This window comes from Paenibacillus glucanolyticus (assembly GCF_037333485.1).
In the GTDB taxonomy this organism is placed as follows: Bacteria; Bacillota; Bacilli; order Paenibacillales; family Paenibacillaceae; genus Paenibacillus_AQ; species Paenibacillus_AQ glucanolyticus.
In genome coordinates, this window is sequence record NZ_CP147845.1 from 115,343 (window position 1) to 173,013 (window position 57,671).

Consider the following 57,671-nt stretch of genomic DNA (forward strand, 5'->3'; position numbering starts at 1 on the left):
GCTTCGAGCCGTATCTTATTGATATTGAAGGTGCGCAATTCTTCGACACCGAGCATGAACATACGTTTCTTGAGCTTCGATTCGGAGAGAGCTACCGGTATTTCAGGCCAACCGGGCTGGATCCGAACCGAATGTTATTCTACCGCCTGCATCACTACATCTCGCTAACCTCGGGCGGCTTGAAGCTGCTTCACCGCGGGTTTCCCGATCCGGTCTTTGCTCGAAGCCTGTCCGATTACCATGCCCGGAACACCCTGCGATTCATAGAGGAATGGAGATGATCCTCGAGGAGGGTGGCCGTGGCAGGCGGAACGGACTTACAATACGGTTCAACGGTGCCGTAATGAGCACTTACCGGAGCCTGCCACAGCATAAACAGCCGATGATCTGCATGTCATGCAATCATCGGCTGTTTTGTTAGTAGTGGTGATTGGCGCTTGGCTCAAGAAGCTCAAACCTCGCTCTATTACTTGGAGGCCTGCTGCTTCTCGTTCAAATGCTCGGTTAGGAATGTTATGATTCCGTCCTCCGCATCCTGGGAGTACTGCCAGACCATCGCGCCGGCGAGGTCCTTGTTCTGGATGTAGTTGACCTTTTCCTGCAAGGCCTCCTTATCCTCGTAACTGATGAAGGTATTGCCGTTAAAGAGGTAGGCGGCCTTGGCTTTGTTGTCATAATAACGCTTGAAGCCGTTTTTGTTCAGGTAGGCTTTCTCGATCTGTTTGTAATTGAGATTTACCTTGTCGATGTCAATCGGCGTTCCGGGTGCGAGGAGACCATCTTTGCTGCCCTTGACCTCCTTGACGTTCTTCCAGCCGTACGAATAGGCAGGGACACCCAGCAGCAGCTTCCTGCTGTCGATATCGTGGTCCAGGTACATGGAGATGATCCCGTCGATGGAGTGCTTGGATTTCCCCTTGCTGTCCACGTACAGATTGGAGTTGAACCCGGTTGTGTCCGACCACTTGCCGGTCAGGTCATAGGTCATCACGTTGATGTAATCCACGTATTTCTCCACTTTTTTGACCTCAACATTGTCGAAATACCAATCCTGTGTCCCCGAGGCGAAGGTCAGCAGGTACTTCTTGTTCTTATGGGGCAGACGGTACAGCTTCTCCCGCAGTTCCTTCATCAGACTGGTGAAATTCTTCGTATCCTCAGGGCGTGCTTTCTGTGTATTCCAGGCATGGAATGCCGGATACTCCCAGTCAATATCTACCCCGTCCAGCTCCAGCTCCTTGACCATATGGATGATACTTTCCGTGAACAGATAGCGGTTCCCGTCCAGGGAAGCATCGGAGAAGCCGTCTGCACCATAGCCCCCGATCGCCAGCACCATCTGGGTCTTCGGATTATGCCTTTTCAAATTCTTGATATTTTCTTTGATCTGGTTGTTGGTGGTGCTGTCTTCATGGAAATAGAGGTCCGTTCCCTTAATCTTGGCAAAAGCGATAAAAGCGATGTCGACGCCCTTCTCTGACAGCTTGATATTCTTGTAGTCCTGCCAGGCCTCCACGTATACAGCCGTTATCTTCCGGTCTTCCGCCGAGGAGATCTGATAGAAATATAAGCCCATGCCCCCAAGCAGCAGCACGATAAACATCTTGGTATATATCGTTATTCTCATCGTAGTTAACCCCGCCCGCCGAATAGAATGTAGGTTGCCGTTTTACTTAGGTTCAGCACCTTGACGGTGATGTAGCTGATGGCGAAGATGATGGAGATATTCACGATCAGGCTGAGGGACGCTTCCAGAAACGTAGCCTCGACCTCGGTTCTGCCGGACAGCATCATCTCCACCAGCAGGTGAATCAGATAGATGCTGAAGCTGGCCCTGGAGACCGAACTGATCAGCTTCTGGATTTTGTGGTTTACTTGATCGCTGATCGTGGCTTCCTTCTCCTTGAAGAAAACAAACAAGCCGACCGCCATGAAGAAGGTGGTCATGGAATAGTTGCCGTAGAACATCTCATCCAGCACACCGCTGCGCAGCGAGACAAAATAAGTGGCTACCGGCGTGAGGAAGAACGAGACGATGCCCAGATTGTATAATATATTTTTGAGCTTTAGCGGCAGCTCGTAATGGAACAGATAGTACCCCAGTATAAAATAGCCCAGGAATCCCATGAAGAACGGAATGTTCATAATCGGAATGTTAATATATTGATCGGTTGCCCGGAATACCGTGTCCGAGATGAAGCGATACGCAATGCTGACGATAAACCATAACAGCAGGTAGTACCTGAGATCCTTCTCGCTGCAGGATTTGATAAACTTGCTGATCAGCGGTACCGTCATATAGATGGCAATAATGGCATACAGGAACCAGAGATGCACATAATTCCGGTCGGTCAGCAGCCGATAACCGAAATCGACCACGAACTCATAGGCGTTCATGCGGCTTCTCATAATGTAGTACTGATTGTACAAGCCATAGATGAGCGACCAGGTCAGGAGGGGAATGAGCAGCGGCAGCACGCGCTTCACGTAGAATTCCCGGTAGGTCGTGATTTGGGTTCGGAGAATCATGGCGCCGCTGATCATGAAGAATACCGGCACGGCGAAGCGGGAAATGGAATTAAACCCGTTGCTGATCCACCATGAGGAGGAATTGAAGTCATTCGTGCTGGTCAGCACCTCCGCTGTATAATGCAATATAATGACGGCAACGATGGATAGAATTCTTAGAATATCTACGTATACGATTCTTTTATTTGGAACCATGCTGTTTGAGCAGCCTCCTTCTTCATGACTTAATTCGATCCTGCGGCGATGTTCTGGCTGATGGTAGCAACGCCTTTCCGCTCCACGAAGCCCCAGCCCACATCATTGTCAAAATATTTAAATGTGCCCGCAATATTGATGTACAGCAGCAAATTTCGGTAGGTTAACAGCTCCACCTGGCTGAACAGGAACATTCTCATATAATCCATAAACGTATACGTACTGCCGTACTTACGGCATAAGTACAAGGAAATGATGACCTGGGCCGCATTGAGCAGCACGCTTATAAGCAGGAACAGGATGGCATGCAGCAGGTTTCCGCCAAAGATCAGCGTCTGCCCCAGATAAAATATCGTGGTAAATGCCGAGAGGGTTCCCAGCATAAACCCGTCAATAGCAAAAAACAGGCTCACGCTGACGCTGAATTTCTGGGACAGCCTGGACCAGTAGATCAGGATGCAATCAACAAATGCCTTCTGCCAGCGAATCCGCTGCTTGTAGAAGTTCTGGAGATTCTCGGGGCATTCGGTATAACATACCGCTTCGGGCGCGTATACCAGCTTTTTCTTCAGTCGATTGGCTTTGATATATTCATGAATTTTCAAGGTAATGTCGATATCCTCGCCTACCGTGCTGCGGAAACCGGCCACATGGACCAGAACGTCCTTGTAAAAGGCACCAAAGGCACCTGAAATCACAACGATCGAATTAAAATGCGATTGCGTAAGTTTGCGGACATAGAAGCCGTGCGTATAATTGATGATCTGGCTCTTAATGAGCCCTTTTCCACGAAATTTCTCCACAATCGCACCGTTCTCATCCCGCACAGCACCCTGCACAATCTTGACGGTACCGCCAAGCGCAATGATGTCGTCATCATGAAAATATTGATTCACATACTTGAGCGAGTCGGCTTCCAGCATGCTGTCTGCATCCAGGGTAATCACGATATCCGAGGCGGCATAATCGATGCCCGCATTCAGCGAATCCGCTTTTCCGCCATTCTGCTTGTCGATAACATAAATATGGTGGTAGAGATTGGAACGATAGAATCCTTTGATCGGTTTATAGGTCAGCTTGTTGTCTGCCGGCCTGTCATCCGGCTGTAAATCCAGCAGCTCGTCAAGCGTGGACATCGTCCCATCCTTGGAGCCGTCGTTGATGATCATGATCTCATAGTTGCTGTAATGCAGACCGGCCATGGCATCGATGCAATTTCGGATCGTCAGCTCCTCATTGTAGGCGGGAACGAGCACCGAAATTGATTTTTCGTCAAGATCCGCATTCAGCTTCTTCACTTTGCTGCATAGCAGCGGAATTACCGTATACAGGGCTTGAAACACCAGAAATACACCGGCTAATCCATAAAAAAAGTACTCCAAACTCCTCACTCCTCTCTTCTCTATCTCTCTGTGTGATGAAGACCAGTATGGTGCGCCAACTCTATGGGATTTGAGGTGAATCGGCGCTTTCTCTATATCGATCAATGTCAAGGGATAAATTTGGTTGCGCAGGGATACTATCATCCATTTACAACCTTTCATTCCATATAAACCCATATAACATCTTATGTAATAAACTATCGTAATTGGCTCCCAAAAGTAAAACCGCGCTATGGAGCAAGAAAACGAATACATAGATGCTTTTCGAGTACAGTCTCTGTTTTGGTGCATCTTTCTATATTTTAGGCGGCTAAAGCGATTTAACGAGGAATGCATTCTGGAACATTTCGTGTAACTTCGATAGAACTGGACTTAAATCGACGCCATTCTTCAGGAATGACTTGATATTTACAGGGGGTCCCTTAGAATGGTAGAGAAGAAGATGATAGAGGAGTTCAGGACATGAATGAGGTTGTTGTACGAAACAACGTGAAAGTGATAGGAGACGGGGAGCGCACACTCATGCTGGCGCATGGATTCGGCTGCGACCAGAGCATGTGGAAATATATCTTGCCTGCCTTCGAGCCGCATTATCGCATCGTGCTGTTCGATTACGTAGGCTCGGGACGATCCGAGCTATCGGCGTATACATCGGAGAGGTACAGCAGCCTGGACGGGTACGTGCAGGATGTGCTGGATATCATGGAAGCGCTGCAGCTTCAGGACGTTATCTTCATAGGTCATTCCGTGAGCTCCATGATCGGGATGCTGGCATCCATCCAGCGGCCGGACTATTTTGAACAATTAATTATGATCGGACCTTCAGCCCGCTATTTGAATGGTGACGGGTATGTTGGAGGTTTTGATAAAAGCGATGTGACCGAATTGCTGGCGATGATGGAGATGAACTTCGCGGGCTGGGCGAGCTTTCTCGCGCCGATTGCCATGAACAATCCAGAGCTTCCCAAGCTGACCAAAGAACTGGAACGAAGTTTCATCTCCACAGACCCTGCGATTACCAGAGAGTTTGCCGAGGTGACCTTTTTCTCGGACTGCCGGAACGAATTGTCTCGCGTTACCGTGCCTGTGCTCATTATGCAGTGTTCGGATGACAGCATCGTGCCGATTGCAGCCGGCGAATATTTACATAAACACCTCCATAACAGTACATTCCGCCTCATGGAGGCAAAAGGCCATTATCCGCATATCAGTCATCCGGAGGAAACCATTACGATAATTCAGGAGTATCTGAAATAAGCGTGTATATCTAAGGATGAGGGCCCGTACGGAAAGGATCGATCAATAAGCAATGGATGAGCGATTGAAATATGCACCCTGCGGTCATGTCTCCATAACCCAGCAAGGCATCGTAAGAGAGGTGAACCAAACCTTCCTTCATATGATGGGATACCTTGAAGAAGACGTGGTGCAGAAGCATTTTGAAGCGATGATGTCGACGGCAAACAAGCTGATATTCCACTCCTATTTCTATCCGCATATCCATCTTGACGGACATGTGGAAGAGCTGTTTATCCGTTTAAAGAACAGTCGGGGCGATTCTGTTCCCTTCATATTGAATGGTCGACGGTTTGAGCGGGAAGGCGAAGAATGGCTGGACTGCGTACTGGTGCAGATGGGAAGGCGCATTGATTATGAGATGGAGCTGAGGACGGCCAAGAGGCAGATTGAGGAAGCGTATTGGGAGAAGGATCGGGCGCTTGGCGAGCTGAAGCATATTCATATGGAGATTGAACGGAAGCAGACGGAGCTGATGGAGATTAATGCGGTCTTGGTCGAATTGTCGAATACGGACAAGCTGACAGGACTGAAGAACCGCAGGTTCTTTCAAGAGCAGCTCGAAGAGCAGCTGAGACTTTACAGCCAATCAGGACGTCCATTCTCCTTGTTCCTCATCGACATCGATCATTTCAAGCGCGTGAACGACACATGGGGACATGCGGTGGGAGATGAGGTTCTGGTTGATGTAGCGGGTATACTGAAATCCTGTGCACGTGAAGGAGATGTCGTGGCACGTTATGGCGGGGAAGAGTTCGTGATGATTCTGCCGGGGCTGGATGTGGCGGAAGCAAGGGAGATTGCGGAGCAGTTCAGGCGCGCAGTCAATGATGCCATCTGGACAACAGGCAGCATTACCATCAGCATCGGCATGATCACAGCGACGCCGGAGGACCACGAGGCGGCACTCCTGCAAAAAGCGGACCAGGCCCTGTATGCCTCCAAGCAAAACGGTAGAAACCAGGTCACCCATCATGTGGATTTGAAGCTTCCCGGGTATTCGCACTAATAATGACGGTATCGCTACAAAAAGCCATAACCCAGGTGAGCTAAGGCTCGCATGGTTATGGCTTTTCAGGTTTATCCGAGTATTTCAGGTGGGTGTCGTCTCGCACGCTTCATCATGATTCGCCAAGTGGCGAGCAGCCAGAGACTCGTCCCTCAGGACAGACGTTTACCGGGCAAGGCGGACCCCAAACACCGCTTGAATTACTGTCCGGCACTGCGCCGGTTGTACGAGTCGGTGTACGTGCTGTGCCGGAAGTGCAGAATCGGGTCATCGGACAGCGCCATGCCCTCCGCCATGACGGTGGGGTCCATGAGCAGCCCCTCGGGCTCCTCGATGATGTCGGTGACGTAGAGATGGCCAAGGATGACTCGTTTACGGTCGTCCGGCCATGCGCGGGTAGGATCATCTGTGGGATCGCCGGCTTCCCCGAAAATGGCATCCAGCTGGAATACAGCTGGTGCTGTCTCAAGGCGAAGACGCAGCTCGTCCATCAGATAATCCTCTGGCTGCTGTGCGGCATCCTTGATAGACAGCGTCTCCACACCGCCTTCCGGCAGCCATTCGAATTTCACGGGCCGGGCATTTCCCTGCGAGTCGAGGAACAAGTAGGTATGGATGCAATAATAATGACAGGCAGCATAGCTGGCCGGCGGCTTTAGAAGTTTTACAGCCAGAAGGCTTTCTTTGCTCTCCGAGAAATGGATGATGATCTCTCGAATCAGATCTATCGGTCCCCGCTCGCCTTCCCGGGTCTCGTTAACGGTCTTCATGATGTCGAGAAACGATTCGGGTGTACGGGCAAAAAAGACCGGCACCGTGGCCCCTACCAAGTAAGTAACATCGCCCCCAGGCAGGGTGAATTGGACGGCCATCCCTTTGGCCGGAGATAACAGGTCCGCCATGGCCGGGTTGGTTGAAACGCCGGAGAAGCGGACGATTGCGGGCGTCTCCGCCTGTTCCTGCATATGAGGGGCCGTGGTAAAGGCTGCGCCCAGGCCGCTCGACCGGAAGCTGGCACGGCAGCAGAATCCCTTGGCATGCGCCCGGCGGTAGCCGGGATGCACGCCGGACAGATCCTCGAGGGCATTCACCGTTTGCGATGTGATATCGGATGGAGCAGAATCCGGAACCGGATGAGTACGGCCAGACTGCGCGTCTGTCATCATCTCTTCCTCCTCGCGTTGTCATTAATTACCACGAGAGTGTGCCCCATTAACTTGTTTTTTATGAGAGTAGGGGAATCTACATGAATTCGTAGAAGTAACGAATGAAATGAAAAAAGATCGGCGAGGTGTAGGTCAGGCTGTCCACCCGGCTTAAGTAGCTTTTCTTCAACGCATCGAACCGTCCATCGTCGCCGATTAATAGATCCCGCTTCAGCACCGATACCGTCAAGCTGCCGAAGAAGCCGCTGAGGCTGATCAGCATGCCGGATAAGAGGGCGAAGGTCGGGCTGAGCGGCGTCAGATAGGGGTAGATGAGGTAGGCGCATCCTGTTGTTGCAAGAAACGCACAGGCAAAGCCTTCCCAAGTCAGGTTGGGGTTCGATGTTGGCACGATTCTGCGTCTGCCAAAATAGAGGGAAGCGATGGTGTGCGCCACATCGTTGAGCTGTGTTAATACAACGAGAAACAGCACGAGTCCTGCTCCATACTGGGGCGACGCAAATTGGAAGTAGGCCAGGTGGCTGAGCCCGAACACCATCAGCATCAGACCCCACTGGGTCGAGCTGACGCTGCGCATGAACCCGACGGTGCCTTTGTTGATCAATCGCGGGAGCGGCAGCACCAGGAATACATAAATCGGTATGAATACAATAAACATGCCGTACCATTCGATATAGATCCAGTAGAACTGGACAGGTATGGTTAAATACGCCCACAGGAACAGTCGGCGGTCGGCTTTTCTTGTTTTGATCATGGAGAAATACTCTTTGAGCGTAAAGAAAGTAAGCACCATCAGGGATAGCAGAGAAACGACGGGATTCAGAAACGTCGCCAGGCAGAAGATGACCAGCATGCCCCACCAGGTTTTGATGCGGAATCCTACATCGGTATAGTCGATATTCGGCTGCGTCTTGCTCATCACATAATAGAGGAGCTGAATGACCGACAGGACGGAGAATATCAGGATTAAGGTTAGTATCGAGCTTTCCATATGCCTATCATCACCAACTTGTCACGGGTAGGATTTTTCGTTCTGCTGCAGGAATCATATGTTATTATGAAGGAATAACTCCAAATTGATAAGGGGAAATTTCGTAAATGGTAGACGATCGCTCGGTCTTTATACTGCTTACCAATACCGGAACGCTCTTTACAAAAGTCATTCAGGGCTATACGAGAGCACCTTACAATCATGCTTCGATCTCCTTTAACCGGGAGCTGTCGGAGTTATATAGCTTCGGAAGAAAGAATCCGAACAACCCGCTGAACGGCGGGTTTGTGAAGGAGGATCTGAGGACGGGAACGTTCAGCAAGTACCCCAATACGACATGTGTCATCTATGAGCTTCGGGTGTCTGAACGCGACATCGAGAAAATGAAGCGGGTCTTGCAGGCCTTCATCCGAAAGGACAAAAAATACTTTTATAATATATTGGGTGTGCTGGGCATCGCGCTCAAGGAACCGATTGAGTTCAGCAATTCCTACTTCTGCTCGCAATTTGTGGCAGAGATTCTGCACCGATCCGGCGTCAGGCTGTGGGATAAGCTGCCTGCCCTGGTAACGCCGGACGATTTTCGCCAAAGCGAGCGCCTGAACTTGATATATGAAGGAAAGCTAAGCGAGTACGAGGCTTGAACTTGGCGGCAAGTGCGCGGCCGCTTGCAATCCTCCTCCTACGCTCCCCTGCCCGGGCATCCGAATTACGAACCGATGATGAAGGAACTGCGCAGTAGTATATTTGATCGAAATGAGCAGGAGGGCCACGTGTTTTTTGATTATGAGACGAGGGTGTATTGGGGAGAGGTTTAACAGAGTTTATTGTTTGAGCGCCGCTCGCCCGGGGTACTGGTACTACGAGTGCACCGATGAACTAAAAAGGAGCGGATGATCATGGAAGTCCATGTCAGATCTTTTTTCGTGAACGATGATGGAGAGGTCCCTAACAATCCTGAGCTGCCCGTCATTGTATACAATGGCGTGTTCGCGGATGACCCGAGCGGGCTGGAGGCAGCCTTTAACCGGCATCAATGGAGCGGGAGTTGGGCAGGCGGCGTATATGATTATCATCATTATCACAGCAACACGCATGAAGTTCTGGGCGTGAGGTCCGGAAGCGCGACCGTCCTCGTGGGCGGTGACGCAGGGGAGAGGCTGGAGATTTCTTCAGGCGATGTGATTGTGCTGCCAGCAGGTACTGCACATATGAAGCTGAGCAGCAGCCCTGATTTTGAAGTGATTGGTGCTTATCCCGAAGGGAACACGCCGAATCTGAGGGAGCGGAACCCGACGGATCGCGCGCAGGCCATCCACGAAATCAGAAGTGTCCCCGTCCCGGATACCGACCCGGTATTTGGCAAGGAAGGACCGCTGCTGCATAAATGGGTGAAATGATAAGATCGATAACCGCCGTATGGGAAGTAAAGAGATCGGGAGGCCGGCACTAAGACTGCGCATGCTGCGCAGGGCAGGTGCGGCCTCTTTTTTTATATACAGGAAATTGTAATGGAACTTGGCCCATGCTATCTTAAATAATGGAAGGTTTGGGTACATGGTTTTCAATTCTGCTAGTGGAGGTGCGGTATATGAAAGCGCTTTTTATTGGAGGGACCGGAACGATCAGCTCGGCAATCACGAAGCAGCTGCTGGAACAGGGGTGTGAGCTCTATCTGTTGAACCGGGGGAATCGAAATGACGCGCTGCCGGAGGGAGCGCATGTGCTGCAAGCTGATATTCATGATGAGGATCATGTGGCACAGCTCGTTTCGGACCTGCATTTTGACGTGGTGGCTGATTTCATCGCCTTTGAACCAGCCCATCTGGAGAGGGATTACCGCCTGTTTGAAGGGCGAACCAAGCAGTTCATTTTTATCAGCTCGGCTTCAGCCTATCAAACGCCTTTGTCCGATTATCGCATTACCGAGGGCACGCCATTATCGAATCCGTATTGGGAATATTCCCGTAATAAAATAGCATGTGAAGACTATCTGATGAAGCAGTACCGCGAGACAGGCTTTCCGGTTACGATCGTTAGACCGAGCCATACGTATGATGAACGCTCGATACCGCTTGGTGTTCATGGCAGCAAGGGGAGCTGGCAGGTCGTGAAGCGGATGCTGGAGAATAAACCCGTTATCATTCATGGAGATGGAACATCCCTGTGGACGTTGACGCACAACAGCGATTTTGCCAAAGGCTTCATCGGCCTGATGGGCAACATACATGCCATTGGGGAGTCGGTGCACATCACGTCGGATGAGTCGCTCACCTGGAATCAGATTTACGGAATCATTGCGGGTGCGCTTGGCGTACAGCTGAATGCGGTCCATGTGTCTTCCGAGTTCCTGGATGCCACCAGCACGCAGGATTTCCGCGGCTCGTTATGGGGTGATAAAGCCAACAGCGTTGTGTTTGATAACAGCAAGCTGAAACGGCTGGTTCCTGACTTCGTGGCAGCCATTCGCGTGGATCAGGGCATCAAGCAGACGGTGCGCCATATTCTGTCCCATCCGGAGCTGCAGCGGGAGGACGCGGAGTTTGATGAATGGTGTGACAAGGTGATCTCCGCATTGGAGAAAGCGAAGTCTCTTGTCAACGAATAGTGTTATCAAGGGCACCCCGACCGAGGGGTGTCCTTTTTTTTGCGGATTTCCGTTAAGTCTTTTATAAAAGAAGGAATATGTTAGAATGGTACGATATGTTGAAACATAAACAAGAACGGGAGAATATGAAATCATGTCGAATTTGCCGAATTGTCCGAAATGTAACTCAGAATATACGTATGAAGACGGGAATCTTCTGGTTTGCCCTGAATGTGCCCATGAATGGACCCTGGAGTCTGAAGCGGAGCATGACCAAGAGGCCAGGATCGTGAAAGACGCGAACGGAAATGTCCTGGTCGACGGTGACTCCGTAACGGTGATCAAAGATCTGAAAGTAAAGGGCAGCTCCTCCGTACTGAAAATAGGCACCAAGGTGAAAAATATCCGTCTGGTTGACGGCGATCACGATATCGATTGCAAAATCGACGGATTTGGCGCGATGAAATTGAAATCGGAATTTGTGAAAAAGATTTAAATCGTGCCCGCAGTCGTGAAGAAAGCAGGTGTAACGTGGATATTGTTCTGTTCGTGTTCATTATACTTGTGGCATCCATACTCCAGACCAGCACCGGATTTGGTTTCTCCATCCTGGCTACTCCGTTTCTGCTGCTGTTATTCCAGCCGGCTGAAGCGATTCAGATCAACCTGGTTCTATCCCTTGTGATTTCAGCTGCGCTGATCGCCAAGATTCGCAAGGATATCGACTATGGCATCTTAAAAAGATTGGTCATCGGAAGCGCAGCCGGTCTGCCTGCAGGGATCATCGTGTTCTCACTCATCGATATCGATGCTTTGAAATTAGGCGTGAGCCTCATCATTCTGGCCCTAACCGCGCTGCTGATGCTGAAGTTTAGAATCCGCCAGAACCGGGGCAGAGATTTGGCAGTGGGAGGACTATCGGGCTCTCTGACAACCAGTATTGGTATGCCAGGCCCGCCGTTACTGTTATATTTCTCCGGCACGGATACGCAGAAGGCCAAGCTTCGAGGGACAACCCTGGCCTTCTATTTGTTCATATATTCGCTCAGCCTGATCATTCAGGTGACGGTGGCGGGAACGAGCAAGACGGTCTGGATGTCCAGCGGAATCGCGCTTCCCTTGGTCTTCGCCGGGCTGTTCATCGGACAACGTTTATTCAACGTCATTAACCAGCGGGTGTTTCAAATCTTCACCTACATCATCTTAATCTTTACGGGTGTGTACATGCTGATCGAGAGCCTGTAATGAAGAGTTATCGTGCCGTGTTCTTCAGCATCGCCTCTGCGAGCAGGGGAAACAGGTTATCAAAAGCATGCGTATTGCCGTCAAATACATAACCTCCCGGATAAGCGGGATCTTGGCCCCGGAATTGGGTCATACGATCGTATAATTGCTGTGCCCAAGGGAGGTCATCCGTTTTCAGCGCGAGAATTATGGCCAGAGCGTATACAGCAGGGGACTCATAAGCCGCGTCCGGCTTGCGGGTCTCCCGGTGGTAGCGGCCAACCAGCTGTCCGTTCTGCTGGAACTCTTCCTTGAGGAACGATATAAGCTCCCTCGGCGGATGGTTCATCTCCGCCAGGTGAATGCCAACGATCAGCTGGTCAATCAGATTGACCGAGGTGTCGTATTCATATTGACCCGATCCAATCTGAAAGGTCTTGGGGTAGAAGACGTCGTCGTTCGGCATATGGAACAGCAGGTCTTGATATCGTGCATAATCCTGGCTGGACAGAATTCCGATCTGCTTCATCTCCCGCAGTGCGGATATATCTGCATAAACCAGGCTTAACACGGCGGGCGATTCATTCCGCTCAAAATCATGATAATCCACCAAATATCCTTTGGTTTGAGAGGAGGCCTGCAATGTCGACCCGATCCTTTTTGCCAATGGAAGATAGGACTCGTTGTTGTCCCACAGTCTGGATGCCTTCAGCAAGGCGTCCAGGATTCGCAGATCATCGCCCAGCGCATTCGTGGTTACGTCGGATCGTCCGTCCGGTCTAAGCTTCCACCAGATATAGGTCTCCTTGTTCTGGTGAAGGAAATAAGTTGTAAGCAGCTGAACGCTCTCATCGAACCTTGCCTGATCACCAGATAGGATGGCGTACTGCATCCAGAGCCCGAGTGACTCGGATAACGCTTCTCTGCCTGCAACGATATCCGGGCGCTCTGAAGGAGCCGGCTTGAGATAGGTAGCCAGCGTACCGTTATCGTTCCGCATATGTTCTTCGATAAACGCAGCGGTCATGTCGGGGTTCTCCCTGTTCTGAAGGATGGAATAAGTTATAAAAAAGATGCCGGTAAAAGCAAGGGTGGCGGTGATTGCAAGAATGGTTTTCTTGCGGGTCGAAAATCGCTTTGTCATAGGTTCACCTCGAACATACTATTCTACACTTGCGTGCCAATGCCTTTAAGAAGAGCTGGGGATGGCTGCATACAGCCTTTTTTTGATTATAGCCTTTGTTGATCATAAGCTTTGTTATACCCCAAAAAGGGCTGTACCCGATGTTTGAAGTACAAAACATCCAGGGTACAGCCCTTATGTATAAGCATAGGATCGGCTATTGCAAACGGACAATCTTCAAACTCTGATCCTGCAGATGCTGAATGATTCGCGGCAAGGCATCCACAACCGCCTGCGATTCGTGCAGAAGAATAATGGAGCCGGAAGCCTCGATGTGCTGGACATAATCCAGGATTTTATCCTCGTCGCGAGTCAGCCAATCCTCAGGGTCCCGATTCCAGAGCACCATTTTGTTGCCTTGGTGACGGCTTAATGCTTCGGTCTGGCCATCAAACGCCCCGTAAGGCGGGCGGAAGAGTACCAATTTCTCGTGCGTAATATTCTCAATGAGTTCAGCCACGCGGGTCAGTTCCATTTCCTGCTGTTTATAGGATAGGCTCGACATTTGGCTATGGGTCATGGAGTGGCTGCCGATCGAAAATCCATTGGCATGGATAGCCTGGACATAATCGGGATGTTTTTTCACATTGGTGCCCACAAAGAAGAACGTGCCGCCCACTCCATATTTTTGCAAGATGTTCATGATATCCACGGAGTGCTTGGAGGGTCCATCATCGAATGTTAGAGCTACATAGCCTTTGGGAATGCTGAAGCTGATAAACTCATCAAGCTCCAGATATGGAACGGTGTCAGAAGGAAGATCATGATCCTCCGGCTGTTTCTCAGTTTCCTCCTCCAGCGAAGTTACGGGTTTAGCCATTATCGCATGTCGGTTCTCGGCCAGCAGCTGGATGACCGTTTCTACCTCCACCGTGGCCGTTGTTGCTTGGCGGGGCGGAATGCCACTTGGATCTGAGTAATTAAATGAACTTAATAACAACACAAAGATCAAACTCATCATGGTTGCGCTTACCAGCTTAAGCGGAAGCCGATGCCTTTTCCTTCCGAAACGTCGGGCGTCTGTACCCTCCTCGGTCGGTACTGCTATGGGTTCATCAGGTTCAGATCGATACGCAGACAGGAAGGGCAAAGTATGTAAGTCATCCAAACGCCTTGCATTCTTAATCGACTCTAATTCGTTTCTGAAAGAAACCGAGCACGCGAATTGAAACCGATCACTATGATCACGATATGTACGCGTAATTAAACCCATGTATTGCTGTTGATTTACATCCCATACGGTTTGCAAGGATAATCGGTATTTGTGAATCCCGTTGAATTCCGACACGGCTGCTATATTCTCGATGGTATCGGTATCAGTGATCCATATTAGTTCTGCCGATTCAGTGAAGGACAGCTTGATTCGTAGACCGAAGACTTCGGAATCCCTCTCGATAGCCAGCAGTTCAATGACTTTTCCATAGGAGTCTGACATGATGGCCCCCCTTTCTCTAGATGTTAGATTACGGGCTGTCTTTATTCAGATGATGTGCTGGAAGCCGATGTCTTCGGTGAGAAGGAGAAGGACATTTTCTCGGTAAAATCATTGATGGTCTGCATCAGTCTGGCTTTATCATCCAGAATATTCTGGTATTGCTCCGCATATTTCTCGTTTGCGATCTCCAGCTCGCGGACCTTCTCTTCAAGCGAGCTGATCTTGAGCATGCTTTGATATTGTGAATGGTTAGCCTCTTCATAGAGCTTGTTATATTTGGCGGTCTCCGTTTCGAGCTGGTTGGAGAGCTTCTCGTACGCCAGGTTCGATGTCAGCTGATATTCCTTGTAGTCCTCAAGCAGCTGGTCGTAACTCATCTGTTTGTTGGTCAGCACATTCTCGAGCTCGCGGATCTCTTTGTTCTTCTCCTGAACGAGCTGATCTCTCTTGATCTGCTCGTGCTTATACCGGTTAATCGTTTCGTTTGCGGTTAAGAGCTGGTCCTCCAAGCCTTTATTCTTATAAGACAGCAATTGGCGTTCCTTCAGCATGTTCTCGATGGACACAATGACGTCAAGGCCGATTTTGTCCTGATTATCCTTGGAGAACAGATGTTTATTGCTCTCTGCAGCAGGCATCTCAGCCTCTACGGAATAAGCCGTTTCCTCTTCTGCCGCTGCGGCGATCTCCTGGTATTCGGTGTTGTTCTTCTCGGGTTGGCTCTGATTCGAGCGAGCATTCTTAAACCAGACCATACCTTTTTTTTCTGTTTCCCTGGCCAAAATATCAACTCCTATATATTTCAATGAATGTCATATGAGATTAGAGTAAAAGACCCTACTAATAGTCATCGGTAAAAACACCCTAAAAACTTTGCCCTGTTCCCTTGTGAAAACAAAAAAAAGCCCCACAGCGTTGTGGGGGCATGAAAGCGGCAAATCAGCCGTTCCTTATGGACGAAAGAGCGGGGACTCTGATAGAAAAAAAGGATGTGCAGATGCTGCACTCCTCTATTCAGGCTTCTGAATGATCAGTTTCGGGGCGATGACATCCACCCGATTCGTCCAAATTCCGCCGCTGTAATCGTCTGGCAGCCGCTGCAGATCCAGCTCGGAGTCAAAGCCCTCCGACCAGCCCCCGTCTCCGGCAACCAGGATGACGCGCGTATTGATGCTGTCCATCCGGTTCAGGAATTTATCGGGCCAGCCCCATAAATAGCGGGCATACTTCTCCGGGATGTGCAGCTGGGTGTTGCGGCAGACCGAGGGAATGTAACCGCTCCAGCCGGCTCCGGCGTAGGATACAAGACAGCTCTTGAGTGTATCCATCGACATGACGCGCAGAGAAGGCAGCTGCGATTTTAACGTACGAATCGGTTGATCGTCCCCGTAAACGGTCAGCTGGCTAAGACGCTTCAGCGGCAGCCCGGCCAGATAGTCCGCAAGCAGCTTCCCTTCCTCTGGGTCTGTGCTTTTGATATGGATAAGAAATTCCCCGTCCGGGAATTCCGTTAACACTTCCTCTAATGATGGAATCAGGCCCACGCCCTTGCCGCGGAACGGATAGGTGGCCCCTTGATCAGCCGTGTAGCCATACCCGATGTCTATTTTTTTCAGCTGGTCCATGGTATAATCCTTGACCGAGCCCTCCACATTGGTGCGGCAATCCAGAGTCCAGTCATGGAACACAGCGATCTGACCGTCCTTGGTCGGCTTGACATCCAGCTCCACGATATCGGCACCGGCCTCAAACGCAGCTTCCATGGACGGAAGGGTATTTTCCAGATAGGCATGCTCCGGCACATAGATGCGGGAAGCGGTGCAAGTGTCAGCCTCAATGCCCTCCATCGGGAAGGTCTGACCGAGCCCGCGATGGGCCAGCAGCAGCGGCTCTCCATGACGGTCTTCGGTGAATAGCGATGTATTATTAACAAATAGAAATACAAACAGAACGACAAAAAACAGTATGATATTCTTCCATCTTTTTAGTGTTCGCATGATCCAATCCCCCAAAATCGTTTACAATAAGCAGTATAGTAGATTTGATTAACTTCTCTCTCTAAGTTCTCTATTTCTTTCTCTTATTTAAATCTTAGTGATTTTGGGCGCATACTCAATGGCTGGAGCATGACAATTGCATAATAGCGAACTGATAAATACGATAGGTAATTTAAGGAAACAGGAGGGAGCATGATGGACAAATCCTCCTTTTTGATGGTGGAGCGGGGGAATCCCTACGAGCGTGGAGACGTAATACCGTTAACCAAACCGATGATGGTGCTTGGCCGCAAGGGGCAGCACTTTCATCCGGATATTGCGTTTGATAATATTTTTGTGTCCCGGCGGCATGCGGCGCTGCTGTATAGAAGCGGGCATTTCAGCATTAAGGATCTGGACAGCAAGCATGGAACCTATGTCAATAAGGAGCGGCTGGCTCCTCAAGAGGAAGTTCCCCTTCAGCATGGGGATATCATTGTGCTGGCGGGCGATCTTATCGTGCTGTCCTTCTCGATTCTGAGCATGGATGAGACGATGGACATCACGCCGCTGATCAAACATCTGGCCGCTATTGAGACGTCCGGCGGATTTCAGCTGAACCCTTTTAAGCAGGAGATGGTATACGGCGAAGATGTGTACGCTTTTTCGGAAAAAGAGTACAAGTGCATGGAGCTGCTTATTCATCATCAAGGCCAGTTTGTGTCCAAGGAGCAGCTGAAGACCTACGTGTGGCCCGAGCGAAGCTGCAGCACGGACGAAGTGCCCGACGTGAGCTCGGAGGAGCTGAACGCGCTGATCTATCGGGTGCGCAAGAAGACGCGGAATATTCTGGCGATTGAGAGCATCCGTGGAAAGGGTTATATCCTTCAGTCCGAAGATGAGCGGTAATCATATTTGCACAATTCAGATAAAAAACAGACAGGCAGGCTCTTCCTCATTTTGCGGGAGGAGCCTGTTTTTTAGCTGAATTTACGGCAATGGGGAAGAGTGAAGCCATTTATTTTCAAGGATTATGGATAGCGAAAGGGAACCTGATGATGTGTATCGAAGTGTAACAGCATAGAATTTTGAATGGACCATTCAGAGAGGATGAGTATGGGAGCATGAAGATGAAGCATGAACAACCGATCGGCATTGCCGTTAACCAGCTGGGCTACCGGAGCCAGGACACCAAGATTGCGGTTATCCCTGGTCAGGGAGGTCGTTTTCATCTTGTAGATGATCAGAACGGCGAGACGGTTTGGCATGGGAGCACATCGCCTGCCATCGTGGATGCTGCCAGTGGGCAGACGGTAAGCCGGGGAGATTTCACGGGGTATGAAGCTCCAGGCACCTACCGGATCGAAACGGAGGATGGGCAGACCTCGGCTCCTTTTGTCATTGCGGAGTCAGTCTATGAGGATGCACACCGCGCATTATTGAAAGCGTTTTATTACTTCCGGTGCGGGATGGCCTTGGACGAGTTGCACGCTGGACCATGGAAGCATGAAGCGTGTCATCTCACGCCTGCCATCGTTCATGGAGAGGAATCCAGGCAAGTGGATGCCTGGGGAGGGTGGCATGACGCCGGGGACTATGGCAAGTATGTCGTTCCGGGCGCCAAGGCGGTAGCCGATCTGCTGCTGGCCTTCGAGCTGTACCCGGAGGCATTTGCACAGCCGCTGCCATTGCCGGAAAGTGACGGCTCCATGCCGGATGTGCTCCATGAATGCCGGTATGAGCTGGAGTGGATGCAGCGCATGCAGGATGAGGAGTCGGGAGGGCTGTTCCACAAGCTCACGACTTTGCAGTTCCCGGGAGGAGACGTCATGCCGGAGGCCGATACGGCCGCACTGTACCTGTCGCCGATATCGGCGACAGCAACCGGTTGTTATGCTGCCATTATGGCAATGTCGGCGCGGATCTACGCCCCTTACGACGAGCCCTTCGCTGCCAGCTGCCTGAAGGCGGCAGAACGCGCTTGGGCATGGCTGGCGGAACATCCGGATATGCCGGGCTTCCGCAACCCGGCGGATATTGCTACGGGTGAATACGGTGACGGTCAGGATGCCGATGAACGATACTGGGCGGCGGCCGAGCTGTATCGCACCACGGGTGAAGGGCGTTACCATGAGGCTTTCCAAGCGTTAGCCAAGCAGAATGCCTTCGGTAAATATGAACTGGGCTGGGCCGACATGGGTGGCTATGGAACCTTTGCCTATCTGATGTCGGAGCGGGAAGAAGACCCGGAATTGGCGGAAGTTTTGATGCGGGGTTTAATTCAACGTGCGGACGAGCTTGCCGCGGTCAGTGAACGGGACGGGTATGGTATTTCACTTCATCCGGATCAATACATCTGGGGCAGCAACATGCTGGTATTAAATCACGCGATGCTCCTGCTGATAGCGGGCAGATTGTCCGGCACCGAAGACTATGAGTCCCATGTGCATGAGCATGTACACTATTTGTTCGGAGCTAACGTGATGGGGATGAGTTACGTCACCGGGTACGGGGCGAAGCCGATCCTGTATCCGCATCATCGCCCTTCCGAAGGAGACGGCGTTAAGGCGCCCGTTCCCGGTCTCGTCTCAGGCGGTCCGAATAAGGGGCTTCAGGATGATTACGCGCTTAAGCACTTGGCAGGCAAGGCGCCGGCAGCTTCTTTTGCCGATGTGATGGAGAGTTACTCTACCAACGAAGTGACCATCTATTGGAACTCGCCGGCTGTGTTGGTATTATCCCATTTTGTATAGGAAACATAGGGAATGCACAGAGGAAAAAGAAACGCCAAAGAGAGTCTCGGGCGTTTCTTTTTTACTAGTTTTCCAATCTGGTCCGGCTTGCCTAGTACATGGATTATCTCAAACGATTGATTCGTTATTTCTTCGACGGTGCTTCATTTTTGTGCTCAATCACATGCAATACTTTCGGTTCGACAGCTTTTAGCATTTGTTCATTTGAAGTTTTGCCTGTTGGAGCATCGCCATGATGCTCTCCTTGAATTTGTGTATCAACCTGTGTTTGGGCGATGACATCGATCACCTGTTGTTTTGAGACGTTTTTAGAGGCAGCAACCTCCACAACGGAGTTCCCTTTGGCCAATTCTTCTTTCAATTCCGTTGCGCTCATTCCTAATAGGGCAAACAGCTTTGCATCATTCAAGAAGGCATCGGCAAAATAATCCGGCTTACCGTTCGTGGTGAAGAAACCTTCTACTTCAGCATTGGAAGGCGTAGCCTCACCTTCGATCCGAGAAGCACTGATGGTATTGCCATGCACAAATATCTGATAGAACGGCTCACTGGCTCCCTTTTTGCTGTAATTCAGCATCCACGTTTTTTGATCCGGGTTGTCCATTGGCTCCATAGCAAACTCGTAATCTTCGATGGGGCCATACATTCTATTGATGAGATCATCTACCTTTGCCTTGATTTCCTGATCGGTCAGAGCCATGAGCGGCTTCTCCTTGGGCTCCCAGTTCTCTTGAATCACGTGTTCAATCGTACCCGACACACTGTTCATATGAAGGGTAATCGTTTTGCCCGTCCCTCCCTTTTCCCGCAGCATGATGCTGGTTTGAACGTCTTGAACGGTGCTTGCATTGACCATCTCGAACGATTTGGTTTCGGGAAATGCGCTATACAGCTTCTCAAGCGCTGCATTGCCAACCTCATCCGACTTGATCTGTTCGGTAGTCATGGATGTTCTGGTAAGGATCTCGATTAGGGGAGGAGCCGCAAATGCCGCAGTTGGAATCAGAATCGCCGTGGCAACAATTCCGCTAATGAATCTTTTTTTCATCGTTTTTTTGCTCCTTTTGGGTTGGAAGTATTGTGAATAGGATTGTTCTATTCGTTTGGAAATGTCCGGGGGACACGCCATAGCCTCTGCCTTTTTGTGCAGATGTTCACGGATTTTGTGTTCAATAGGCATTGATTTTTTCCATCCTTTCCGGGGGGAGATTCCGTAAGTTCTTTCGCAGGGCCGTAAGGCCTGCATGATATCTGGATTTGACTGTTCCCAGGGGGATTTCGAGCAATGTCGCGATTTCTTCAAGAGCATAGTCGTGAAAAAAACGGAGGATAATCACCGTACGCTGTTTGTCCGTCAGCTGCTGGATTGCCTTCGATATCATCTGGTTCGTCTCATCCATGAACACGGCGGGCTGATCCCAGTGGGACTCTTCCCGCGAGAAGGCGCGGATACGTTCAAAAATTCGGAATCTCCGCCAGCTCTTAACCCGAAATCTCTGCACTTGTCGGATCACCAAGCCGTGCAGCCAGAAGTGGAATGGCCGGTTCGTATCGTAGTTTGCAAGCGAGGTCCACATTTGCATATAGATCTCATTCATGACATCTTCCCGATCCTGCGGGTGATCCACCAGAAAGGAAACGGTCCGGTAGACATCCTGGTAGGTAGCATCATACATCGCATGGAACGCCTGTTGATGCCCATCTTTCATTTGTGTAAGTAGCTGGTACATGTATTCACTTTGCATTCAGAGGGCCCTCCTGGGTAAGCAGCTTACACCCTATATTGTCTCTATGGCAGAAAAAGGTTCGGTCCCTCTTCTTATTTTTTTGCACAAGGCTAAAGCGCAAGAGGACAGCTATCGGTTCGTTGAACTTAGGAAGATAGGTGTACGAGCTCCGTGAAATTCGCCCATTGGCAGGGTAATATCACTCATAAAATTGGAATTTACAGGGTGGTGCGGTCATGCGAATCTTCGAATGAAAACGCGAGCCATCATGTATTTTCAAAAAAACGACATGATCCTTTTAAAAGTTGTCAACAATATTCTTGACGAAACCCGCTTTTCCTTTCGTTGAGCCTTTTGCCGGGCTGACTTAACATATAGATGTCAGAGCAAGGCGACAACACAATATTCAGATTTATTGTTCAAATATGACTAGGAGGTCAATACGATGTCCAATGAGACAAATACAAACGCTTCCAAAGGTATCCGGGTAAGGGTTCAACAGCTCGGCCGTCTCCTTAGCGGCATGGTGATGCCGAATATCGGCGCGTTCATCGCTTGGGGTCTGATTACGGCTCTGTTCATCCCGACCGGCTGGTTCCCTAACGAGAAACTCGGGGAATTGGTCGGCCCGATGATCACGTACCTGCTCCCGCTCTTAATCGGTTATACGGGCGGACAGATGGTTCACGGCAAGCGCGGTGCGGTCATCGGTGCTGTGGCAACAATCGGCGTCATTGTCGGGGCGGATATTCCGATGTTCCTCGGCGCCATGATTGTTGGTCCGATTGCAGCTTGGGTATTGAAGCAATTCGACAAGCTGATTGACGGCAAAATCAAATCCGGCTTCGAAATGCTGGTCAACAACTTCTCGCTCGGTATTATCGGGGGCGCGCTGACCCTGGTGGCTTACACCGGAATCGGGCCGCTGGTACAGGGAATTACCAGAGCGCTCTCGGCAGGCGTGGATGTACTGGTCAATGCCAACCTGCTGCCGCTCGTTAACATTATCATTGAGCCGGCGAAGGTGCTGTTCCTTAACAATGCAATCAACCACGGGATTTTCAGTCCAATCGCAACAGAGGAATCAGCACGTATTGGTCAATCTGTTCTGTATATGCTGGAATCGAATCCGGGTCCTGGTCTCGGCATTCTGCTTGCCTATTGGATCTTCGGACGCGGCTCTGCCAAATCCTCCGCACCCGGCGCGGTAGTGATCCACTTCCTGGGCGGTATTCATGAGATTTACTTCCCATACATTCTGATGAAGCCGGTTCTGATCCTGGCCGCGATTGCGGGCGGCGTTGCCGGAACCTTCACCTTCCAGATCTTTGGAGCCGGATTGGTGGGGCCCGCGTCGCCGGGCAGTATCTTTGCTTTCATCGCTATGGCGCCTAAGGGCGGACTGCTTCCGGTGCTGGCCGGTGTTCTTGCCGCAGCTATTGTATCCTTTGCGGTAGCGGCATTGCTGCTCAAAACGGGTAAGAAGACAGAAGAAGAGCCGAATCTTGAAGAAGCCTCCGCGAAGATGAAGGAAATGAAGACCGGCGGCATGAACGACCAGGTTGCTCCTGCATCTGCGGCTGTTGCCAATCTGGATAAAGACAATGTGAACAAAATCGTGTTTGCTTGTGACGCCGGCATGGGCTCCAGCGCAATGGGCGCCTCGGTGCTTAGAAAGAAACTGCAGCAAGCGGGTGTCAACATTACCGTTGTGAACTCGGCTGTAAGTGAAATACCGGATGACGCGGATATTGTCATCACCCAGAAGACACTCACGGAGCGGGCCATCGCCAAGAATCCGAATGCGGAGCATATCTCGATCGACAACTTCCTGAAGAGTCCGAGATATGATGAGCTGGTGGAACGACTCAAAGACTAAATAGTTCTGCATCATATGACACGCTGGCGTAATTACGCCGGCGTTGTCTCCATTTCATGAAGAAGGGAGCCATGCGTCTGGGACAAATCACTGCCCGCCAGCGACAAATCCTTCTGCTCCTGATGAGCAGGACCGAGGGCATGACAGCTGCGGAAATAGCGGCTGAGATCGGGGTCAGCGTCAGGACGGTTCACCGGGAAATGGAGGAGATTGAGAAAGGACTGCAAGGCGCAGACGTTCTGCTTCATAAAAAGTCGGGAACGGGCATCCGGCTGGAAGGAGAAACGCCTGAGGGTATCGCCCAGCTGCGGAAACGCCTGCTTGAAGGTAAGCCTGCCGATTATTCCGTGGAAGAGCGCAAAATCCTCATGTTATGTGCTTTGCTTGAGGCTGATGAACCCATCAAACTGTTTGCCCTGGCCCACAGTTTGAAGGTGACCGTGCCTACCGTCAGCAGCGATCTGGATGAGCTGGAGCCCTTAATGAAGAGGTTCAAGCTTAATCTGATCCGCCGCAGAGGTTACGGGGTTGAGCTTGAAGGCACGGAAGCCGTAAGGCGAAGGGCCATTTGCAGGCTTGCGGAGGAATATCTGGATTATTCGGATCTTGTCGGGGACGGTTACAGCGATGCCCGAGAGCCGGTGACGGCCCGGCTGCTCTCCATGGTTGGTAAACCGGTGCTGCTGGATGTGGAGAAAAGCTTGTGGGATATGAACTGGAGCTGGACGGAGAGCCTTAGCGAAAGTGCCTATACCTCCATGCTGATTGCCTTATCGGTTTCCGTGAAGCGGATCAGGCAGGGACGGCGTATGGAGGAGGCCGATATCGCCACTCAGGATGGAGCCTCCTCCTCCATGGAGGAAGCCAGAGATTTTGCCGTTCGTCTCGGTGAAACACTGGAGATCCCTTTTACGGATTCAGAAATGAAATATATCTCGAATTTGTTCGAGGCAGCCAGGGATATGTCCGAGGTCAGTGAGCTGGCCCATACGGATGTGGAAATGGTGGAGATGGCGCACCGCCTGATCGAGCGGGTGCAGCGGCGCACCGGCATTCCGTTTCAAGAGGATCGCACGCTGCGGGCAGGCTTGGTGGAGCATATCGGTGCAGCCATGAAACGGATTCGGGAAGGGACCCGGATTCGGAACCCGCTGCTGAGTCCGATCCGGAAGGATTATGAGGAGCTGTTCGGGATTGTCCGGCATTCGGTTGATGAGCTGAGGCTGGGCTTGACCATCCCGGATGAGGAAATCGGGTTTCTGGTTATGCATTTTGGGGCGTCAAGTGAACGCCTGAACCAGCTGGGACACCATCTGAAAGCCATCCTCGTATGCTCCAGCGGACTTAGCTCCTCAAGGCTTCTCGGAACCCGGCTGAACAAGGAGATGCCTCAGATTGAGGTGCTTGGCAACGTGTCATGGTATGAAGCGGCTCGAATGCCGAAGGAGCAATATGATCTCATTATATCGACCATAGATCTTCCGCTGCCGAAGGATCGATATGTGAGATTAAGCCCGCTGCTGACAGCGGATGATAAAGAGGCGCTGCTTCAATATATCCAGAGCACGTCCGTGAAGCCGGGTGGAAGCGGCACGGCCGTCAACCGGATCGAAGAACAGCGTAAAGCTGCATCATTCGAACGGCTTCGCCTGCAGGCCGCGCTGATGAATGCGATTGTATCGCTCCTGGACGGCTTTCATGTGCATGATCTGGATAACCGCCCGGATGACCTGGAGGGTACGTTGAACGAGGCCTTGGCCAAGGTATACGAGTGCGGTGCGGTCAGCGATGCGGAGAAGGTGAAGGAGCGGTTGCTTGAGCGTGAACGGATGGGCACTCAGCTCATCCCGGATACGACGCTGGCTTTGTTCCATACGCGCAGCCGTTATATCGCCTGCCCGTCGCTTACCCTGTTCCGGTTAGCGCATGCCGCACCGCTTGAGGATGGGGCGGAAGCAGGGGTCATTCTGCTGATGCTGGCACCGAAGCAGCTCCCGAAGGAGAGCCTGGAGGTGCTCAGCGAGATCAGTGCGATGCTGCTCGGCTCCGAGCTGATTGAGCTGATGGAGCGGGGCGGCGAGGACGAAATTCGGTCATACCTGGCTGAAGAGCTGCAGCATTTTTTCAATCACAGACCATAGAAAGAGGGAGACTAACATGAATAACATACTGTCCAAAGATAAAGTCGTATTGAATGCGAAGGCAAATGATAAAAGCGAGGCCATCCGCATGGCGGGGAATCTGCTGGTGCAGGCAGGCCACGTATCAGAGGATTACGTAGATAAGATGCTGGAGCGCGAAGAGATTGCATCCACTTATATGGGCGGGGGACTCGCGATTCCTCACGGCACCAAGGAAGCCAAAGGCATGGTTATCTCTACGGGATTGTCCATCGTTCGCTTCCCGGAAGGCGTTGATTTCGGCGGAGACGAGCCGGCGTTCATCGTCATTGGGATCGCGGCCGCTGGCGGTGACCATATGGAGATTCTGACAAACGTTGCGATGATCTTCACAGATGACGAGAGCATTGAGAAGGTGATGAACGCATCGAGCGAAGAGGAGATTCTGGCCATCTTCGAAGGAGGAATGGGCGCATGAAGGCAGTCCATTTCGGAGCAGGGAACATCGGGCGCGGGTTTATAGGGCTTCTGTTGTCCCAGGCAGGTTACGAGGTTTGTTTTGTCGATGTGAACGAGGAGCTGGTTTCGGAGCTGAAGGCTCGTGGAGAATATCCTGTAACACTGGCCAGCGAAGGGCAGGAGACAACGGTTGTAAAGGGCATTACGGCCCTCAACAGCGCTTCGGAGCCGGAGGCTGCCGCGCGTGCGGTGGCAGAAGCCGATCTCGTCACAACAGCGGTAGGCGTGAACATTCTGAAGTTTATTGCCGGTACCATTGCCGAAGGGCTGAAGCTCCGGTTGCAGGGAGAATCGGCACCGCTGCATATTATTGCATGCGAGAATGCCATCGGCGGCAGTACACAGCTGAAAGAGCGTGTGTACGGTAAGCTGGATGATGAGACGAAGCAGAAGGCCGACCAGCGGGTAGCTTTCCCGGATGCAGCCGTAGACCGGATCGTGCCGCTGCAGCAGCATGAGGACCGCTTGAAGGTGGTGGTGGAGCCGTTCTATGAGTGGGCGGTGGATCGCTCGCAGATGTTTGAAGGCTACACGCCGGTAGAAGGCATTCACTATGTGGACCGCCTGGAGCCGTACATTGAGCGCAAGCTGTTTACGGTGAATACCGGTCACTGCTCTGCTGCCTATGTAGGCTTCCTGAAAGGCTATGAGACGATTCAGGACGCCATGAAGGATGACGAGGTGGCGGCCCATGTGCGCGCGGTGCTGGAGGAAACAGGGGCTGCGCTTGTGCATAAACATGGCTTCAATTCTGCCGAGCATGGAGCGTATATTGACACCATTCTGGAGCGGTTCCGTAATCCGGCGCTGACAGACGAGGTATCCCGCGTCGGACGCTCCCCGATTCGGAAGCTGTCTCCCGGCGACCGGCTGGTATCTCCAGCGATGCTGGCATTCGAGAGCGGGCTCCCTTACAAGAGTCTGGCCAAATCCATGGCAGCGGCCTTGTTGTTTGATGTGCCCGAAGACCCGGAAAGTGTAGAACTGCAAGCCTCCGTACGGGATATCGGAGTAAGCGACACGGCTTCCCAATATACCGGTATGGCTGGCGAGCATCCGATTATGGGTGAGCTGATGGAGCAATATGAAGCCTTGAAGGCGGAGACTGAGGCTGGGCGGTCATAATTTTTAGCTATGAGAGAAAACCCCTGATTTTCTTTACGGAGAAATCAGGGTTTTTTTGGGCTCGCTTCAGGATGAGCTCCGCTTCCTCAACGCTGGTGTCCAGCTGCCAGGGAGGAATTCCATAATTTCCATCCGTTGATTTTCAGAAAATTTTCGCTTATTTTCGGAATTAAGAGTACACTAGAAGTAAGAAACCGAAGTGGATGTGATGAACATGGCAGAAGAACTGATCTTGACCCAAGAGGGCTATGATAAACTCCAGGAGGAACTGGATGACCTCAAATATGTAAAACGCAAAGAGTTAGCGGAACGGATCAAGCTTGCGATCAGCTATGGTGACTTGAAGGAGAACAGCGAGTACCACTCGGCCAAGAACGACCAGGCGTTTATGGAAACGCGCATCATTATCCTAGAAAAAACACTGAACAGCGCCCGGATTGTCGACTCCAAGCAGGTAAGCTCGACAACGGTGAATGTCGGTTCGAATGTCGTCCTGAACGACATCGAGTTTGCAGAGAAGCTTGAATATCAGGTTGTAGGCCCGGCAGAAGCAGACGTGTTGAATAATAAAGTCTCCTATGAAAGCCCGCTCGGCAAAGCACTGATGGGCAAAGCGGTTGGCGACCAAGTCAACGTGGATGCACCGATGGGCATCGTCAAGTACGAGTTGCTGGAGATCAAGGTGTTGTAAACGATCGATCATTTGCGTCTAACGCCATGATGGATGGGATCCTTGGAACTGCTGGCTGTCTGCATAGCAGACGTTATTCAGATTGCCGCAGCATCTGTAGATGGATGAACTCATATATAAATGAAAGGCGTAATCCGGGAGTGTCATGTCCGGTTACGCCTTTTCTCATGATTATGCCCCAGCCGCAGCAGCCTTGCGCTCATACATATAGCAGGCTCCCCCGAGAATGAAGGCAAGTCCTACTAATGCAGCTCCTACCCAAGGCAGGGAGGTTAAGCTCAAATGGGTAATGACCAATCCGCCAATGAAGGCTCCCGCTGCATTTCCGAGATTACCGGCGGAGTGGCTTGCCGTAGAGGCAAGTGCCGGGGCCGACTGGGCAAGACTCATCACGCGTACCTGCATCCCGGGCATCACAGCGAAGGAGGCAGCGCCCCAGAGCACGATGGTCAGCACAGCAGTCACCGGATGATAGATGGTAACGGTGAAGATGGTCAGGATAACGGCAGTCGTGAAGTAGACGCCCAGAATGGAGGGCAATAGCTTCCAGTCTGCAAGTCTTCCGCCCACGATGTTACCCGCGGTCACGCCGATGCCGAACAGCACCAGAATCCAGGTGACGCTGGGCTCTGCAAAGCCGGTGATCTCAATGAGCAGCGGAGCAATATAGGTGAATACAGCGAACAGGCCCGCGTTGCCAAGCGCTCCGATGAGCAGGAAGAGAAGCAGTCCTGGCTTCATAAGGGCTGTGATCTGCTGGGCGATGCTCGAGGCCTGCTCCTGGCGGATCTTCGGAATGAAGATCAGAATACCAATCAATGCGATAACGCCCATAATGGCAATCGCCCCGAAGGAGGCGCGCCAGCCCATCGTTTGACCGATGAAGGTACCGATCGGAACCCCGATGATGTTGGCTATCGTTAACCCTGCCATCATGATCGATACGGCCCCGGCTCGCTTGTCCGGCCGTACCAGGTTCGAGGCGATAACGGCTCCCACACCGAAGAAGGTGCCGTGTGTCAGTGCCGTCAGCATCCGGGCACCCATCAGCACGGCATAGTTGGGAGCGAAGACCGATACGCCATTGCCCAGAATGAATAAACCCATGAGCAGCAGGAGCAGCTTCTTTTGCGGGATTTGGTGGGTAAGAACGGTCAGGATAGGAGCTCCTACAGCTACCCCGAGCGCATACATCGTAATCAGCTGTCCGGCAGAGGCGATGCTGACGTTCAGATCGTCCGCGACGTTCGGGAGTATTCCCATGATCACGAATTCCGTCATTCCAATGGCAAAAGCGCCTACAGTAAGAGACAATATCGAGATGGGAAACGGCTCTTTAGGCCCTTTGTTCCCAGTGGCCTGCTGCGATAATTCCATGATGTTCAAGTCAACCTTTCTGCTGTGTATGTTAAAGATATAAACCCAATCTATATTATCGGATTTGAAAGTGGGCCTGTTACATATTATTTAACGTTCTCCGATGATAATCAAGAATTTTATTTTTGGGCAAAATGGACATGCTGATCATGTAAGCTTATTCGGCATATTAGCTTGTCCGCTATGTAAAGCTTGTGAGAGTACCACCCAGGCACTCTCTTCATGAAGCAAGCAAACGATTGTGGTCATCCCATACAGTCGGTTGATCCTGTCCCTTTGCTGTGATGGATTTAGAAACAGGTAAACGACTCGATTCTCCCCAGATCAAATCCTGAGAATACCCACATCCTCCCGGTCCAGCGAAAGCCGGCAACCGATGTCCGGCCAACAAAGGTCGGATAAAACCAGAAGCCCGGCCCATTTCTCGGCCAAATATAGGTGTTGCGGAATAGACAGCCCGTAATAGCTCCAGGGTCAACGGCAAAGGTAGCTGCAAGCGGTTGTTGGGGTACAGTCTGCGGGGGTGGAGAAGAGGGCCCTTGTTGCGGTCCCTGAGGTCCTTGCGGCGGCATAAATGCCATAATGGATTCACTCCTTAATCGGTTTATAGGTTTGGAAGTGAGCAAGAGCGGCTACACCATCAAGAATGCAAGATGAGCCAGGCTCTAGGTATAGAGCAGGGTGATTACTAGTAATTCGAAGAGGACAAGGGGCAGAATGACATGATTATAGTAGCTGGGACCGAAACCGCGCTGGTGAGTGTAGTCTGGCAGACTTAAGTATAGAATTCCTCTGTCACACCGGATAATCGTCCCTTCAAAGACGTCACCGTCCAGCGTTTCGACGCGAACCAGTTGGTTCGCATGCTGTTTGCACAGATGGTGAATATGATCCCGAACGGATTGGATGCTGTGCCTCATATTGGGTTCAGCTTGATATAAGGTTTGTTCCTGGTGTCCTGGATATTGAAGACTCATATGGAAAGACCCCCATCGTTATTAGTCATACATAGATTACATCCTATGCGGATGCCTATAGAGGGGTGCTCCTGAAATTCCCGCATGGGCAAATTTGTAGATTAGTGATACTATTTAGATCAATATATGAATTGAGGAAGTGAGCGTTAGTCGTGATCAATATAACCATCCCCAAGCCGGACGTCACCATTACCAAGCAGGCTGCTCCGGAACTGAGCCATATTTATGGATTTACGGATTTCCACCTGATCCCGAGAGACCGGGGCGGGATCTTTATGTTCTACAACAGCAAGGAGGAGCTCTTGTTTGTTGGCAAAGCGAGAAAGCTAAGACCGCGGATCAAGAAGCATTTTGAAGATAGCGTATCTCCCATTAAGGACCATCGTAATGAAGTGACAAGAATAGAGGTCTGTGTCATCGAAGATGCCGTTCACAGAGAAATCTATGAAACCTATATTATCAATGAATTAAAGGCTGAATATAATGTGGACAAAGTGTTCTTTAAATAAAGGACATGTGAAATGGAGCAAGGAGAGGCAATAGACGGGGTCTTGGAGAGATCAACGTTTATTGCTTTTTTTTTCGTGGTTGTCCCATCGTTGCAATAAAATCTAAATATTCCTTTACAGGAATATTCCTGATGTGGTATATTGAATTCAAGAAATCAAACACACCATTATATCCGTAAAAAAAAGAGGTGATGATGATGACGGGAACAGAGAGAATGAAGAATTGTCATATCTCAAGGACCATCGGTGCTGTAACGGTCATCATGACACAATGGAACTGACAACGTTTACCGCATTAGCTGAACCGAGTCGCTTCCGCATTGTGGACCTTCTGCTGAGGGGACCGATGACGGTAGGGGATATCGCCGAACGTCTGGAGATCAGGCAGCCCCAAGCCTCGAAACATCTGAAGGTGCTGCTGGAGGCTGGGCTGGTGGAAGTTAAGGCTGACGCCAACCGGCGAAATTACATGCTTCGATCCGAGCCGTTTGAGGAGATGGACCACTGGCTGAATGATTACCGCAGAATTTGGAGCGAGCGGTTCGACAACTTGGATAACTACTTGGAGAAACTTCAGGCTGACACGAAGAATCAGGATTAAGCTACTTAATATGAGGAGGAATGTATGATGGCAAACACCATGATTACCCGTGTGGAAGGGCAAGTACTTGTACTGGAACGTGTTTTTAATGCACCAAGAGAGCTGGTATTCAAGGTATTCTCTGACGGAGAGCATCTGAAGCAGTGGTGGGGCCCGCGCGGGTGGGAGGTTACCGTATCCAGCATGGATTTCCGTCCAGGCGGTTCTTGGCATTACTGTATGAAATGCATGGATAAGAATCAGGGCGATTTCTACGGCATGGAATCCTGGGGCAAATCGGTTTATGAGGAAATTGAGGCGCCTGGGAAAATAGTCTATATCGACTATTTCTCGGATGCGGAAGGCCAAGTTGCAGAGGGGATGCCCGCAACCACGGTTACCATGACCCTTGAGGAGATCGATGGAAAGACCAAGCTGGTCAGTCGAGGTGTATATGAATCCCCAGAAGCACTCAAAACCGTGCTGGAGATGGGAATGGAAGAGGGCATTACCCAAACCTGGGACCGTCTCGAGGAATACTTGGCAGCCCAACAGTAACTTTATTACCATCATGCAATCTCGGTTACGCGATATAAAGAATGGCTGGAATCCGCAAGGATACGGCCATTTTTTTATTTTCCTGACATCATGATTGCATAGAATCCACCGCATCAGTTAACTTGTAACTTGAAAAACAGAAGCCAAAAGTTCAATATAAAGATAAATGGATAATCAAAACCGTGTTGTCTGCCAGAGGGGCGGGTCAATGACACATACATAACAGGAGGAAATCGAGATGGAGATCGGAGTCAGTTCATTTGTTGAGACATGGCCGGATGTGAAGACCGGGGAAGTGATCAGCCATGCGCAGCGGCTGCGCGAGGTAGTGGAGGAGATCGTTCTGGCCGATCAGGTGGGCCTGGATGTCTATGGCGTAGGCGAGCACCATCGCAAGGATTATGCCGCATCTTCGCCAGCCGTTGTGCTTGCCGCGGCAGCGTCGCAGACGAAGTGGATTCGGCTGACCAGCGCAGTTACGGTGCTGTCCTCTGCGGATCCGGTGCGGGTCTTTCAGGATTTTGCTACCTTGGACGCGATTTCGAACGGGCGTGCAGAGATTATGGCGGGCCGGGGCTCCTTCATCGAATCGTTTCCGCTGTTCGGCTACGATCTGAGTCATTATGACGAGCTGTTTGAAGAGAAGCTGGAGCTGCTGCTTAAGATCCGGGAATCGGAGAAGGTAACCTGGAGCGGCGGACACCGTCCCGCGATCCAAAATTTAGGCGTGTACCCACGCCCGGTTCAGAATCCGCTGCCGGTGTGGATTGGCAGCGGCGGCAATTCGGAATCGGTCGTGCGCGCAGGCTTGCTCGGTTTGCCGCTTGTGCTGGCGATTATCGGCGGCAGCCCCTTGCAGTTCGCGCCGCTGGTCAAGCTGTATAAAGAAGCGGCGGCCCATGCGGGGCATGATGTGTCAAAACTGCCAATTGGCTCGCACTCGCATGGATTTATTGCGGAAGATACCGAGATGGCAGCGGACAAGTTCTTCCCATCGACCCAAGCCAGCATGAATGTGCTGGGACGGGAGCGGGGCTGGGGATATTATGACCGTGCGAGATTCGATGCGGCACGAAGCTTCGAAGGTGCCCTTTATGTGGGAGACCCGGAGACGGTCGCCCAGAAAATCATTCACCTCCGCAAACACGTAGGCATTACCCGCTTTATGCTGCATGTCCCGGTCGGGACGATGCCTCATGATGAAGTCATGAGAGCCATTGAATTGCTCGGAACCGAGGTAGCACCCCGGGTCCGCAAGGAAATTGATCGCTGGGAAGCGGCTGGTGAGCCAGAGGAATGAAGCCATGGTTGATAACAGGATCGGATTTAAATAGAAACCTTTCGGGGTCACCCCGCGTTTATTACATAGGCTAAGACAAGCTGAGAATAGGGTGGGATGGTTTTATGAACGTTGCCAAATATTTTGCGATGGGGTTCATATTTATGTTCCTGTTGACCGGAGCTTACCTCGGGCTTGAGTTAATGGAAGGATACAGTATCCGTACAAGCATGTATTACGGCATCCACAACCTGGGTTTTGCCTTAATTGCGGTGGTCTTTCTTGCCTCGGTAATCATTTACATGGTGATCATGTTTCCATTATCTTGGCTGCTGGGTTTCATCCCTTGGAGAAGAAGTGTCATGACGCTTTATCTTCTCTTGTACTGTGTATTATGGGTTGCGGCAGGCGTGTGGCTGTTCCACCAGCTGTATGATCCTGTATATGTGAATGAGTATCATCTGCGTATCGACACGGCTATCTTTATATTTGGCGTGATGGGACTGCTCTATGGCTGGATCGAATGGCTGCTGATTCGAAGAGCTGCGATAAAACCCTGAACGTATTGAAAAGAAGGCCGTTGTGAGTGAAGTGAAGCTGCTTGGCCTTGAAGAGTTGCATATTAACGGAAAGGGCGTTCCTCTATGATCAGGAACGTCTTTTTGTGTTGCCGTAAGAGGATATCAAATTTGAGCCTATCGCCTTAAAACCAGCATTATCCGGAAAAATGGTATAATAAATGGAAAAACAGGAAGAGACGCTTTGATACATCATAGGAAAACACAGGCAGGGTTCGGATAGTCGATGCTATGCTATGGGGGCGGCTTGTACTGCAACGAAAATCAATCCCTAATCATCATCGGAAAGAGGGTTAAATCATGAATAAATCATATAATGCTATATTCGGTCCACATATCATCAAAATGGCTCAACTTATGTTCATCTTTGCACTCATCTCGCTCTCCGGGTGTACGAAAGCCGACGTTGCTCCCCCTGTTGCTCCGACTGAGAATACGCCCCAGACGGCACCAGCAGCTCTGGCTGACCCAGATTTCGTTCAACTCGAGAGCAAGTTTAGCGCTCGTCTCGGTGTCTATGCTATCGATACTGGCACCGAGCGGATCGTCGCCTACCGCCCCGATGAACGGTTTGCATACGCGTCTACTTTTAAGGCTCTTGCCGCAGGCGCAGTATTGCAGCAAAACTCGATGGACACACTCGATAAAGTCATCACTTACACGAGCAAAGACTTGGTCACCTATTCGCCGATCACCGAGAAGAACGTGAATACCGGGATGACCCTTAGGGAGCTTAGTGAGGCTGCTATCCGTTATAGCGATAACACTGCAGGAAATCTCTTGTTAAAAGAACTGGGAGGCCCTGATGGCTTCAGGACAGCATTAAAGCAGGCCGGTGACAACGTAACCAACCCCGAACGCTTCGAGACAGATCTGAACGAAGCCATTCCGGGAGACAATCGTGACACAAGCACCCCGAGAGCGCTTGCCACCACGCTTCAGGCTTACACGGTTGGCGACGAGCTCCCGACGGATAAACGCACGCTCCTCATCGATTGGCTGAAGGGGAATACCACTGGAGACAAACTGATCCGTATGGCCGTGCCTGAAGGCTGGGAGGTCGGGGATAAGACCGGAGCCGGAGGTTATGGAACGCGAAACGACATAGCCGTCATTTGGCCGCCAAACAAAGAGCCTATCGTTATCGCCATTCTGTCCAGCCGCGATATACCAGATGCCACTTATGACGATGCGCTTATCGCACAGGCTGCCAAGGTCGCACTTGACGCTCTGAAGTGAATCATAGTCAGCCCACACATCGCTAAAGATGTATGTAGTTCTTCAATAGCAGTCTATCTTGAATTGCATCTCCACGGGCTCTCTTGTCCGGCCGTTCGTTCCAAAAGCCGAAGCGGGTGCTATCAGGTGTCATTCGTATCGAATGCCGTTTGAAGCTCTCTCGATGGCGTCCCAATCCAGAACGCGGATCATTTGCCCGTTGCGTTCCAGCATCCGGTTCTGCACAAAAGCCTGCAGCACCCGGTTTAAATGCCGGTGTGTTGTGCCCAACAGGCTGGCGATCTCTCCAATATGGTCGGTTTGCAGTTCCATGCCGAATGAGGCATTCGATCCGGGCGACATCGTCGACATAAGATAACTGGCGAAGCGGTTCTCCACGGACGCGAGCAGGTTGACCCGGGAAGCAGTCGTGCAGGTCTGGAGCTTGTAACTTAAGTGATCCAGCAAAGTGGATGTAAAACGGGGGTTCTTCATTTCATGCTGCTTGATATAGTCAAAGGAAAGCCCGATCAGCAAGCATTCGTTAACGGCTTCAATCCGCGACTGGACCGGTACATTTCGAATCAATTCAATATCGCCGATGATGGAAAAGGGATGGCCAAAGCGCAGCAGGAGCGATTTGCCGGTTTCAATGCTGGAGGTCACCTTGATTTTCCCCTGTACAAGGAACAAGAGGGAGTGCAAGGCGAAGCCTTCATGCAGAATGATCTCGCCCGGCTCATATTGCTGCAATGCAAAAGGCACAGGTCGGGTTAAGTCCAGCATGTGCTCGAATTGAAAATCTTTCAGCTTCGCGTTCAGTAATGGTTCGTTATGAAGCAATTTCATGGATTTTTCGGTGGCTCCCTTCTCTTCTGGACATATGTCCTTCTCATTATACGATCAACTGATATGATAAGGGCAATAGAAGATACAGGGGGAAGCAGGGATGAAATTTGTATTCGATCTGGACGGAACGATCTGTTTTAAAGGTCAGCCGGTTTCGGACGTACTGTTGAAGACTTTCGAGGGGCTGGTGGGGCAGGGGCACGAGGTTATTTTTGCTTCCGCAAGACCGATTCGTGATTTGCTCCCTGTCCTCCATGAGCGTTTCCATCATTACCCCATGATCGGGGGCAACGGCTCAATGGTAGCGACAGGTGGCAATATCGTATCCACGGTGGGGTTTAATCATGAGGTTTTACCGGTGCTTCTTGAGCTGTTGGCTAAGTATAATGTGAGTTATTTAATCGATGGGGATTGGGATTATGCTTATACGGGTTCTGAGGATCATCCGATCCGGCTGAATCTGGATCCGCACAATTTGGCTAAGCGAGTGGCGCTCCAGGAGCTGGAATCCATCGTGAAAATATTGATGCTGACCTCGGACCGCATGGCCGAAGTCGAAGAGAAGCTGAAAACACTGGACGTCGTTGTACACGTGCATGGGCAGGAGAACGTGCTGGATATAAGCCCGACGGGGATCCACAAGTGGAGCGGGCTTCAGCAGCTCGGAGTTAAGGAGGGCGAATTTGTTGCCTTCGGCAACGATGCTAACGATATCTCGATGTTTCAGCATGCGCTGCACAGCGTGATGATCGGTGACCATCCGCTGCTGGCCCCGTATTCTTCGGAGCAATTGCTGCTGGATGGTAATATCGAGCATGCCATTTCGGCTCGATTGAAGGAACTTGGGTGTTTGTATAAGGTAATTTAGAGTAATAGAGCAGGTCATTATGTAGAAGAAACCTCGTCTCATGGGAGCCGCTTGCTTATATTTGGTTAAGTCCCGCATATGGCCGGGATTCGGCTTATATTGCGGTTCATATGTACAAAGGCATGCCGTATGAGGACTATTTCCAGGCGATGGAGCGCATCTTCCTCCGTTATGGCGGTCGGCCGCATTGGGGCAAAATGCATTCCCTTGAGGCTGCGCAGTTGAAGGAACTGTATCCGATGTGGGATGCTTTCCTTGCGGTTCGGGAGGAGCTGGACCCGGACGGCATATTATGGAGTGATTATACGGGAAGGCTGTTCGATTCATCCGGCGCTGTCTTCAACAACTTGCTTTTTCTTTGAATTTTACTTGGAGTATATAAAAAAGCCTGATGAGGAAATTCTAGTAGCAAAAAGAAAAGGGGAATTACATTACATGAAGCGGCGATCCATGATCCATGTTCTGCTGTTATGCGCCTTGCTCCTGTTCAGTCTGGGAAGCGCAGCTGCCTATGCGCAGCCACAAGAAGAGAAGCCCAGGGAGCGGCAGCTCGAGAATGCCATGCTGCAGCAGTTATATCCGGTTATCCGATCCTCGCTCCAGGAGATATATAGCGAGGCTTATCCCTCGTTTGGCTGCGAGCGAATTATATCGATCAACGAGCGGGTAACGATGACAGAGGATAGCCAGCATGCCAGTCCGGTGGATGCGATGCACGGGGCCACCTATTTTGAGATTACAGTGGGCTTATGCAAGGGGAGTGGGGAGAAGATCGAGCTGCGCCTCAAGAATGATACGCCTACGGCGCAATATTATGTGGACGTGTTTCATGTGAGATAACGCTACTCTTGTTCAGCGTATCTGAGAAAAAATGAGTTAAACCATTTTATGCGGTTTGGGGTGCTTCATCCTGTAGTAGAATTAGTCATGATTTGCGATGCTGCTCATTATCCGTTTCATGAAGGAGTGAATGAACCATGGCGCATGCGCATGACGTTCTATTGAATCAGCTGTTAGCCAATGCGAATGATCCCAGCTGGCACGTTCCTTTCCAGCAATCCGTTGAGCATATAACGGAGGATGAAGCGTTCTGGACCCCTGCCAATGACAGCCACAGCATTGCTGAGATCGTGCAGCATCTGCTTTATTGGAATGAAACCTGGCAAACCAGATACCGGGAATCACGAATGAGTGCGGTGTCTTCTATTGGAGACAATCAACATAGCTTTATCATTCCCGACAATGCGACCTTTGCAGAGCTAAGAGACCGACTGTTAGCCGTCTTATTGCAGTGGCAGGAACTGCTGACAGAGGCGAAGCTCGAGCAGGAGGTGGACGGTTTTCCCGTACCGGCCAAGTGGTGGGAGATCATAAGCAATGCGGCTGCGCATAATGCCTATCATATCGGTCAGATCGTGTACATTCGAAAGCTGCAGAAGAGCTGCAAGGCGCTGGAATGGTAAGTTTCGTTAAGAAGTAAGGTTCCCCCGCTCTGGATCCCGTCTAGGCTCTCTGCTGCTTGATCCCCGGGCCAGCTTCCCTGCTCTAACGAGCAAATGCATGGAGGGGCCCGGATTACCCTGGACCCAACCATGCATGCACCTCTCTTACAACGCCTCTTTAATTATCCGTTTATAGAACAGCACCGATAACAGCCCGAATATGGAATACAGTGCCGTATACAGCAGCATAACCATAACCATGGGCAGCCACAGCTCGGTTCCGAAGAAGAACCAGCCGGATTTAACGGCGAAGTAACTATGGAACAGGCCAACGATCAGCGGAATGCCGAAGTTGAACAGCTGCTTCATCTGAATGCCCTTCAGCAGGTTGCCCTGAGTGAAGCCGAGTTTTCTCAGAATGGTATAGTTCGCTTTCTCTTCTTCCCCTTCATCCATTTGTTTGAAGTACAGGATGCAGCCGGAGGTGATCAGGAAGGTGAGTCCAAGGAATCCCACGATGAACATCATCAGGCCCATGTTGCTCTTCTGGTTCATTATCAGCTCACTCTGGGACAGGTTCCCGGTAGACTCACTAATGCCGAGATCCTTGAAGATCTGATTGGCTTGATCGATGGCGATCGGGTCGACAAGGTCGATACCATAGTAGACATTCGTTTCCTTCTGGATCTTCGGATCCAGATCCTGGGCCAGCTTGTCAAAGACGGTGTGGTCCACAATCGCTGCCGGCAGACCTCCGCTGGCAAAATAATAGGATACATAGGAGTCCTTCTCCAAGCCTATCAACTGCTGTTTTATTTGCTGGTTAGGGCTTGTCAGCTCAATATCCCCCGTGGCCTGAATCGACATAAACTGTTGAATTGCATCGCTGGATCCCGTGAACAGCGTCTCCTCAGGAGAAACATCGATTCCTTCCACACTCTCGTCGCTGATGACCGGTATGACCATTGGTTGCTGTTCTCCTGGACCTGATACGACCTCCAAGTTGGCCCCAATCACCTGAGAAAGGTCAGCATTCACTTGAATAACGTCACGTTTGGTCTGCTTGAACTCTATATTCTCGTCGGTCAGCGCTTGGATATAAGCAGCCAGATCGTTGGAATTTGCTACCGTAAAATGATTGGGTACGCTCTGCCGTGCTGATTTCTCCGCGGAGTAGTAAGAGATGTAGCTGAGGGACAACAGTCCGATCGCTAACGCGGATACGGTCGTAATGATCGTTAACAGCAGTGCGTTGGATTTCATGCGGAACATGATGGAGGAGAGCGACAGCACTTCATTCACGGATAAGTAACCGCCCTTGCTCTTCCGGATCGCGTTGAAAATAAAACTGACGGATCCTTTATAGAATAAATAGGTTCCGATAATGACCGATCCCAGGATCAGGATCATCGCCATGAACAGCTCGTTCATGGAGGTGAAATCCCCGCTGAACAGCTTGGTTGACACATAATAACCGAGAAGAATAAGTCCGATTCCGAGCAAGCCGAATAACATTTCGAGGAAGGACATCTTCTTGATCTGATTCTCCGTTGTAGATACCGCACGGAACAGGGACAGAATGCTCTGCCGCTGGATGAACGTATAATTCATGATCATGATCAGCACATAGATGACGGCAAACACAATGACGGTTTGGATCAGCGCTTCGGTGGAGAAGGACAAGGCGGCTTCAGCGTCAACACCGATAACCTTGAACAAAATCATCAGGATCAAGCGGGAAGCCGCAAATCCGGCAAAGATGCCAATCACCATGGAACCGAAATACAGAATCAGGTTCTCCGCGCTCAAGATTCGGAATATCTTGCCTTTGGTTAAGCCGATGAGCTGAAACAACCCGATTTCCTTGCTTCGCCGTTTAATGAAAATCGTGTTGGCATACAGCAGGAAAATCGCAACGATGGCCACAAGCAGCACCGAGGCGGCTCCCAGAGCTGCAGCCCCCTTCACAGATCCCTTGGCCTCATCCGTGGCCGGATCATATTGCAGCGTCACAAAGGCGAAATACAGACCCACGCTGAAGATGAGGGCAAAGACATACAGATAATAGTTTTTAATATTCTTCTTCAGATTCCGGTAGATCAGATAATTAATGTTCATTCTGAACACCGCCTAGCACGCCCTGAGTCTTGATGATGTCATTGAAGAAGGCCTGCCGGGACTGCTCGCCCTTGTTCAGCTGGGTATAAATCTGTCCGTCCTTAATGAAGACAACCCGGCTGCAATAGCTGGCGGCCACAGGATCATGAGTAACCATGATGATGGTGGAGTCGATCTTCAGATTCAGTTCGCTTAATTTGTTCAACAGATCGGAAGCGGACTTCGAGTCCAGCGCTCCGGTCGGCTCATCTGCAAAAATAATGCTGGGATCGTGAATGAATGCGCGGGCCGCTGAAGTCCGCTGCTTCTGTCCACCGGATATCTGATTCGGATATTTGTCCTTGAGTTCGTATATGCCAAGCTCGGTTGCTATTTTTTGAAACCTCTGGTTCGCATCTTTTTTGGATACCTTCTTGATGGATAGCGGCAGTAGAACATTTTCTTTGACAGTCAGCGTGTCCAGCAGGTTGTACTCCTGAAAAATAAAGCCCAGATGGTGCTTCCGGAATTCGGCCAGTTCCTTCTCTTTCATGCCAGTAAACTCTTTGCCTTCGATTTTTATGCTGCCAAGGCTCACTTTATCGATGGAAGAGAGCACGTTCAGCAGCGTGGTTTTCCCTGAGCCTGATGCGCCCATGATGCTGACGAACTCGCCTTTATCCACACGGAGATCGATGCCCTTCAGTACCTCCTGTTTATTGAATTTATTGCCGAAACTCTTATGGATTTGGTTTGCTTCCAGAATTGCCAAGTTCCTCACTCCTTTGTTTACTGTCCTTATCATAAAGGAGCGGCAAGGGCCTTTTCCTTCGATTCGCCGAACAAAGTGCAAAAGCATGTGACATTGTTGTCACATGCCGATAATCCTCACAACATCGTTCTTCTTCGGAAAAATTAAAGTGAAGGTTGTGCCTTTGCCTGGCTTCGATTCCACCTGAATGCGGATCAATAGGGCATTGGCTGCCTTCTGTGTCAGATACAGCCCCATGCCGGTTGCCGCACGGTCCTGATGTAAGGTCGTGGACGTGAAACCTTTGTCAAAAATACGAGGCATGTCCTTCGGATCGATGCCGCGTCCGGAATCCCGAATGATGAGTCTAACATGGTCATCCACGAGCTCACTCTGCAAGGCAATATCCGATGCAGAGCTGTATTTAACGGCATTGGTCAGCAGTTGACGGATAATGAAGCCCAGCCATTTCGTATCGCTCAGCACCTCCGTTACCTGCAGGGAGACGTCAAAACCGATGCCTTTTTGCATGCACCAGGATTTGAGCGCCCGTATCTCCTGGAAGATGATCGGCTCAAGCGCGGACACCTCAATATGGAGATCGTTCTGGATAAAGGGGATGCGTTTTTGGTGCAGCTGCTGGTCCAGCAGCAGGTGGATGCGGAGCCATTCGTACTGTAGCTGTCCTTTTAACGTCTCATCCTCCATGCGCTCGATCATCAGCTGCATGGTGGTAAGGGGCGTTTTCACTTCGTGGATCCAGGACAGCAGCTCATCCTTCTCCTCTTCCATCTCCATCAGGCGGATGGAGGATTCCCTCTTGAAGCGCTCGGCCTGGAGGGAGAGCATGTCCATGGCAATTGCTTCAAAGGGATGCTCCGGCTCGGTGATGGCGGCTAAGTCGAAGGTGTCATCCCATGCCCGAAGGCTTTTGTAGAATTTCGTCTCCCGGTTGTATCTGACAATCAGAAACACCATGAAGAGCATAGATGACAGAAACACAATATAGAGAATGGGCAGGAACGGGATTTGGGAATCCACAGCGGCAACAAACAGAAGCAGCAGCTGCAGGAACAGAAATAACAGAATCCAGCTTAGCCGTTCCCGAATATAGGCAAGGATCATGCATGAGCCTCTTCTGTCGCGATATATCCTTGTCCCACCTTGGTTTCGATGTAAGGATCAAGGCCAAGAGGCTCCAGCTTCTTACGCAGTCGATTCACATTCACCGTTAACGTGTTATCACTGACAAAATGCTCATGGTCCCATAAACTCTTGATCAGCTCCTCCCGGCTGACGATCTGATTCTTCCTCTCCATGAGGATCTTTAGAATATACATTTCATTCTTCGTCAGTTCGACCGTGCCTTGAGGGCTGCTAATGGTATTCTTGCCGAACTCGACGGTTGCTCCGCGCCAGGCTCTCAGCTCTGTTCGTTCGGTGCTGTAGTTGTAAACCCGGCGCAGGGTGGCCTGGATTTTGGCAATCAATACATCAAAGTGGAACGGCTTCTGAATGAAATCATCCGCTCCCAGCTGCATGGACATCACCATGTCGGTAGGATGATCCCGTGAAGACAGGAAGATAATCGGGACGTTCGAATGGGATCGAATCATCCGGCACCAGTGAAATCCGTCGAATTTGGGCAGCTGGATATCGATAATGACAAGATCCGGCTGTACGTCTGTGAATTCCTGGAGTACACTGCTGAAATCCTTGATGCCATATACGTCATAAGACCATTGCGAGAGCCGTTCCTGCACTTCATGGAACAGGGTCGCGTCGTCTTCGATAAGCATAATTTTGAACAAAAGATTCACCACGCTTTATAAGGTTGTCCAAAAAAAGCCGGGGTGCCCGGAAACTTCCCGTTGCTGTAGAGGGGCCTTTTAGTTTTGGACTTTATGTAATCGGCACTTCATTCCCAGTGTATAGCAAAAAGGGAGCAAGTGCCATCCGGTGGATGAACATAAGCGCATGCGTAGATGACGAGGCTGAATTACCTATTTACAAACATTTCCTATCTCCCGATAATAGATATGAGCCTATGACCTGGGAGGGGACAATATGAATATGCATAAGAAGTTTAAATGGTTGACCGTACTCGTTGCAGCTATGCTTGTCATTATGACAGGGTGTCAGTCCGTGGGAGGTTTGGATATCAACAAGGCGATGCTTACAAGTCTTGATGTTAAATCCAGTGAATCCAGTGCAAGCATTCGATTCGAGGCGGTGCCTGCCGACCGGGCCCTGTCGTCTGAAGATAAAGAAGCGATTGAACTTATTAATTCGTTATCATTGAATGTGGATCGTGCCATCGTCCAGGATGCCAACACCGTGTCCATTCAGGGCAGTGTGCATTATTTGGACAAGAAGATTCCGCTTCACTTGTCCATGGATCCCAAAGGAATGGCGATTCAACTGGAAGGCGCCAAGCAGCCGTTCTATCTCTCAATGGATACAACGGTTCCCGGAATGCCTGACACCAGCCAATACGAGCAGGCGATTCAAGACGTAGTGAAGAAGGCGGCCGGGCTTGTACTGAAGCATTTTCCGAATCCGACAAAAATTGCTGTGAAATCTGCCCAGGAGAAGGTGAATGGGGAGAGCTTGAACCTGACGCATCTCCATATGGAGCTGACCGGGGAAGAGATATTGACGATGTTCAAGCCTTTTGCAGAGAGTCTCATGAAGGACGAAGCAGGCTTAAAGCAGTTGATTGGTGATGCCTATGATGCCATTTATCCGATGATGGTTAGCATCGGTGAGGCTTACGGGGAAGATGTGGAGCTCTTGCCGCAGGAATCCAAGGAAGAGGTTGTGGCTTCGCTCTACGAAATCGTTCATGGCAGCTTGGCCGAATTGACGGAGAATTACGATGAACAGAAGGATCAGCTGTTGGAGGAGTTCCCAGGAGGCGATACCGTCTTCGGTAAGGATACGGTTCTCAAGCTGGACTATTACTTTGACGAGCAGCTTAACACACGCAAGAACGCTGTGGAACTGACTGTCGCACTTCCGGCTTCCGAAGACATGCCCTTGAAATCCTTCAAGGTGTACTCCGAGGGCGAGGTATGGAATATCGGCAGTGCGGTGAAAGCCAATAAAGTGGATACATCCAAGGGCGCTCTGAATGTCCTGAGCGAATCGGTGACACCAGGCCAGGTGCTGCGCAATTTCGAGAAGAATTCAACGATTTATAACGTGCTGAAGGATGATTTGAAGATCACGCACAGATCGCTGTATCTTGATACGAACGAGGATCTCGTATACCCTGTGATCAAGAAGAACAATCAGACCTTTGTTCCACTTCGTTACCTGACCAATCGTCTTGATGCCGAAGTGAAGTGGGCGAAGGGCTCCAAGAACATTACGGTCATCAATGATCTGACAGGCGAGGAAATCAAGCTGACGGTAGGTTCCCAGAAAGCGACTGTAGGCGGTAAAAGCGTGACCCTGCAGGCGGCTCCGTTTGTCCATAGCGACGGATCTACCTACGTTCCGCTTCGATTTATGGCGGAAGCCCTCGGGGCAACGCTTCATCTGGAGGGCGATGGCTGGATTATCATTGAGCGTGATTAAGCGATAACCCATTTCGATAACAGACGGACCTGTCGGTCGGCGAGTTAGAGATGGATACACAGGGAAGTATTGCGGGGGCTGTTTCCCGTCATCTTGGGATGGCGGGAAACAGCCCTTTTTGTCATGGTTGCTGATGTGTTATCAGCGGTTCTTACCGCATAATCGCAGGGCAAGGAAAAGGTATGGATACATCCTATCCTTCCTTCGCCCCATCAACTGTATCGGTACAGTTGGCGTTATTTCTAATCGTAAGGGTGCTCCTCCCGCCGTATGCTAACTTTAGCAGATGCAACACTCCAGGATTGCAATGCATACGAGAAAATAAAGGAGATCATGATTATGAATACACCGCATACAGGCCGGGCCTATGCCGCAGCGTTAGGATATACCGTCATTATAGGTTTTTCGTTCATGTTTGTGAAAATGGCACTGATCGTATCCAACCCGCTGGACACGTTAGCGCACCGGTTCACCCTCTCTTTCATTGCCGCCGCACTGGCATTGCTCATCGCCCGCAGAAGAGTTCCGCTCCATCTGAAGCGACTGCTGGTTATTGTGCCCTTGGCGATATTCTACCCGTTTCTGTTCTTTACACTGCAAACCTTCGGTTTGGTCTACACGAGCTCAGCTGAAGCGGGAATTATCCATGCTACCGTTCCGATCTTTACGATGCTGCTGGCATCATTATTTTTGAAGGAACGCTCAGGATGGGCACAGAAGCTGTTTACCGTATTGTCGGTAACAGGGATTATTTCGATTTTCGTGCTGAAGGGCGTTTCCTTTGAAGCCTCCAGCATGCTCGGTATCGTGCTTATTCTGTTGTCGGCACTGTCTAATGCCATTTATAGCGTAATGGCCCGCAAGTTAACCCAGAAGCAGCCGGTGCTGGATATTACGTTCATCATGACGCTAATCGGATTCGTGCTGTTTAACCTGATGTCGGTTGTTCAGCATGCGGCCCAAGGAACGCTCATGCAGTATTTTGACCCGTTTGCTCATCCTTCCTTTGTATGGGCGGTCCTGTATCTTGGTGTCCTGTCTTCCCTGGGTACGTCGCTTCTGTCGAATTATGCCTTATCCCAGCTGGAAGCGTCGCGGATGAGCATCTTCAACAATTTGGCAACTGTAATCACCATCTTTGGAGGTGTCTTCTTCTTGAACGAACAGTTGGCCTATTATCATTTCATTGGCGCAGGACTCGTTATTATCGGGGTGATTGGTGCCAGTTTCGCTGGAAGATCCAAGCGGGCTGCACCAACGGGATTGACCCCGGGTGAATCCAAATCCACTTAACTTAACACCAGTGTGTAGAATAAGTGTAGAGAAATTGTCGAGATCCGCCTTGTATGATTACATGCTGAACCATCTGTTTCCCATTAGCAGGTAGTCATAGCATTCATTTTTAGAACAGATGAAATCATACAAAGAGGTGGATCTATACGATGTGGAAGAAAGGAAGCATTCTGGTACTGGCACTCCTGCTGCTGTTTCAGGGGATGTTCGGTACGGGTGCAGGGTTTTATGATTCGGGTCGTGCATGGGCTGCACCAGCTGATCCGGTTGTGTCGGTGGATCCCTTGGATCCGGGCAACGGGAATGGACCTGCGGATTCGGTAACGGATGCGGTATATCAAGATCCGGGCCAGACGCAAGGGGCGAACGCAGGCGCAGGACAGAGCATTCTGACGAAGGTTACGATTAAGGACAAGAACGGTACGGTCATTGATTCGGTATACAATCCGGATCTGGGAGAGCGTATTGAGCTTGGCTCGGACGTGAGCTTGTCGTATGAATGGGAGCTGCCGAATGGGCATGATTACGTCGACGGCTCGACCTTTGAATTCGACATTCCGGGCGCCTTCAAAATTTATAACAGCTTTAACGGGAGTCTCCTTGCCGATGGCGGCGATGTGGGGACGTTCTCTGTATCGACGAGCGGCCATGTGGTGATGACCTTTAATGATGAGGTTAACAACTCCGAGGTACGGGGGACGCTGGAATTCCTCACCGAGATTAGCAAGGAGACCGTTAAGGGCAGCACGGAAGTACGAATCCCATTCCCGATCCGGGACGGGGAGCAAGTGGCTATCCTGTATATCAAACCGGCAAAAGGCTCCCATCTGGACAAGAAGGGACAAGCCAATCAAGCGTCGAGCATCCTTTGGAGGATCGATGCGAACACCATCCTGCATCCGATTGACTTAGCGGTCATACAGGATCAGATTCCAGCAGGGTTAACCCTGGATGAGAGCTCTGTGAAGGTATACAAGCTGGACGTCAATATTGATGGAAGCACGGTACGCGGAGCGGAGGTGACGGCAGGGTTCAGCCTGAATACAGGGCCTTCTGCATTCACGATTGCTTTTGACCAGAAGATCACATCGGCTTATCGCGTGGAATATACGACGGCAGTAGGCAAGGGCGATGAGACGAGTTTCACGAATAACGCTGCATTATCGGGGAGCGGAATGCCGGAACAAACGGTGAACGCCACGGTGACAATCGATCGCGGAGAGCTGTTGACAAAGAAGGTTGCCAGCTATGACAAGGGCACCCGGACGATCGGCTGGAGTATCGAATACAATTTCCGTGAAAAAGAGATTTCCCGGCAGGATGCCGTTCTGGTAGACCGCTTCAACGGGACTCAGGAGCTGGAATCCGGCTCATTTAAGGTAAGACATGCCGGAACCGGAGGCGCGGAGCTGGTTGAGGGAACCGATTATATCCTGACACCTGTACAGAATGATAATGGGAAGAACGGATTTGATCTGTCCTTCCAAAGTGATATCGATTCCGGCTATATCATCACCTATAGGACCAAAACCGATGATCGCATCTATACCGATGAGACTGTGGCAAATACGGTTAAGGCCAATGGCGTAACGAAGACCGCTAGTCAGAAACATGAGGCTGTTATCCTCAAGAAGTACAACAGAGCGGTGGATTACAACGCCAAAACGACAACATGGGAAATCAGCCTCAACGAAGACCAGTTCGATATGGACTCGGTGGTACTGACCGATACGTTCCCGAATGGCGGGTTAGAGCTGGTTGCCGGTACGCTGAAGGTGCTCCACGCAGATGGAAGTGCGGTTGATCCCTCCTGGTATACGGCGAAGGAAGACGAGCCTAAGAAAGGCTTCACGGTTACCTTCCATCAGACGTTCAACGAGACTTTGAAGGTGACGTACACCACGACTTTCAACAACGATTGGAAAATCGATAAGACCAAGTCCGAGTTCCGTAACCGGGCTCATCTGGCTTGGCTTGAAGGTACCCAGAACAAGACGATAACAAAGGACGCTGTGCTGAGCCCCGATAATTTAACGAAGACGAACGGGGACAAGAGCGGTGCATACAATCCGCGAACCAAGGAGATCTCCTGGACCATCCGGGCAAATTATAATAAAAAAGAAGTGGCACAAGCCGTCTTCACCGATAAGCTGCTGCAGAATCAGAAGTTTGTTCCAGGGTCGCTTCTCGTATATGAAATGAAACTGACGGGCGCTGCTAACGGGACAACTCGGGGAGATCTCGTAGACCCGATCCTGTATGATGCGGTGCTTCCGGATGAAGCTAATGGCAACGAGCTGCGGGTAGCGTTCAAGAACGCTATCAACAGCCCTTATCAGATTGTGTTCAAAACCACGTTAGACGGAGAGGTCATCGCAAGCGAAGTGTCGAATACAGGCATTTTTCTTGATGGCACAAGCAAGCTGGCGGAGTGGACGACCAAGGTGAGCATTCCGCAAGGTGGCGAATATGTATTCAAGAACGGCGTGCAGAACGGTGAGAAGCTGAAGTGGACCGTCTATGTCAACCGCGGTCAATCTTATGTGGAAGAAGCCACGATTATGGATGAGCCCACAAGCAATCTCATCCTGGTGGAAGATTCGTTCCACGTATACGCAACCACTGTTGCCGCGAATGGTGCGGTTTCCAAGGCAGCCGAGTTAGTGCGTGACCAGGACTACACGCTGGAATTCATCTATGGAGCGACCGAATACTTCGTGCTTCGCTTCAAGAACCCGATTGATAAGGCTTATATTGTGGAGTATGAAACACTGATTGATGCGGCAGACAGAGAAAAGGTGGGCAATAGCGTCTCCTTTGAGGGGCTTGGTATTACAACCGGTATCCGTGAGACTACACAGGAGATCGAAGTACGCATGTCTTCAGGCTCCGGCACCGGCTCCGGGGTCCGCGGCAGTCTGGAGGTCCTGAAAGTCGATAAGGATGATGCTGCTCTTGCCCTGGAAGGAGCCGTCTTCGTTCTTCGAGACCAAGAGGGCAAGCGACCAGCCGTGACACTGACAACCGATGCGGACGGCAAGGTTTTGTTTACAAAATTGCTGTATGGCCAATATGTTCTGGAAGAGACGGCTGCTCCGCAAGGGTATGTGATCGATCAGGCGACGACTACGGTTACGATCGATTCAAGCATTAAACAGACAGGCAACATCAAGCGAATCACCATCACGAACAGCAAAAAAAGCGTTCCACCCGGCCCTGATCCAGGCACCCCTGGTCCTGATCCAGGTAACCCGGGCCCTGATCCGGGCACCCCTGGTCCCGATCCGGGTAACCCCGGTCCCGATCCGGGCAACCCCGGCCCTGATCCAGGCACCCCTGGTCCCGATCCGGGCACCCCTGGTCCTGATCCAGGTAACCCCGGTCCCGATCCGGGCAGCCCTGGCCCTAATCCAGGTAACCCCGGTCCCGATCCGGGCACCCCTGGCCCTGATCCGGGCAGCCCTGGCCCATCACCGGGAGGTCATTCCGATAACGGGACGCCGACCGTCCCCGGGGAGATTGTATCGCCCGGTGATCACGATGGGGTGGACAAGCCAGCCCATCCGGTTGACCCGGCAGTTCCGGGCGAAGTTGATCCAGAACCGATTCCTGTAGAGGAACCGGAAGAGGGCGCTTTGGTTAGTAATGAGATATCCAAGCCGGAAGATAAGCCGGCTCCACCGACGGAGCATGATGCGAATAGCGCCGATCCGGTTGATGAAACCAAACCGGACAGCGGGGCCGCCATGCTTCCGAAAACAGGAGAGAGCAATCCGCATCCACTCCAATTCGGAGGGCTTGCACTTATGCTCGCAGGTTTCTTCTTGAGTCGTCTGCGCAATAAGCGTCAATAATGGATGAAATCCCCTTCTCCTGCTGGTGCATGGAGAGGGGGATTTTGAATGTTAATTCATCCATAGGGAAGGACGGATAGAATGAGAAAACTCTCAATTGCTCTTATCGTGGTTGGGCTTCTCGTGTTCTTATATCCAATCCTTCGCGATTGGAATGGGGACCGCCAGCAGAAGGAATTGCTGAGGGAAGCCGCGCGATTAGAGGTCGAAGCTGAGCAGCGTTCTGTACAAGATTCCGCTGCTTATCAGTACATGGAATTGTCTCGCATCCTGGACGAGGGAGAGATGGCTGCTTCCGGACAAGAGGAGCCTGCTGATTATGAAGCCGGATCGCCCATCGGCATTATTCGGATTGATAAGCTGGATCTGGAGCTGCCCATTCTTGAAGGGGCAACCCAGTCTAACATGAAAAATGCAGCGGCTCGCGTTACGGGTACGGCGAAGCTCGGCCACACCGGGAATGCAGCCATTGCTGCCCATCGTGCCCATAAGACCGGGCGGCTATTTAATCGGTTGAATGAGCTCACATACGGTGATGAGATCATTGTTATGACAGCAGGACGCGAGTTGGTTTATCGCGTGGATCAGATCTCGATTGTGGAACCAACGGATGTGTCCGTATTGGAAGGCAACCCTGATGAACAGAGGCTTACGCTGATTACTTGCGACCCTCTTTACGAGGCGACGCATCGTCTTATCGTCCAGGCTGAACGGGTATCAGGCTAGCAGATTGATTGTCGCAGATCTGCAAGAAGTGCTGCGGTATATGAAGTGAGATGAGACCCTAAGGGGCTTCCGGGAAATCTGTATGATTTTGGGGAAGTCCCTTTCCGTTTGTTTTTGGGCGATTGAACCCAGTGCTGCTCTTCTTGAGATTATGCCTCTATATTAGCAGGAAAATAGTTTGTAATATTAGGTGACACCTAATAAAATAAGGTGTGAACTAATATTGTGTGTGGAATGGAGGGGGACCCTTTGCTCGAATGGATGCTACGAAACGTTATGGCAAAGAGAGGGATATGGTCGGGAGCTGCGTTAGCGAGGCTGATGAAAGAGAAGGCCGATTACAGTCTTTCAGCGGCTTCCATTAGTGCATTGCTGACGAGCCAGCCCAGGCAGATGAAGGCAGAGACGTTAGATGCCCTGTGCACAACCTTAGAGTGTACTCCAGGGGACTTATGGGTGCATACACCTCCTTCTAAAACAAAGGGGGCATAAATGGATGACAGTAAAAGCTATAGTGCCATTCGGCGATCCCATTCTGCGAAAAGTCGCGCGGCCTGTTGATCCCGTGAATGCGAGGGCATTAAAGATACTCGATGATATGGCGGAAACGTTGTATGACAGCGCTGGCCGTGCCGGCCTTGCCGCACCACAAATCGGTATTTTGCGAAGACTTATTGTTATGGACTGCGGTGAAGGGTTGATTGAACTTATTAATCCTGAAATTGTGGAGATGAACGGTGAGCAGGTGGGCCCGGAAGCTTGTCTATCTTATCCAGGATATTACGGGTATGTGCAAAGAGCCAATCACGTTAAGGTGAAGACCCTGAATCGGCAGGGAGAGACGATCATCCTGGAAGGTGAGGATTACCTGGCGAGGTGTATGCAGCATGAGATCGACCATCTTAATGGACTGCTTTTTGTGGACCATGTTCGGGATGGATGGCTGTACCATGAGGAGACTCATCGGCGCGTTGAGTTGTTCCCTGTTATTGGGCTATCCAATACAGGTACGTAGCGCAATCATGAAGGCTGCCTAATGATGGTCGACAGCGATCCAAGCATGTCCCCGACTACTCATGTTTGCACAATGTGTACAAAAAAACGGTCGGAGCCTCTCCGACCGTTTTTGCGATGTGTTGTTTTACGATGCTTTTTTTGATATCGACAAATTTTCGAATTCTTGAAGGGATTGACGAACCAGGAATATCATGATATTATTATCTTAAATTAAAGATATATTAAATCGAAGTAATAATTCAAGATAGTCGTGCAAACAATTTATGATATGAGATGGAGGAATTTAAACATGAATGGATTAAAAGGAATTCACCACGTAACAGCGATTACAAGCAGTGCTGAGAAGAACTATGAGTTCTTCACTTATGTTCTGGGGATGCGTTTGGTGAAGAAGACGGTCAATCAGGATGATATTCGGACGTACCATTTGTTCTTCGCCGATGATAAGGGGAGTGCGGGAACGGATATGACCTTCTTTGATTTCCCGGGTATTCCAAAAGGAAGACATGGCACAGACGAGATTTACAAAACCTCATTTCGGGTTCCTAATGATGCGGCTTTGGAATATTGGGTTCAGCGTTTTGACCGGATGGATGTGAAGCACCAAGGCATTCAAGAGCTGTTTGGCAAGAAAACACTTGCTTTTGTTGATTTTGATGATCAGCAGTATCAACTCATCTCCGATGAGAACAATGCAGGCGTGGCTTCGGGAACGCCATGGCAGAATGGACCGATCCCGCTGGAACATGCCATTACCGGACTTGGCCCGGTCTTTGTGCGGGTCTCCAGCTTTGATCCCTTCAAGGAAGTGATGGAGAACGTGCTGCAGTTTACGGAAATTGCCAAGGAAGGCTCGTTTCATCTGTTTGAGGTTGGTGAAGGCGGCAATGGCGCTCAGGTGGTGGTTGAGTATAATGCGGTTCTTCCAAGAGCGCAGCAGGGCTTCGGAACCGTTCATCACGCTGCCTTCCGGGTAGAGGACCGATCGGTGCTGGAGCACTGGATCAAGCGTCTGGACGACTTCCAGTTCCATACATCCGGCTTCGTGGACCGCTTCTTCTTCCAGTCCCTGTATGCACGGGTGGCCCCGCAGATTCTGTTTGAATTCGCAACCGACGGTCCGGGCTTCATGGGGGATGAGCCGTATGAAACGCTGGGCGAGAAATTGTCCCTGCCTCCATTCCTGGAATCGAAGCGCGAGCAGATTGAGGGTATGGTTCGTCAGATTGACACGGTGCGCAGCACGAAGGAATTCGTGAAGGAATAAATATCGTGAGTCCAAGAAGCAATCCGGCTTGTTTATAACAAGCGGCGGATTGCTTTTTTTTATGTAACGACTATATTCATGCCATCACATTTAACCTGAGTGGAAGATCCACGATATGATGTACAGCCAGCCACCGCCGGGCTGTTGTCTCACGTTCTCCCTGTAGATGACAATTCACTGCAACAAGCCAATTTACCGATTAAGTACATCAATTCTGGTTTAAATACAAATACTGTATAGGAATTCATAACGAATTGGCTGAGGTGGAGCGTGTGAAAGGAAGTTTGTTTAAAAACGTTGTATTTTCGATATCGGCCGTAATCATTGCGGTTTTGGCTGTCCTGGGGGCAATTAGACCGGGGGCATTCGGGGAAGTAGCAGGGTATCTTTTTAGATTCACAACCAATAGTTTCGGTTGGTTCTATTTGCTCTCGATATTCATCATCATCGTCTTTCTGATTTGGGTTGCGGCAAGCAAATATGGCACGATTCGTTTAGGCGGAGACAAGGAAAAGCCGGATTATCCGTTCTTTACCTGGATCGGCATGCTGTTCTCCGCCGGTTTCGGGGTGGGGCTGGTATTCTGGGGTGTTGCCGAACCGATGAGCCATTTCTTTAATACACCCTTTGCAGGCGTGGAAGCAGAGGGCGTGGAGGCCGCGCGTGTGGCTATGGGCTATTCCTTTTTTCATTGGGGAATCAGTCAGTGGTCCGTCTTCGCCTTGGTTGGTCTTGTCATCGCTTTTCTCCAATTTCGCAAGCAGAAGGACGGGCTGGTCTCTACGGCACTTGAACCTGTCACCGGCACCAAACGGGGCGTGAAGAATACGATTGATATTCTGGCCGTTATCGCTACAGTCATGGGGATAGCTACCTCTATTGGACTGGGCGTGCTGCAAATGAGCGGCGGCTTAACCTCCATTATGGGAATAAACAATGGGGTCGGTCTGCAATTGATCGTGCTGGGGATTATTTTTGTAGCATATATGATCTCTTCGACTACGGGACTGGACAAGGGCATTAAGTATTTAAGCAATCTGAACCTTGCGATGGCACTTGTCCTTTTATTGTTTGTATTTATTACCGGACCCTCTGTATTCATACTTGAAACGTTTACGCTGGCAATCGGGGATTATGTTTCGAATTTTGTGTCGTACAGCTTGAGGCTCCAACCTTATGCGGAAGGGACATGGGTACGGGAATGGACGATTTTTTACTGGGCGTGGGCCATTGCCTGGTCGCCATATGTGGGAGCCTTCGTAGCCAGAGTTTCCAAGGGAAGAACCGTTCGGGAATTCATTGTGGGTGTGATGGTCGTGCCGCCCGTCATTGCCTGTCTCTGGATTGCTGTCTTCGGCGGGACGGCAATTTGGTTTGATCTGCACGAGAATACAGGGATTGCGGCGGCCGTCAATGCGGATGTCACCTCCGCTTTATTCCAGCTGTTTAACCAGTTGCCCTTCTCGTCTGTGATGAATGTGCTCGCGATTATCTTGATTCTGACCTTTCTGGTGACTTCGGCGGATTCAGCGACCTATATCTTATCCAGCATGACGACTTACGGCAGCCTGAACCCTCCTCAAATTGCAAAAATCGTGTGGGGCACACTCATGGCAGCAATTGCCGGCGTGCTGCTCTACGCCGGTGGATTGGAAGCCTTGCAGACGGCTTCACTGATCGCAGCACTGCCATTCACCGTGCTGCTGCTGCTTCTCATTATTGCGATCGTGAAGCTGCTGCGCCGTGAACCGCTTCCGATTCGGAAGGCCGATCTCAAACGGTTCCGTCATCTGGAGGAGGCTGCGAACAAGGGTAAGAAGTGAGAAGAAACCGTCGTAAGAAGCGGGAACAGATACTTTACGGTTTACCATAAGGGGCACTCATGCAGTGTTCCCTTTTTATTTTGTTGCTGAAGATATAGGCTCTGCATGGACCACAACGGTCGTACTGCAAAAAAAAGCCTTTATTACACCCGGGGGGAGCGTAATAAAGGCTTTGGGAAAACCAGCAGGAAAACCTGTTATTTTTTCTTGAGCAGCAAATATACAAAATACGGCGCACCGATGATGGCAACCATGATCCCGGCGGCGATGCCGTCAGGATCTACGATATTGCGCCCGATCGTGTCTGCAAGCAGCAGCAGCCAGCCGCCAATCAATACAGCAATCGGAATGTAGAGCTGATTCCGCGGACCTACGAGCGCTTTGGCGATATGCGGGCCCATGAGTCCAATGAACGTAATGCCGCCCGTCACAGACACGGCAGATGCTGCAAGAGCTACAGCTGCCAGAAGCAGCACAATGCGTTCCTTCTCGATGGACACGCCCACCCCGATGCCTACGGGGTCGCTTAATCCCAGCAAGTTCATTCGCTGCGCTTTGTACAGCGTGAAGGGAACCAGGATAATCAGCCATGGCAGAAGCGCAGCAATGAAGGGCCAATCGGTACCCCATATACCACCCGCTAACCATTTGGCTATAAAATCGACCTTGGTTCGTTCAGCGGATGAAGTGAGTACAATCATGACACCTGAAAGCGCCATGGAGAACCCGACGCCGGTAAGCACCAGTTTAACGGGCTGCAGGCCTTGGCCTTTTCGGAATGAGAACAGGTAGATACACACCGCGGTCAGCACGGCACCGATAAATGCGGCAAGCGGCAGCATGTATATAAAGGAACCCGCCTCAATCGGGAAGAACAAGAAGAATACGGCTACCCCTACCCCGGCGCCGGAGTTAATACCGATAATGCCGGGATCAGCGAGGTCGTTGCGGGTAACGTTCTGCAGAATAGCACCGGAGAGCGCAAGTGCCATTCCTGCCAGCAGCGTGATGATCATGCGCGGCAGACGAACATCAAAGATAATGAACTTTTCTTTGAAGCTGCCCTGGCCGAACAGGATCGGCAGAATCCGGTCATAGCTGACGGACGAATAACCCAGACCAAGCCCGATCAGGATGGTCAGCAGTGTCAGCACGAACAGGGCAATAAATGTTATGCGCTGCTTTCTTACTAAGGATGGATGAATCATGTTAGTCCACGCCCTCCTTTATGCACAATGAACAGGAAGAAGGGCAATCCCATAATGGCAATCAGGGCAGCAACCGGCGTCTCATAAGGAGCATGCAGCGTCCGGCCGACCGTGTCAGCAAACAGCATGAAGATGGCACCAACCGTTGCCGACATCGGAATCACGTGGCGGTAATCGGTTCCAACGATACCGCGGACGATATGAGGAATCATGAGGCCGAGGAAGGCCAGATTCCCTACCAATGCTACGGACGTTCCTGCCAAGAGGACAATCACCACAAACAGAATGAGTTTGATGGCTGCGATATTTTGCCCCAAGCCGACAGCGACTTCTTCGCTCAAGCTGAGGATGGTCAGCTGTCTGGATAATACGATGGCGATGACAATGCCTATTAGAATAAACGGAAATATCGTCTGAAGCTGACCCCATGACGTGCCGATTACGCCGCCAGCCGTCCACATGGATATGTCTTTGGATATTTTAAAATAAATACCGATGCCTTCTGCGATGGCGTACAAAAATGCCGAGACAGCTGAACCGGCCAACACCATCTGCAGGGGAGAGAAGCCGCCTCTTCGCATGGCTCCGATTCCGAAGACCATGACAGCCCCAACCGCCGATCCAATGAAGCAGGCCACCATAATGCCGAAATAATTGGCGGTAGGAATGAAGGCCAGCGTAAAAGCCAGAGCCGCATTGGCTCCGCTGGTAAGGCCTAACAGACCGGGGTCAGCCAGCGGATTGCGCGTGATTCCCTGCATGATGGCGCCGGAGACCGCTAGCGAGGCTCCTACCAGAATGGCAGCAACCTCACGGGGCAGGCGAATTTCCCGAAGGATGGATAATTTCTCGCCTTGCATTGAGGTGGTAAGGGCAAACCACACATCCTTGATGGTGGTTTCAGCCGCACCGAACACCATCGCAATGACAAACATGCCAATGAATACGATGATGCCTGCGATCAATTTAAGAGAAAAAGGAATAGACCGTTTTGTTGGCATGAGAATCATCTTTTCATTTTAAAGTTTGAATAACTCGTAGTTAGTCTGGCTCAGGGCAGATTCATATGTTAGTTGCCCAGAAAATGTTCAATAAAGAAATCCAGTTGGTAGTCGAGCGTAGTAGCATCGTTAAAATAGAACCGTGTCGCATCAGCTTCGAATACGTGGCCATTCTTCACAGCCGGTATTTGTTTGTATGTTTCGGTTTCCTGGAAAGAGCTATCCGCCCCAGGGGTTTTACTGAAGATCACGTAGTCGCCGGCAAACTCCGGCAGTACTTCGGCGGACAGCGCATAGTAGCCGTCTTTCAATGCCATTTCTTTTACCTTTTCAGGCATTTTCAGTTTCATTTCCCCGTAGAGAATTTCGGTACCGCGGCCCCAGTTATCGCCGAATACATAAATTTGCTTTTCAAAATTCTCGATGACGGATACCGTGGCATCCTCACCGATTTTGGCACGGATATCCTCACCGGCTTTTTGGGCGCGTTGTTTGAAATCGTCGATCCAGGCTTGCGCCTCTTTCTCCTTGTTAACCAGCTTTCCGATCTCCAGATGCTGGGTCAGATAATCCACTTTGTTGTAGGTATAGGTAACGGTTGGCGCAATCTCCTTGAGTTTGTCGACATTCTTGATATTGGAGAGACCGATGATCAGGTCGGGATCAAGCTCAATGATTTTCTCCAGACTTTCGTCGCTGACTTCCATAGCATCCTTGATTTTATCCGCAAATGCCGGATTGCTTTTAGACCAGGAATCAACCCCGACAAGATTGACGTTCAGCGCAATCAGGTTGCCTGTGAACGCGGATAACACAATGACACGCTGCGGATTGGCCGGCACCTCGATGGGTCCGTTCTCGGACTCATATGTAATGGTTCCCGCTGCAGTTTCCGTTTGTTCCGCTTTAGGTGTTTCGGTAGTTCCTGCATTGCTGCTGCTTGTCTCTGCCGGCTTGCTGTTGCAAGCGCTAAGAATGAACAGCAGTGCGATAAACGGGATGAGTAGCTTCTTCATAGTTGTCGTTTTGC

55 protein-coding genes and 1 pseudogene (2 of these 56 running past the window's edge) are annotated in these 57,671 nt (G+C 50.7%); 33 read left to right on the top strand and 23 right to left on the bottom strand.

The window, feature by feature from the left end:
- On the top strand, positions 1 to 281 hold the 3' end of the coding sequence (locus WDY75_RS00545) for an aminoglycoside phosphotransferase family protein (RefSeq protein WP_063478162.1). The gene continues 712 nt to the left of window position 1, outside the view; only the last 281 of its 993 coding nucleotides appear in the window; the start codon falls outside the window, past its left edge; it ends in the stop codon at positions 279 to 281.
- A 185-nt stretch (positions 282 to 466) separates the two neighbouring features.
- On the opposite strand, the gene WDY75_RS00550 is transcribed toward WDY75_RS00545, so the two are convergent.
- Genes WDY75_RS00550 through WDY75_RS00560 form a run of 3 tightly spaced genes read right to left on the bottom strand, consistent with a single transcriptional unit; the run spans position 467 to position 4,106 of the window.
- Positions 467 to 1,627 (bottom strand): glycoside hydrolase family 18 protein, encoded by a 1,161-nt coding sequence (locus WDY75_RS00550; protein ID WP_063478161.1) that lies wholly within the window; start codon positions 1,625 to 1,627, stop codon positions 467 to 469.
- Between the two features lie 5 nt (positions 1,628 to 1,632).
- Positions 1,633 to 2,724: an acyltransferase gene (locus WDY75_RS00555; RefSeq protein ID WP_006207218.1), complete on the bottom strand. Its 1,092-nt coding sequence runs from the start codon at positions 2,722 to 2,724 to the stop codon at positions 1,633 to 1,635.
- Between the two features lie 29 nt (positions 2,725 to 2,753).
- Positions 2,754 to 4,106, bottom strand: coding sequence for a glycosyltransferase family 2 protein (locus tag WDY75_RS00560; protein ID WP_063478160.1), 1,353 nt, complete (start codon positions 4,104 to 4,106; stop codon positions 2,754 to 2,756).
- Positions 4,107 to 4,568: 462 nt separating this feature from the next.
- Between WDY75_RS00560 and WDY75_RS00565 the strand changes: the two genes are divergently transcribed.
- A complete protein-coding gene (locus tag WDY75_RS00565; protein WP_063478159.1) occupies positions 4,569 to 5,363 on the top strand; it encodes an alpha/beta fold hydrolase in 795 nt (264 codons plus the stop codon).
- Between the two features lie 52 nt (positions 5,364 to 5,415).
- The gene (locus WDY75_RS00570; protein ID WP_063478158.1) at positions 5,416 to 6,411 is read left to right on the top strand and encodes a sensor domain-containing diguanylate cyclase; all 996 of its coding nucleotides are present in this window, start codon (positions 5,416 to 5,418) and stop codon (positions 6,409 to 6,411) included.
- 200 nt (positions 6,412 to 6,611) lie between these two features.
- On the opposite strand, the gene WDY75_RS00575 is transcribed toward WDY75_RS00570, so the two are convergent.
- Both WDY75_RS00575 and WDY75_RS00580 read right to left on the bottom strand, forming a co-directional pair.
- Positions 6,612 to 7,577 (bottom strand): catalase family peroxidase, encoded by a 966-nt coding sequence (locus tag WDY75_RS00575; RefSeq protein ID WP_082834273.1) that lies wholly within the window; start codon positions 7,575 to 7,577, stop codon positions 6,612 to 6,614.
- A gap of 76 nt (positions 7,578 to 7,653) precedes the next feature.
- Positions 7,654 to 8,568 (bottom strand): phosphatidate cytidylyltransferase, encoded by a 915-nt coding sequence (locus WDY75_RS00580; protein WP_036640378.1) that lies wholly within the window; start codon positions 8,566 to 8,568, stop codon positions 7,654 to 7,656.
- 107 nt (positions 8,569 to 8,675) lie between these two features.
- Here WDY75_RS00580 and WDY75_RS00585 point away from each other — a divergent pair, with 107 nt between their 5' ends.
- The 5 genes from WDY75_RS00585 to WDY75_RS00605 all read left to right on the top strand — a co-directional run bounded on the left by WDY75_RS00585 (position 8,676) and on the right by WDY75_RS00605 (position 12,400).
- On the top strand, positions 8,676 to 9,212 hold the full coding sequence (locus WDY75_RS00585) for a hypothetical protein (RefSeq protein WP_006207212.1): 537 nt from the start codon (positions 8,676 to 8,678) through the stop codon (positions 9,210 to 9,212).
- Between the two features lie 255 nt (positions 9,213 to 9,467).
- Positions 9,468 to 9,968, top strand: a complete 501-nt coding sequence (locus WDY75_RS00590) for a cupin domain-containing protein (protein ID WP_006207211.1) — start codon at positions 9,468 to 9,470, stop codon at positions 9,966 to 9,968.
- Positions 9,969 to 10,159: 191 nt separating this feature from the next.
- Positions 10,160 to 11,176 (top strand): SDR family oxidoreductase, encoded by a 1,017-nt coding sequence (locus WDY75_RS00595; protein ID WP_063478156.1) that lies wholly within the window; start codon positions 10,160 to 10,162, stop codon positions 11,174 to 11,176.
- A 133-nt stretch (positions 11,177 to 11,309) separates the two neighbouring features.
- Positions 11,310 to 11,651: a zinc ribbon domain-containing protein YjdM gene (locus WDY75_RS00600; RefSeq protein ID WP_006207209.1), complete on the top strand. Its 342-nt coding sequence runs from the start codon at positions 11,310 to 11,312 to the stop codon at positions 11,649 to 11,651.
- Positions 11,652 to 11,686: 35 nt separating this feature from the next.
- Positions 11,687 to 12,400, top strand: coding sequence for a sulfite exporter TauE/SafE family protein (locus WDY75_RS00605; RefSeq protein WP_006207208.1), 714 nt, complete (start codon positions 11,687 to 11,689; stop codon positions 12,398 to 12,400).
- 7 nt (positions 12,401 to 12,407) lie between these two features.
- Here WDY75_RS00605 and WDY75_RS00610 read toward each other — a convergent pair whose 3' ends face one another.
- The 4 genes from WDY75_RS00610 to WDY75_RS00625 all read right to left on the bottom strand — a co-directional run bounded on the left by WDY75_RS00610 (position 12,408) and on the right by WDY75_RS00625 (position 16,994).
- Positions 12,408 to 13,523 carry a glycosyl hydrolase family 8 gene (locus WDY75_RS00610; RefSeq protein ID WP_063478155.1) on the bottom strand — a complete coding sequence of 372 codons (1,116 nt, stop codon included), beginning with the start codon at positions 13,521 to 13,523 and terminating at the stop codon, positions 12,408 to 12,410.
- A gap of 196 nt (positions 13,524 to 13,719) precedes the next feature.
- On the bottom strand, positions 13,720 to 14,997 hold the full coding sequence (locus tag WDY75_RS00615; RefSeq protein WP_063478154.1) for a polysaccharide deacetylase family protein: 1,278 nt from the start codon (positions 14,995 to 14,997) through the stop codon (positions 13,720 to 13,722).
- 41 nt (positions 14,998 to 15,038) lie between these two features.
- A complete protein-coding gene (locus WDY75_RS00620) occupies positions 15,039 to 15,779 on the bottom strand; it encodes a hypothetical protein (protein ID WP_006207205.1) in 741 nt (246 codons plus the stop codon).
- Positions 15,780 to 16,007: 228 nt separating this feature from the next.
- On the bottom strand, positions 16,008 to 16,994 hold the full coding sequence (locus WDY75_RS00625; protein ID WP_063478153.1) for a glycerophosphodiester phosphodiesterase family protein: 987 nt from the start codon (positions 16,992 to 16,994) through the stop codon (positions 16,008 to 16,010).
- A gap of 192 nt (positions 16,995 to 17,186) precedes the next feature.
- Between WDY75_RS00625 and WDY75_RS00630 the strand changes: the two genes are divergently transcribed.
- Positions 17,187 to 17,882: an FHA domain-containing protein gene (locus tag WDY75_RS00630; RefSeq protein ID WP_231887958.1), complete on the top strand. Its 696-nt coding sequence runs from the start codon at positions 17,187 to 17,189 to the stop codon at positions 17,880 to 17,882.
- Positions 17,883 to 18,103: 221 nt separating this feature from the next.
- A complete protein-coding gene (locus tag WDY75_RS00635; RefSeq protein WP_338841712.1) occupies positions 18,104 to 19,726 on the top strand; it encodes a glycoside hydrolase family 9 protein in 1,623 nt (540 codons plus the stop codon).
- A 124-nt stretch (positions 19,727 to 19,850) separates the two neighbouring features.
- On the opposite strand, the gene WDY75_RS00640 is transcribed toward WDY75_RS00635, so the two are convergent.
- Together WDY75_RS00640 and WDY75_RS00645 are read right to left on the bottom strand one after the other, a co-directional pair.
- Positions 19,851 to 20,774 carry a hypothetical protein gene (locus WDY75_RS00640; protein ID WP_063478150.1) on the bottom strand — a complete coding sequence of 308 codons (924 nt, stop codon included), beginning with the start codon at positions 20,772 to 20,774 and terminating at the stop codon, positions 19,851 to 19,853.
- Positions 20,775 to 20,895: 121 nt separating this feature from the next.
- Complete coding sequence (locus WDY75_RS00645; protein ID WP_063478149.1) at positions 20,896 to 21,471, bottom strand: sigma-70 family RNA polymerase sigma factor; 576 nt, start codon at positions 21,469 to 21,471, stop codon at positions 20,896 to 20,898.
- Positions 21,472 to 21,898: 427 nt separating this feature from the next.
- On the opposite strand from WDY75_RS00645, the gene WDY75_RS00650 reads away from it, so the two are divergent.
- The 5 genes from WDY75_RS00650 to greA all read left to right on the top strand — a co-directional run bounded on the left by WDY75_RS00650 (position 21,899) and on the right by greA (position 27,787).
- Complete coding sequence (locus WDY75_RS00650; protein WP_036640361.1) at positions 21,899 to 23,332, top strand: PTS mannitol transporter subunit IICB; 1,434 nt, start codon at positions 21,899 to 21,901, stop codon at positions 23,330 to 23,332.
- A 71-nt stretch (positions 23,333 to 23,403) separates the two neighbouring features.
- Positions 23,404 to 25,473 carry a BglG family transcription antiterminator gene (locus WDY75_RS00655; protein WP_063478148.1) on the top strand — a complete coding sequence of 690 codons (2,070 nt, stop codon included), beginning with the start codon at positions 23,404 to 23,406 and terminating at the stop codon, positions 25,471 to 25,473.
- A gap of 16 nt (positions 25,474 to 25,489) precedes the next feature.
- The gene (locus tag WDY75_RS00660) at positions 25,490 to 25,930 is read left to right on the top strand and encodes a PTS sugar transporter subunit IIA (protein WP_006207198.1); all 441 of its coding nucleotides are present in this window, start codon (positions 25,490 to 25,492) and stop codon (positions 25,928 to 25,930) included.
- The gene (locus WDY75_RS00665; protein ID WP_063478147.1) at positions 25,927 to 27,096 is read left to right on the top strand and encodes a mannitol-1-phosphate 5-dehydrogenase; all 1,170 of its coding nucleotides are present in this window, start codon (positions 25,927 to 25,929) and stop codon (positions 27,094 to 27,096) included. The genes WDY75_RS00660 and WDY75_RS00665 overlap by 4 nt, the downstream gene beginning before the upstream one ends.
- A 214-nt stretch (positions 27,097 to 27,310) precedes the next feature.
- Positions 27,311 to 27,787, top strand: coding sequence for a transcription elongation factor GreA (gene greA / locus WDY75_RS00670; protein WP_036640355.1), 477 nt, complete (start codon positions 27,311 to 27,313; stop codon positions 27,785 to 27,787).
- A 171-nt stretch (positions 27,788 to 27,958) separates the two neighbouring features.
- On the opposite strand, the gene WDY75_RS00675 is transcribed toward greA, so the two are convergent.
- From WDY75_RS00675 to WDY75_RS00685, 3 genes are all read right to left on the bottom strand, one after another.
- The gene (locus tag WDY75_RS00675; RefSeq protein ID WP_040680068.1) at positions 27,959 to 29,164 is read right to left on the bottom strand and encodes an MFS transporter; all 1,206 of its coding nucleotides are present in this window, start codon (positions 29,162 to 29,164) and stop codon (positions 27,959 to 27,961) included.
- Between the two features lie 290 nt (positions 29,165 to 29,454).
- Complete coding sequence (locus tag WDY75_RS00680) at positions 29,455 to 29,745, bottom strand: hypothetical protein (protein WP_006207193.1); 291 nt, start codon at positions 29,743 to 29,745, stop codon at positions 29,455 to 29,457.
- Positions 29,746 to 29,829: 84 nt separating this feature from the next.
- Entirely contained in the window at positions 29,830 to 30,141 is a 312-nt protein-coding gene (locus WDY75_RS00685) for a hypothetical protein (protein ID WP_063478146.1), read from the bottom strand.
- 152 nt (positions 30,142 to 30,293) lie between these two features.
- On the opposite strand from WDY75_RS00685, the gene WDY75_RS00690 reads away from it, so the two are divergent.
- The 6 genes from WDY75_RS00690 to bla all read left to right on the top strand — a co-directional run bounded on the left by WDY75_RS00690 (position 30,294) and on the right by bla (position 34,884).
- Positions 30,294 to 30,650: a nucleotide excision repair endonuclease gene (locus WDY75_RS00690; protein WP_006207191.1), complete on the top strand. Its 357-nt coding sequence runs from the start codon at positions 30,294 to 30,296 to the stop codon at positions 30,648 to 30,650.
- Positions 30,651 to 30,921: 271 nt separating this feature from the next.
- The gene (locus tag WDY75_RS00695; protein WP_040680067.1) at positions 30,922 to 31,251 is read left to right on the top strand and encodes a helix-turn-helix transcriptional regulator; all 330 of its coding nucleotides are present in this window, start codon (positions 30,922 to 30,924) and stop codon (positions 31,249 to 31,251) included.
- Between the two features lie 24 nt (positions 31,252 to 31,275).
- Entirely contained in the window at positions 31,276 to 31,788 is a 513-nt protein-coding gene (locus WDY75_RS00700; protein WP_063478145.1) for an SRPBCC domain-containing protein, read from the top strand.
- A 238-nt stretch (positions 31,789 to 32,026) separates the two neighbouring features.
- Positions 32,027 to 33,088: an LLM class flavin-dependent oxidoreductase gene (locus tag WDY75_RS00705; RefSeq protein ID WP_063478144.1), complete on the top strand. Its 1,062-nt coding sequence runs from the start codon at positions 32,027 to 32,029 to the stop codon at positions 33,086 to 33,088.
- Between the two features lie 104 nt (positions 33,089 to 33,192).
- Positions 33,193 to 33,627, top strand: coding sequence for a hypothetical protein (locus WDY75_RS00710; protein ID WP_006207187.1), 435 nt, complete (start codon positions 33,193 to 33,195; stop codon positions 33,625 to 33,627).
- Positions 33,628 to 33,990: 363 nt separating this feature from the next.
- The gene (gene bla / locus WDY75_RS00715; protein WP_409348344.1) at positions 33,991 to 34,884 is read left to right on the top strand and encodes a class A beta-lactamase; all 894 of its coding nucleotides are present in this window, start codon (positions 33,991 to 33,993) and stop codon (positions 34,882 to 34,884) included.
- Between the two features lie 129 nt (positions 34,885 to 35,013).
- On the opposite strand, the gene WDY75_RS00720 is transcribed toward bla, so the two are convergent.
- Positions 35,014 to 35,712, bottom strand: coding sequence for a Crp/Fnr family transcriptional regulator (locus WDY75_RS00720; protein WP_063478142.1), 699 nt, complete (start codon positions 35,710 to 35,712; stop codon positions 35,014 to 35,016).
- 100 nt (positions 35,713 to 35,812) lie between these two features.
- Between WDY75_RS00720 and WDY75_RS00725 the strand changes: the two genes are divergently transcribed.
- From WDY75_RS00725 to WDY75_RS00740, 4 genes and pseudogenes are all read left to right on the top strand, one after another.
- Entirely contained in the window at positions 35,813 to 36,580 is a 768-nt protein-coding gene (locus WDY75_RS00725; protein WP_063478141.1) for an HAD-IIB family hydrolase, read from the top strand.
- 59 nt (positions 36,581 to 36,639) lie between these two features.
- A pseudogene (locus WDY75_RS00730) lies at positions 36,640 to 36,942 on the top strand (D-arabinono-1,4-lactone oxidase); the annotation flags it as partial.
- A gap of 73 nt (positions 36,943 to 37,015) precedes the next feature.
- Positions 37,016 to 37,420: a hypothetical protein gene (locus WDY75_RS00735; protein ID WP_063478140.1), complete on the top strand. Its 405-nt coding sequence runs from the start codon at positions 37,016 to 37,018 to the stop codon at positions 37,418 to 37,420.
- Between the two features lie 137 nt (positions 37,421 to 37,557).
- Entirely contained in the window at positions 37,558 to 38,043 is a 486-nt protein-coding gene (locus tag WDY75_RS00740) for a DinB family protein (RefSeq protein WP_006207181.1), read from the top strand.
- A gap of 144 nt (positions 38,044 to 38,187) precedes the next feature.
- Here the strand turns inward: WDY75_RS00740 and WDY75_RS00745 are convergent, their stop codons facing one another.
- From WDY75_RS00745 to WDY75_RS00760, 4 genes are all read right to left on the bottom strand, one after another.
- Positions 38,188 to 40,140 (bottom strand): FtsX-like permease family protein, encoded by a 1,953-nt coding sequence (locus tag WDY75_RS00745; RefSeq protein ID WP_036640332.1) that lies wholly within the window; start codon positions 40,138 to 40,140, stop codon positions 38,188 to 38,190.
- Positions 40,130 to 40,891 (bottom strand): ABC transporter ATP-binding protein, encoded by a 762-nt coding sequence (locus WDY75_RS00750; RefSeq protein ID WP_063478139.1) that lies wholly within the window; start codon positions 40,889 to 40,891, stop codon positions 40,130 to 40,132. Before WDY75_RS00750 ends, WDY75_RS00745 begins: the two co-directional genes overlap by 11 nt.
- Before the next feature lie 99 nt (positions 40,892 to 40,990).
- On the bottom strand, positions 40,991 to 41,995 hold the full coding sequence (locus WDY75_RS00755; protein ID WP_063478138.1) for a sensor histidine kinase: 1,005 nt from the start codon (positions 41,993 to 41,995) through the stop codon (positions 40,991 to 40,993).
- A complete protein-coding gene (locus WDY75_RS00760) occupies positions 41,992 to 42,681 on the bottom strand; it encodes a response regulator transcription factor (RefSeq protein WP_006207177.1) in 690 nt (229 codons plus the stop codon). The genes WDY75_RS00755 and WDY75_RS00760 overlap by 4 nt, the downstream gene beginning before the upstream one ends.
- Positions 42,682 to 42,937: 256 nt before the next feature.
- On the opposite strand from WDY75_RS00760, the gene WDY75_RS00765 reads away from it, so the two are divergent.
- The 8 genes from WDY75_RS00765 to WDY75_RS00800 all read left to right on the top strand — a co-directional run bounded on the left by WDY75_RS00765 (position 42,938) and on the right by WDY75_RS00800 (position 54,432).
- On the top strand, positions 42,938 to 44,452 hold the full coding sequence (locus WDY75_RS00765; RefSeq protein ID WP_063478137.1) for a copper amine oxidase N-terminal domain-containing protein: 1,515 nt from the start codon (positions 42,938 to 42,940) through the stop codon (positions 44,450 to 44,452).
- A 339-nt stretch (positions 44,453 to 44,791) separates the two neighbouring features.
- Positions 44,792 to 45,745, top strand: a complete 954-nt coding sequence (locus WDY75_RS00770) for a DMT family transporter (protein WP_063478136.1) — start codon at positions 44,792 to 44,794, stop codon at positions 45,743 to 45,745.
- 149 nt (positions 45,746 to 45,894) lie between these two features.
- A complete protein-coding gene (locus WDY75_RS00775; RefSeq protein WP_063478135.1) occupies positions 45,895 to 49,599 on the top strand; it encodes an LPXTG cell wall anchor domain-containing protein in 3,705 nt (1,234 codons plus the stop codon).
- Between the two features lie 81 nt (positions 49,600 to 49,680).
- The gene (locus tag WDY75_RS00780; RefSeq protein ID WP_036640320.1) at positions 49,681 to 50,325 is read left to right on the top strand and encodes a class D sortase; all 645 of its coding nucleotides are present in this window, start codon (positions 49,681 to 49,683) and stop codon (positions 50,323 to 50,325) included.
- Positions 50,326 to 50,574: 249 nt separating this feature from the next.
- Positions 50,575 to 50,817, top strand: a complete 243-nt coding sequence (locus WDY75_RS00785; RefSeq protein WP_036640318.1) for a helix-turn-helix transcriptional regulator — start codon at positions 50,575 to 50,577, stop codon at positions 50,815 to 50,817.
- Positions 50,818 to 50,821: 4 nt separating this feature from the next.
- Positions 50,822 to 51,340, top strand: coding sequence for a peptide deformylase (def, locus tag WDY75_RS00790; protein ID WP_063478134.1), 519 nt, complete (start codon positions 50,822 to 50,824; stop codon positions 51,338 to 51,340).
- A gap of 291 nt (positions 51,341 to 51,631) precedes the next feature.
- Positions 51,632 to 52,609 carry a ring-cleaving dioxygenase gene (locus WDY75_RS00795; RefSeq protein ID WP_063478133.1) on the top strand — a complete coding sequence of 326 codons (978 nt, stop codon included), beginning with the start codon at positions 51,632 to 51,634 and terminating at the stop codon, positions 52,607 to 52,609.
- Positions 52,610 to 52,881: 272 nt separating this feature from the next.
- The gene (locus WDY75_RS00800) at positions 52,882 to 54,432 is read left to right on the top strand and encodes a BCCT family transporter (protein WP_063479718.1); all 1,551 of its coding nucleotides are present in this window, start codon (positions 52,882 to 52,884) and stop codon (positions 54,430 to 54,432) included.
- 197 nt (positions 54,433 to 54,629) lie between these two features.
- Here WDY75_RS00800 and WDY75_RS00805 read toward each other — a convergent pair whose 3' ends face one another.
- From WDY75_RS00805 to WDY75_RS00820, 4 genes are all read right to left on the bottom strand, one after another.
- Positions 54,630 to 55,640 carry an iron ABC transporter permease gene (locus tag WDY75_RS00805; protein ID WP_063478132.1) on the bottom strand — a complete coding sequence of 337 codons (1,011 nt, stop codon included), beginning with the start codon at positions 55,638 to 55,640 and terminating at the stop codon, positions 54,630 to 54,632.
- Positions 55,637 to 56,641: an iron ABC transporter permease gene (locus WDY75_RS00810; RefSeq protein ID WP_063478131.1), complete on the bottom strand. Its 1,005-nt coding sequence runs from the start codon at positions 56,639 to 56,641 to the stop codon at positions 55,637 to 55,639. The genes WDY75_RS00805 and WDY75_RS00810 overlap by 4 nt, the downstream gene beginning before the upstream one ends.
- Positions 56,642 to 56,709: 68 nt before the next feature.
- On the bottom strand, positions 56,710 to 57,657 hold the full coding sequence (locus WDY75_RS00815) for an iron-hydroxamate ABC transporter substrate-binding protein (protein WP_063478130.1): 948 nt from the start codon (positions 57,655 to 57,657) through the stop codon (positions 56,710 to 56,712).
- Positions 57,611 to 57,671: the 3' portion of an ABC transporter ATP-binding protein gene (locus WDY75_RS00820; RefSeq protein WP_036640309.1), read on the bottom strand. It continues 812 nt past the right edge of the window; the window shows 61 of its 873 coding nt (coding positions 813-873); its start codon lies off the right edge, out of view; its stop codon occupies positions 57,611 to 57,613. Before WDY75_RS00820 ends, WDY75_RS00815 begins: the two co-directional genes overlap by 47 nt.

Excerpts from the sequence above, each read along its gene's own strand:
- WDY75_RS00600 (WP_006207209.1), top strand. The coding sequence starts at position 11,310 with ATGTCGAATTTGCCGAATTGTCCGAAATGTAACTCAGAATATACGTAT.
- WDY75_RS00615 (WP_063478154.1), bottom strand. The coding sequence starts at position 14,997 with ATGTCAGACTCCTATGGAAAAGTCATTGAACTGCTGGCTATCGAGAGG.
- WDY75_RS00640 (WP_063478150.1), bottom strand. The coding sequence starts at position 20,774 with ATGAAAAAAAGATTCATTAGCGGAATTGTTGCCACGGCGATTCTGATT.
- WDY75_RS00710 (WP_006207187.1), top strand. The coding sequence starts at position 33,193 with ATGAACGTTGCCAAATATTTTGCGATGGGGTTCATATTTATGTTCCTG.
- WDY75_RS00740 (WP_006207181.1), top strand. The coding sequence starts at position 37,558 with ATGGCGCATGCGCATGACGTTCTATTGAATCAGCTGTTAGCCAATGCG.
- WDY75_RS00610 (WP_063478155.1), bottom strand. The coding sequence starts at position 13,523 with ATGACAAAGCGATTTTCGACCCGCAAGAAAACCATTCTTGCAATCACC.
- WDY75_RS00675 (WP_040680068.1), bottom strand. The coding sequence starts at position 29,164 with ATGGAATTATCGCAGCAGGCCACTGGGAACAAAGGGCCTAAAGAGCCG.
- WDY75_RS00725 (WP_063478141.1), top strand. The coding sequence starts at position 35,813 with ATGAAATTTGTATTCGATCTGGACGGAACGATCTGTTTTAAAGGTCAG.
- WDY75_RS00810 (WP_063478131.1), bottom strand. The coding sequence starts at position 56,641 with ATGCCAACAAAACGGTCTATTCCTTTTTCTCTTAAATTGATCGCAGGC.
- WDY75_RS00550 (WP_063478161.1), bottom strand. The coding sequence starts at position 1,627 with ATGAGAATAACGATATATACCAAGATGTTTATCGTGCTGCTGCTTGGG.
- WDY75_RS00645 (WP_063478149.1), bottom strand. The coding sequence starts at position 21,471 with ATGCAAAGTGAATACATGTACCAGCTACTTACACAAATGAAAGATGGG.
- WDY75_RS00655 (WP_063478148.1), top strand. The coding sequence starts at position 23,404 with ATGCGTCTGGGACAAATCACTGCCCGCCAGCGACAAATCCTTCTGCTC.
- WDY75_RS00720 (WP_063478142.1), bottom strand. The coding sequence starts at position 35,712 with ATGAAATTGCTTCATAACGAACCATTACTGAACGCGAAGCTGAAAGAT.
- WDY75_RS00815 (WP_063478130.1), bottom strand. The coding sequence starts at position 57,657 with ATGAAGAAGCTACTCATCCCGTTTATCGCACTGCTGTTCATTCTTAGC.
- WDY75_RS00735 (WP_063478140.1), top strand. The coding sequence starts at position 37,016 with ATGAAGCGGCGATCCATGATCCATGTTCTGCTGTTATGCGCCTTGCTC.
- bla (WP_409348344.1), top strand. The coding sequence starts at position 33,991 with ATGGCTCAACTTATGTTCATCTTTGCACTCATCTCGCTCTCCGGGTGT.
- def (WP_063478134.1), top strand. The coding sequence starts at position 50,822 with ATGACAGTAAAAGCTATAGTGCCATTCGGCGATCCCATTCTGCGAAAA.
- WDY75_RS00555 (WP_006207218.1), bottom strand. The coding sequence starts at position 2,724 with ATGGTTCCAAATAAAAGAATCGTATACGTAGATATTCTAAGAATTCTA.
- WDY75_RS00650 (WP_036640361.1), top strand. The coding sequence starts at position 21,899 with ATGTCCAATGAGACAAATACAAACGCTTCCAAAGGTATCCGGGTAAGG.
- WDY75_RS00565 (WP_063478159.1), top strand. The coding sequence starts at position 4,569 with ATGAATGAGGTTGTTGTACGAAACAACGTGAAAGTGATAGGAGACGGG.
- WDY75_RS00770 (WP_063478136.1), top strand. The coding sequence starts at position 44,792 with ATGAATACACCGCATACAGGCCGGGCCTATGCCGCAGCGTTAGGATAT.
- WDY75_RS00795 (WP_063478133.1), top strand. The coding sequence starts at position 51,632 with ATGAATGGATTAAAAGGAATTCACCACGTAACAGCGATTACAAGCAGT.
- WDY75_RS00660 (WP_006207198.1), top strand. The coding sequence starts at position 25,490 with ATGAATAACATACTGTCCAAAGATAAAGTCGTATTGAATGCGAAGGCA.
- WDY75_RS00630 (WP_231887958.1), top strand. The coding sequence starts at position 17,187 with ATGATGGACAAATCCTCCTTTTTGATGGTGGAGCGGGGGAATCCCTAC.
- WDY75_RS00635 (WP_338841712.1), top strand. The coding sequence starts at position 18,104 with ATGAAGCATGAACAACCGATCGGCATTGCCGTTAACCAGCTGGGCTAC.
- WDY75_RS00595 (WP_063478156.1), top strand. The coding sequence starts at position 10,160 with ATGAAAGCGCTTTTTATTGGAGGGACCGGAACGATCAGCTCGGCAATC.
- WDY75_RS00625 (WP_063478153.1), bottom strand. The coding sequence starts at position 16,994 with ATGCGAACACTAAAAAGATGGAAGAATATCATACTGTTTTTTGTCGTT.
- WDY75_RS00745 (WP_036640332.1), bottom strand. The coding sequence starts at position 40,140 with ATGAACATTAATTATCTGATCTACCGGAATCTGAAGAAGAATATTAAA.
- WDY75_RS00575 (WP_082834273.1), bottom strand. The coding sequence starts at position 7,577 with ATGATGACAGACGCGCAGTCTGGCCGTACTCATCCGGTTCCGGATTCT.
- WDY75_RS00570 (WP_063478158.1), top strand. The coding sequence starts at position 5,416 with ATGGATGAGCGATTGAAATATGCACCCTGCGGTCATGTCTCCATAACC.
- WDY75_RS00765 (WP_063478137.1), top strand. The coding sequence starts at position 42,938 with ATGAATATGCATAAGAAGTTTAAATGGTTGACCGTACTCGTTGCAGCT.
- WDY75_RS00775 (WP_063478135.1), top strand. The coding sequence starts at position 45,895 with ATGTGGAAGAAAGGAAGCATTCTGGTACTGGCACTCCTGCTGCTGTTT.
- WDY75_RS00700 (WP_063478145.1), top strand. The coding sequence starts at position 31,276 with ATGATGGCAAACACCATGATTACCCGTGTGGAAGGGCAAGTACTTGTA.
- WDY75_RS00590 (WP_006207211.1), top strand. The coding sequence starts at position 9,468 with ATGGAAGTCCATGTCAGATCTTTTTTCGTGAACGATGATGGAGAGGTC.
- WDY75_RS00665 (WP_063478147.1), top strand. The coding sequence starts at position 25,927 with ATGAAGGCAGTCCATTTCGGAGCAGGGAACATCGGGCGCGGGTTTATA.
- WDY75_RS00780 (WP_036640320.1), top strand. The coding sequence starts at position 49,681 with ATGAGAAAACTCTCAATTGCTCTTATCGTGGTTGGGCTTCTCGTGTTC.
- WDY75_RS00705 (WP_063478144.1), top strand. The coding sequence starts at position 32,027 with ATGGAGATCGGAGTCAGTTCATTTGTTGAGACATGGCCGGATGTGAAG.
- WDY75_RS00680 (WP_006207193.1), bottom strand. The coding sequence starts at position 29,745 with ATGGCATTTATGCCGCCGCAAGGACCTCAGGGACCGCAACAAGGGCCC.
- greA (WP_036640355.1), top strand. The coding sequence starts at position 27,311 with ATGGCAGAAGAACTGATCTTGACCCAAGAGGGCTATGATAAACTCCAG.
- WDY75_RS00585 (WP_006207212.1), top strand. The coding sequence starts at position 8,676 with ATGGTAGACGATCGCTCGGTCTTTATACTGCTTACCAATACCGGAACG.
- WDY75_RS00755 (WP_063478138.1), bottom strand. The coding sequence starts at position 41,995 with ATGATCCTTGCCTATATTCGGGAACGGCTAAGCTGGATTCTGTTATTT.
- WDY75_RS00805 (WP_063478132.1), bottom strand. The coding sequence starts at position 55,640 with ATGATTCATCCATCCTTAGTAAGAAAGCAGCGCATAACATTTATTGCC.
- WDY75_RS00580 (WP_036640378.1), bottom strand. The coding sequence starts at position 8,568 with ATGGAAAGCTCGATACTAACCTTAATCCTGATATTCTCCGTCCTGTCG.
- WDY75_RS00685 (WP_063478146.1), bottom strand. The coding sequence starts at position 30,141 with ATGAGTCTTCAATATCCAGGACACCAGGAACAAACCTTATATCAAGCT.
- WDY75_RS00695 (WP_040680067.1), top strand. The coding sequence starts at position 30,922 with ATGGAACTGACAACGTTTACCGCATTAGCTGAACCGAGTCGCTTCCGC.